Source organism: Kitasatospora sp. MMS16-BH015 (assembly GCF_002943525.1).
Classification (GTDB): Bacteria; Actinomycetota; Actinomycetes; order Streptomycetales; family Streptomycetaceae; genus Kitasatospora.
Genome location: NZ_CP025394.1, coordinates 973,881 through 1,031,551 on the forward strand (window position 1 = coordinate 973,881; position 57,671 = coordinate 1,031,551).

Annotated in this window: 49 protein-coding genes (2 of these 49 cut by a window edge); 21 read left to right on the forward strand and 28 right to left on the reverse strand. The window is 73.2% G+C overall.

All coding sequences use genetic code 11. From position 1 onward, the window contains the following. The 5 genes from CFP65_RS04270 to CFP65_RS04290 form a co-directional block, all read right to left on the reverse strand. Positions 1-8,550, reverse strand: the 5' portion of a protein-coding gene (locus CFP65_RS04270) for a hypothetical protein (RefSeq protein ID WP_104814811.1). It extends 1,011 nt beyond the left edge of the window; 8,550 of the gene's 9,561 nt are visible here — the first part of the coding sequence; its start codon is at positions 8,548-8,550; its stop codon lies beyond the left edge, outside the window. A gap of 4 nt (positions 8,551-8,554) precedes the next feature. Further along, the gene (locus CFP65_RS04275; protein WP_104814812.1) at positions 8,555-8,980 is read right to left on the reverse strand and encodes a hypothetical protein; all 426 of its coding nucleotides are present in this window, start codon (positions 8,978-8,980) and stop codon (positions 8,555-8,557) included. A gap of 196 nt (positions 8,981-9,176) precedes the next feature. Further along, entirely contained in the window at positions 9,177-11,396 is a 2,220-nt protein-coding gene (locus CFP65_RS04280; protein ID WP_104814813.1) for an NADP-dependent isocitrate dehydrogenase, read from the reverse strand. 125 nt (positions 11,397-11,521) lie between these two features. Beyond that, the gene (locus CFP65_RS04285; protein ID WP_104814814.1) at positions 11,522-12,316 is read right to left on the reverse strand and encodes a family 1 encapsulin nanocompartment shell protein; all 795 of its coding nucleotides are present in this window, start codon (positions 12,314-12,316) and stop codon (positions 11,522-11,524) included. Positions 12,317-12,319: 3 nt separating this feature from the next. Continuing rightward, entirely contained in the window at positions 12,320-13,381 is a 1,062-nt protein-coding gene (locus CFP65_RS04290; RefSeq protein ID WP_104814815.1) for a Dyp-type peroxidase, read from the reverse strand. A 159-nt stretch (positions 13,382-13,540) separates the two neighbouring features. On the opposite strand from CFP65_RS04290, the gene CFP65_RS04295 reads away from it, so the two are divergent. From CFP65_RS04295 to CFP65_RS04305, 3 genes are all read left to right on the forward strand, one after another. Beyond that, on the forward strand, positions 13,541-13,981 hold the full coding sequence (locus tag CFP65_RS04295) for a helix-turn-helix transcriptional regulator (RefSeq protein ID WP_104814816.1): 441 nt from the start codon (positions 13,541-13,543) through the stop codon (positions 13,979-13,981). A gap of 91 nt (positions 13,982-14,072) precedes the next feature. Next, entirely contained in the window at positions 14,073-14,492 is a 420-nt protein-coding gene (locus CFP65_RS04300) for a VOC family protein (RefSeq protein ID WP_104814817.1), read from the forward strand. 85 nt (positions 14,493-14,577) lie between these two features. Beyond that, complete coding sequence (locus CFP65_RS04305; protein WP_104814818.1) at positions 14,578-15,123, forward strand: hypothetical protein; 546 nt, start codon at positions 14,578-14,580, stop codon at positions 15,121-15,123. Positions 15,124-15,145: 22 nt separating this feature from the next. Here CFP65_RS04305 and CFP65_RS04310 read toward each other — a convergent pair whose 3' ends face one another. The 6 genes from CFP65_RS04310 to CFP65_RS04335 form a co-directional block, all read right to left on the reverse strand. Continuing rightward, positions 15,146-15,871 (reverse strand): tetratricopeptide repeat protein, encoded by a 726-nt coding sequence (locus tag CFP65_RS04310; protein ID WP_158702023.1) that lies wholly within the window; start codon positions 15,869-15,871, stop codon positions 15,146-15,148. Then, positions 15,868-16,572 (reverse strand): hypothetical protein, encoded by a 705-nt coding sequence (locus tag CFP65_RS04315; RefSeq protein ID WP_104814820.1) that lies wholly within the window; start codon positions 16,570-16,572, stop codon positions 15,868-15,870. Before CFP65_RS04315 ends, CFP65_RS04310 begins: the two co-directional genes overlap by 4 nt. A gap of 73 nt (positions 16,573-16,645) precedes the next feature. Continuing rightward, complete coding sequence (locus CFP65_RS04320) at positions 16,646-17,335, reverse strand: NADPH-dependent F420 reductase (RefSeq protein WP_104814821.1); 690 nt, start codon at positions 17,333-17,335, stop codon at positions 16,646-16,648. Positions 17,336-17,428: 93 nt separating this feature from the next. After that, positions 17,429-18,250 carry an ABC transporter permease subunit gene (locus tag CFP65_RS04325; protein ID WP_104814822.1) on the reverse strand — a complete coding sequence of 274 codons (822 nt, stop codon included), beginning with the start codon at positions 18,248-18,250 and terminating at the stop codon, positions 17,429-17,431. Then, entirely contained in the window at positions 18,247-19,227 is a 981-nt protein-coding gene (locus CFP65_RS04330) for an ABC transporter ATP-binding protein (RefSeq protein ID WP_104814823.1), read from the reverse strand. The genes CFP65_RS04325 and CFP65_RS04330 overlap by 4 nt, the downstream gene beginning before the upstream one ends. Before the next feature lie 113 nt (positions 19,228-19,340). Next, positions 19,341-19,775, reverse strand: a complete 435-nt coding sequence (locus CFP65_RS04335) for an SRPBCC domain-containing protein (protein WP_104814824.1) — start codon at positions 19,773-19,775, stop codon at positions 19,341-19,343. A 333-nt stretch (positions 19,776-20,108) separates the two neighbouring features. Here CFP65_RS04335 and CFP65_RS04340 point away from each other — a divergent pair, with 333 nt between their 5' ends. The 4 genes from CFP65_RS04340 (at position 20,109) to CFP65_RS04355 (ending at position 23,777) form a co-directional block, all read left to right on the forward strand. Continuing rightward, positions 20,109-20,846, forward strand: coding sequence for a (2Fe-2S)-binding protein (locus CFP65_RS04340; RefSeq protein ID WP_254552219.1), 738 nt, complete (start codon positions 20,109-20,111; stop codon positions 20,844-20,846). Positions 20,847-20,896: 50 nt separating this feature from the next. Then, positions 20,897-21,382, forward strand: a complete 486-nt coding sequence (locus tag CFP65_RS04345) for a hypothetical protein (RefSeq protein ID WP_158702024.1) — start codon at positions 20,897-20,899, stop codon at positions 21,380-21,382. A gap of 88 nt (positions 21,383-21,470) precedes the next feature. After that, positions 21,471-22,106 carry a hypothetical protein gene (locus CFP65_RS38685; protein ID WP_158702025.1) on the forward strand — a complete coding sequence of 212 codons (636 nt, stop codon included), beginning with the start codon at positions 21,471-21,473 and terminating at the stop codon, positions 22,104-22,106. 183 nt (positions 22,107-22,289) lie between these two features. After that, positions 22,290-23,777 (forward strand): hypothetical protein, encoded by a 1,488-nt coding sequence (locus tag CFP65_RS04355; RefSeq protein WP_104814826.1) that lies wholly within the window; start codon positions 22,290-22,292, stop codon positions 23,775-23,777. Positions 23,778-23,867: 90 nt separating this feature from the next. Here CFP65_RS04355 and CFP65_RS04360 read toward each other — a convergent pair whose 3' ends face one another. The 5 genes from CFP65_RS04360 to CFP65_RS04380 form a co-directional block, all read right to left on the reverse strand. Further along, positions 23,868-24,695 carry an ABC transporter permease gene (locus CFP65_RS04360; protein WP_104814827.1) on the reverse strand — a complete coding sequence of 276 codons (828 nt, stop codon included), beginning with the start codon at positions 24,693-24,695 and terminating at the stop codon, positions 23,868-23,870. A gap of 33 nt (positions 24,696-24,728) precedes the next feature. After that, positions 24,729-25,652, reverse strand: coding sequence for an ATP-binding cassette domain-containing protein (locus CFP65_RS04365; RefSeq protein WP_168219665.1), 924 nt, complete (start codon positions 25,650-25,652; stop codon positions 24,729-24,731). A 14-nt stretch (positions 25,653-25,666) separates the two neighbouring features. Continuing rightward, positions 25,667-26,557: a DUF4097 family beta strand repeat-containing protein gene (locus CFP65_RS04370; RefSeq protein ID WP_104814829.1), complete on the reverse strand. Its 891-nt coding sequence runs from the start codon at positions 26,555-26,557 to the stop codon at positions 25,667-25,669. 60 nt (positions 26,558-26,617) lie between these two features. Beyond that, on the reverse strand, positions 26,618-27,142 hold the full coding sequence (locus tag CFP65_RS04375) for a hypothetical protein (RefSeq protein WP_104814830.1): 525 nt from the start codon (positions 27,140-27,142) through the stop codon (positions 26,618-26,620). A 166-nt stretch (positions 27,143-27,308) separates the two neighbouring features. Then, the gene (locus CFP65_RS04380; RefSeq protein ID WP_104814831.1) at positions 27,309-27,878 is read right to left on the reverse strand and encodes a helix-turn-helix transcriptional regulator; all 570 of its coding nucleotides are present in this window, start codon (positions 27,876-27,878) and stop codon (positions 27,309-27,311) included. Positions 27,879-27,925: 47 nt separating this feature from the next. On the opposite strand from CFP65_RS04380, the gene CFP65_RS04385 reads away from it, so the two are divergent. Then, positions 27,926-28,843: a trans-aconitate 2-methyltransferase gene (locus CFP65_RS04385; RefSeq protein WP_104814832.1), complete on the forward strand. Its 918-nt coding sequence runs from the start codon at positions 27,926-27,928 to the stop codon at positions 28,841-28,843. Positions 28,844-28,861: 18 nt separating this feature from the next. Here the strand turns inward: CFP65_RS04385 and CFP65_RS04390 are convergent, their stop codons facing one another. After that, the gene (locus CFP65_RS04390; RefSeq protein ID WP_254552220.1) at positions 28,862-29,854 is read right to left on the reverse strand and encodes a serine protease; all 993 of its coding nucleotides are present in this window, start codon (positions 29,852-29,854) and stop codon (positions 28,862-28,864) included. Positions 29,855-30,023: 169 nt separating this feature from the next. On the opposite strand from CFP65_RS04390, the gene CFP65_RS04395 reads away from it, so the two are divergent. The 4 genes from CFP65_RS04395 (at position 30,024) to CFP65_RS04410 (ending at position 33,934) form a co-directional block, all read left to right on the forward strand. Further along, positions 30,024-30,422, forward strand: coding sequence for a hypothetical protein (locus tag CFP65_RS04395; protein WP_104814833.1), 399 nt, complete (start codon positions 30,024-30,026; stop codon positions 30,420-30,422). An 86-nt stretch (positions 30,423-30,508) separates the two neighbouring features. After that, positions 30,509-32,989, forward strand: coding sequence for an ATP-dependent Clp protease ATP-binding subunit (locus CFP65_RS04400; protein WP_371682516.1), 2,481 nt, complete (start codon positions 30,509-30,511; stop codon positions 32,987-32,989). Between the two features lie 138 nt (positions 32,990-33,127). Next, positions 33,128-33,481, forward strand: a complete 354-nt coding sequence (locus CFP65_RS04405; protein WP_104814835.1) for a hypothetical protein — start codon at positions 33,128-33,130, stop codon at positions 33,479-33,481. A 42-nt stretch (positions 33,482-33,523) separates the two neighbouring features. Beyond that, positions 33,524-33,934, forward strand: coding sequence for a VOC family protein (locus CFP65_RS04410; RefSeq protein WP_104814836.1), 411 nt, complete (start codon positions 33,524-33,526; stop codon positions 33,932-33,934). Position 33,935: 1 nt separating this feature from the next. Here the strand turns inward: CFP65_RS04410 and CFP65_RS04415 are convergent, their stop codons facing one another. Continuing rightward, on the reverse strand, positions 33,936-35,462 hold the full coding sequence (locus CFP65_RS04415) for a hypothetical protein (protein WP_104814837.1): 1,527 nt from the start codon (positions 35,460-35,462) through the stop codon (positions 33,936-33,938). 231 nt (positions 35,463-35,693) lie between these two features. Here CFP65_RS04415 and CFP65_RS38690 point away from each other — a divergent pair, with 231 nt between their 5' ends. Then, positions 35,694-36,254 (forward strand): hypothetical protein, encoded by a 561-nt coding sequence (locus CFP65_RS38690; RefSeq protein ID WP_158702026.1) that lies wholly within the window; start codon positions 35,694-35,696, stop codon positions 36,252-36,254. Between the two features lie 171 nt (positions 36,255-36,425). After that, entirely contained in the window at positions 36,426-36,641 is a 216-nt protein-coding gene (locus tag CFP65_RS04425; protein ID WP_104814839.1) for a hypothetical protein, read from the forward strand. A 366-nt stretch (positions 36,642-37,007) separates the two neighbouring features. Here CFP65_RS04425 and CFP65_RS04430 read toward each other — a convergent pair whose 3' ends face one another. Next, positions 37,008-38,057: an LLM class flavin-dependent oxidoreductase gene (locus CFP65_RS04430; protein ID WP_104814840.1), complete on the reverse strand. Its 1,050-nt coding sequence runs from the start codon at positions 38,055-38,057 to the stop codon at positions 37,008-37,010. Between the two features lie 836 nt (positions 38,058-38,893). Here CFP65_RS04430 and CFP65_RS40505 point away from each other — a divergent pair. Next, positions 38,894-39,034: a hypothetical protein gene (locus CFP65_RS40505; RefSeq protein WP_254552221.1), complete on the forward strand. Its 141-nt coding sequence runs from the start codon at positions 38,894-38,896 to the stop codon at positions 39,032-39,034. Between the two features lie 164 nt (positions 39,035-39,198). Here CFP65_RS40505 and CFP65_RS04440 read toward each other — a convergent pair whose 3' ends face one another. Then, a complete protein-coding gene (locus CFP65_RS04440) occupies positions 39,199-39,666 on the reverse strand; it encodes a hypothetical protein (protein ID WP_158702027.1) in 468 nt (155 codons plus the stop codon). Positions 39,667-39,760: 94 nt separating this feature from the next. Continuing rightward, positions 39,761-40,639 carry an alpha/beta fold hydrolase gene (locus tag CFP65_RS04445; protein ID WP_104814843.1) on the reverse strand — a complete coding sequence of 293 codons (879 nt, stop codon included), beginning with the start codon at positions 40,637-40,639 and terminating at the stop codon, positions 39,761-39,763. A gap of 179 nt (positions 40,640-40,818) precedes the next feature. Between CFP65_RS04445 and CFP65_RS04450 the strand changes: the two genes are divergently transcribed. From CFP65_RS04450 to CFP65_RS04460, 3 genes are all read left to right on the forward strand, one after another. Then, positions 40,819-42,957 (forward strand): AfsR/SARP family transcriptional regulator, encoded by a 2,139-nt coding sequence (locus tag CFP65_RS04450; RefSeq protein WP_254552222.1) that lies wholly within the window; start codon positions 40,819-40,821, stop codon positions 42,955-42,957. Between the two features lie 62 nt (positions 42,958-43,019). Beyond that, a complete protein-coding gene (locus CFP65_RS04455; RefSeq protein ID WP_104814845.1) occupies positions 43,020-43,376 on the forward strand; it encodes a PadR family transcriptional regulator in 357 nt (118 codons plus the stop codon). Beyond that, entirely contained in the window at positions 43,373-44,377 is a 1,005-nt protein-coding gene (locus CFP65_RS04460) for a hypothetical protein (RefSeq protein ID WP_104814846.1), read from the forward strand. The genes CFP65_RS04455 and CFP65_RS04460 overlap by 4 nt, the downstream gene beginning before the upstream one ends. 18 nt (positions 44,378-44,395) lie before the next feature. On the opposite strand, the gene CFP65_RS40510 is transcribed toward CFP65_RS04460, so the two are convergent. From CFP65_RS40510 to CFP65_RS04475, 4 genes are all read right to left on the reverse strand, one after another. After that, entirely contained in the window at positions 44,396-44,812 is a 417-nt protein-coding gene (locus CFP65_RS40510; protein WP_254552223.1) for a carboxylesterase family protein, read from the reverse strand. Continuing rightward, entirely contained in the window at positions 44,806-45,933 is a 1,128-nt protein-coding gene (locus tag CFP65_RS04465; RefSeq protein WP_254552224.1) for a carboxylesterase/lipase family protein, read from the reverse strand. Before CFP65_RS04465 ends, CFP65_RS40510 begins: the two co-directional genes overlap by 7 nt. 145 nt (positions 45,934-46,078) lie before the next feature. Then, positions 46,079-48,667 (reverse strand): collagenase, encoded by a 2,589-nt coding sequence (locus tag CFP65_RS04470; protein WP_104814847.1) that lies wholly within the window; start codon positions 48,665-48,667, stop codon positions 46,079-46,081. A gap of 187 nt (positions 48,668-48,854) precedes the next feature. Continuing rightward, on the reverse strand, positions 48,855-49,814 hold the full coding sequence (locus tag CFP65_RS04475; protein WP_104814848.1) for a LysR family transcriptional regulator: 960 nt from the start codon (positions 49,812-49,814) through the stop codon (positions 48,855-48,857). A gap of 174 nt (positions 49,815-49,988) precedes the next feature. Between CFP65_RS04475 and CFP65_RS38695 the strand changes: the two genes are divergently transcribed. Genes CFP65_RS38695 through CFP65_RS04485 form a run of 3 tightly spaced genes read left to right on the forward strand, consistent with a single transcriptional unit; the run spans position 49,989 to position 51,350 of the window. Beyond that, positions 49,989-50,336, forward strand: a complete 348-nt coding sequence (locus CFP65_RS38695; protein ID WP_158702028.1) for a hypothetical protein — start codon at positions 49,989-49,991, stop codon at positions 50,334-50,336. Positions 50,337-50,358: 22 nt separating this feature from the next. Continuing rightward, entirely contained in the window at positions 50,359-50,745 is a 387-nt protein-coding gene (locus CFP65_RS04480) for a PadR family transcriptional regulator (protein WP_254552225.1), read from the forward strand. Then, positions 50,742-51,350, forward strand: a complete 609-nt coding sequence (locus CFP65_RS04485; protein WP_104814850.1) for a hypothetical protein — start codon at positions 50,742-50,744, stop codon at positions 51,348-51,350. The genes CFP65_RS04480 and CFP65_RS04485 overlap by 4 nt, the downstream gene beginning before the upstream one ends. A 203-nt stretch (positions 51,351-51,553) precedes the next feature. Here CFP65_RS04485 and CFP65_RS04490 read toward each other — a convergent pair whose 3' ends face one another. From CFP65_RS04490 to CFP65_RS04500, 3 genes are all read right to left on the reverse strand, one after another. Then, positions 51,554-52,612 (reverse strand): LuxR C-terminal-related transcriptional regulator, encoded by a 1,059-nt coding sequence (locus CFP65_RS04490; RefSeq protein ID WP_104814851.1) that lies wholly within the window; start codon positions 52,610-52,612, stop codon positions 51,554-51,556. A 7-nt stretch (positions 52,613-52,619) separates the two neighbouring features. Then, entirely contained in the window at positions 52,620-53,195 is a 576-nt protein-coding gene (locus CFP65_RS04495) for a hypothetical protein (RefSeq protein ID WP_158702029.1), read from the reverse strand. Between the two features lie 110 nt (positions 53,196-53,305). Continuing rightward, positions 53,306-57,671 carry the 3' portion of an RHS repeat-associated core domain-containing protein gene (locus CFP65_RS04500; protein ID WP_104814853.1) on the reverse strand. Its footprint extends 1,259 nt past the window's final position, so the window shows 4,366 of its 5,625 coding nt (coding positions 1,260-5,625); the start codon falls outside the window, past its right edge — the gene reads right to left on this strand; the stop codon is at positions 53,306-53,308.

Genomic DNA, 57,671 nt, shown 5'->3' on the forward strand with positions numbered 1-57,671 from the left:
GTCGAAGAGGGTCACCTCCACCTCGGCGTGACCGCTGTAACGAGCCATCGGGGTGGGGTACTTGGCGTTGTTGACCACCTGGCCCGAATCGCCGTGCGTGCCGCCCTCGCGCCACAGCCGCTGGGTCCCGCCGGTGATCGCCGGGTTGTGGCTGGTGATCCCGGCGGTGACCCTGGCGCCGACCTGGCCCTGCGCCCCCGCGTTCTTCGAGACCAGTTCCGCATGGGTGGTCCCGGAGGAGGTGTTGTTGGACGGACTCAGCTCGACCGCCTTGTCGGTGTCCCCATGCTCCAGGGAGACGATCTTGACGCCGACCTCCACCCCCTTGCCGCCGGCCAGCGTCACCCGCTTGCTCGGGATGCTCGCCGCCACCTCCGAGCCCTGGGTCGCGGTGCCGAACAGCGCCGACAGGTGGCTGTGCGAGGTGACGGACCCGACCAGCGGCTGCATCTCCTCCCAGGTCTTCTTGCCGAAGTACTCCGGCCCCCGCAGCCGCACCAGGTCCTGGACCCCGCCGACGTCGCCGAGGTGGCGCAGCACGTCGGTGTCACGCAGCCCGGTGTCCCAGACCCGCTCCGGCGGCACCTGGACGCTGACCCGCTCGGGCGCCTCGGCCGGGAGGGTCCGCGGCGGCCGCTCCGGGCCCGCCGTCTCAGCGGAAGGCTTCGGCGCCTCGGCGGAGGGCTTCGACGGCACCGGCCGGGTCTCGCTCGTCTCGACGATGGTCTCGAAGCCGATCGCCGCGGTGCGCCGCTGGTGGACGGACGGGCCGACCAGGGGCCGCCGGGTGATCGTGAACTGCAGCTCCGCCTCGCCCCGGTAGGCGCTGCCGGGCACCTTGGCCTTGGTGGCGGAGCCGGCGCCGGTGCCGGTGTTCCGGACGTCCACGTGGTCGTGGCCCCGGCCACCGGTACCGGTCAGGCCGGCCGTCACCGACACGGGTGCGCCCGGCACGGGGACGGCTGCCGTCGCGCCGAAGACGCCCTGGTGGCTGTTGCCGGTGCCCTCGGTGTCCGCGAAGGACCGCTGGACGTCCGTGCCGGTGTTGAACTCGGTGGTACCCGAGTCGCCCAGGTGCTCCATCCGGTCGCGCAGCACCGCGCCGACCCTGACGGTGGTGCGCCCGTGCCGCACCACGATCTCGTCCCCGGCCGTCATGCCCTTCAGCCGGGACTGCAGCCGGTCCGGGGTGAGCTCCGCCTCCAGCTTGCGGTGGATGCCCGCCCAGTCGCTGCTGAACGGATTGCGCTCCGTCGGCGAAGGACCGGAGGTCCGGCGCGAGGCGGCGGGCTTCCACCCGGCCTCCACCTGGGAGAGCACGGACTCCCCCAGCGTCCGCCGCGGCCCGGGCGGGATCTCCGCCTTGCCGTCCGCCGTACCCTCGACCTTGCCGTGCCCAGCTTCCGGCAGCGCGTGGATGTCGGTGACGATCGCCGAGGAGTCCAGCCTGCGCCCCTCCACGAACCCCTTCGGCTGTGTCGTCGTAGTCCGCTCCACCGGCCCGCCGACCGGCTCTGCGTCGCGCATCGGCACGGCCACCCTGGCCACCGTGTCCACCTGCTGGGTGTGCGAGCCGTCGTCCACCCCCAGGCGCTTGAACGTGACCTTCACGTCGTACGCGGCGCCCACGTCGAAGATCACGGCCGGCTCCACGTGCTTGCCCCGGTTGGAGGCCGAGCCGACGGTCTCCACGCCGTTGGCGTAGGTGCGGTCGATCCGGTGGCTGTAGCCGCCCCCGACGGTGACGAACGGGGCCCGCACATTGAACCGGCCGCCGGCGTCGAGGCGCTCGCGCCGGTCCCGCACATTGCCCTGGCCCCGGGAGGAGCGGGTGCCGGACTCGAACTCGTACTTCTCCGCCGTGGAGTGGTAGGCGCTGTCCGTCACCCTGGCGGTGACGGTGACCTCGGCCTTCCAGGTGGTGCCGGAGACGGTCTCGGTGATCTTCCCGCCCCGGGTGAGCTGGGAGAGCTGGGCCTTGAGCGCGACCCGGTCGAAGGTGGCCCCGATCCGCTGGCGCACCTCCTCCGAGGGCTCGCCGTACTTGGACCGGACGGCGTCCTCCACCGTGGTGCGCACCTTGTCCGCGCCACTCAGGGTGTGCACCACGTACGAGGCGTTCAGCTCCTGCTGTTCCCGCATCCGGCGCGGCGCGGTGTGGGTGGCCGCCGGCCGGTCGAGCTCCACGGCCTCCCGGCCGGCCCCGTCCGGACGGCCGCCCGCTGCGGGCTCGGTCGACTCGGCCGACTCGGTCGGCGGCTTGAACGCGATCGCGCCGTCCTCGCCGACCGGCGCCTCGGTCTTGACGGTGTCCCGGGCGTCCAGGCCCACCTCGACATGCAGCGGCGCCGAGACCTCGGACTTGCCCTCCGGCTTCTCGCCGGGCCGTCCGAAGTGCACGTCCACGGCCAGGTGAGCACCGTAGATCACCTGCGGCGCGCTGTACTTTCCGTTGGCGTACACCCGGTCGGCCTGCCGACCCTGCCCGCCGACCCGTTCGCGCTGCTGGCCGGTGGTGACGGCACCCAGGTCGGCGCCGGGCGTGCCCTTGGCGACGGTGCCACTGAACTGGCCGGTCGCCGCCACGGTACGCGACTCCAGGCGGCGGTCCACGCTGAACGTGCTGGTCTCGCTCACCGTGTTGAGCTCGGCCTTGCCGTCCTCGCGGCGGAAGGTCATCGACTCGACCCGGGCCGTCGCCGTGACGACCAGGCTCTCCTTGCCGGGGACCTTCACCTCCAGCGGCTCACCCCGGGTCATCCCGGTCAGCCGGGCGGCCAGGTTCGGCTGGCTGAAGCCGCGCAGCACCTCACCCCGGACGGCGTCCCAGTCGTCGCCGAAACGTTCCCGCCCCTTGGCGTCCACGGCCGCCCGCAGCGCGGCGGTGGTCTCCACATCGCGCACCACGACGGTCTCACCCAGGCCGCCCCGGTCGTCGCCGCCGTGCCAGACCGAATCCGGCGGCCCGGCGACCTCCTGGGTCTTCGGCGGGGCGGTCCCCTCGGTCTCGACAGTCTTGGCGGTCTCGGTCGCCTTGCCCGCCTCGGCGGTCTCGGTCGCCTTGCCCGCCTCGGCGGCCTTCGGGGTGGTGTCGGCGCGGTCCACCAGCAGCCGGACGTCGGCCGTGCCCGCCGGGTGCGTGTCGGGCTTGCCGTTGAACGAGAGCTCGAAGTGCACCGGGCCCTCGTACCGGACGCCGGGCACCTTGGACTTGCTGGTCAGCTGAGCCGCCCGGCTGTCGCCCGAGATCTCGATCCGGTCCCGGCCGAGCCGCCCGGCGCCGCCGACGCCCATCGAGACGGGAGCCGGGCGCAGGGTGTTCGCCAGGCCGAGCTGCCCCGCGTTTCCACGGCTCTTCGCGCTGCTGCGCACCTGCTGGACGCTGGTGCCGATGTTGAACTCGGTCTCCTTGGTGGTGCCGGTCTGGTGCAGGTCGCCGACCCGCGCACTGATCTCGACCGAGCCGATGGTCCGGCCGCGCCGGTCGGTCAGCGCGACCGTGACCGGCTCACCGGCCGTCATGCTCTTCAAATCCCGCTGGAGCCGGGGGAAGTCCACCTCGGCGAGCACCTTCTCGCGCAGCGCGGGCCAGTCCTTGCCGAACTCCTTCCTGGCCGCCTCGTCCACGTGGTCGAGCAGCCCCTCCACCGGGCGGTGGCCCTCGGACCCGCCGTGCGGCGACAGGTCCAGCACGATCTCCTGCCCGCCGACCCGGCCGTCCCGCAGGCGCTGCGGGGGTGTCCGCAGCTCGCCGACCGCATCGCCCTCGGCCCGGACCGGGCGGGCCACGGTCATTCCGAGGTCCACCGTCTCGGTGTGCCCGCCGGAGCCGGTGCTCACCGGGGTGTGGTCGTGGCGCAGGTCGCCGAAGTCGAGCTCCAGCCGCATCGTCGACTTGAACACGTCGGCGGGCTCGGAGGTCTTCGACCGCGCCACCATGCCGCCGAGATCCAGGTTGACCTCGCCGTGCCCACGGTCGTGGTGGTAGGCCGCCAACTCCGCCGGCTCGGCGCCGGCCACCGTCTGCCGGGCCTGGATGCCGATGTTGGACTGCCACTGCACGTCGTGCTGGCTTCCGGTCGACACCGTCCGGTCGGCGCCGTTCTCGAACTCGATCTTCTCGGTACGCAGGTGCGTCGACTCGGTGAGCTCGCCACGCAGCTTGACGCTGCCACTCCAGCCGTTGCCCTCCAACTTGGCCGTCCACGTCTCGCCCCGGGAGAGGGCGCTGACCATCGGGCGCAGCGTCGCCGGGCCGAAGTGCGCGTCAGCGAAGGCCCGAGCAGCCGCCCGGTCCCCCGGCACGGCCCGTTCGAGGACGGCCAAGACCTTGTCCCGGACAGCCGTCTCGTGCTCGGTCAGCCCGACCACCAGGTCGGACCCCTCGATCCGCTTGGGCCCGGCGGGCGGCTTCGGCCCGCCCCCACCCTCACCCTCCGGCTTCGGCGTCTCGGGCGCGGGCGGCTTCGCCGGCTGCTCACTGCTCTCCGCCTCCGCCGGGTCCTTCGGTACAGTCGGCTCCGCGCCGGCCTTCTCTTCCGTGGTCTTCTTCTCGGTCGCCTTCTGCTGGGCGGGGTCGTTCGTGTGCTGGTGCGCGGCAGGGGTGGCCGGCGGGTGGGGGTCCTGCGGCGCGCGCGGGGGCGGCTCGCTGCCGTCGTAGTGGTTGCCCCGGTGGTAGACCGTCACCGGCCGCCCGTCCGCCGGACCGAAGACGGCCCGTGGCACCCCGTCATGCCCGAGCACCCGCAGCCGCAGGCCCAGCGCATGGGCTGCCGCCGCCGGCAGCATCTCACCCTCGGTGGTGAGCCAACGCCGCTCCCAGTCCCGGGCGGTCCGGAGCAGGGCGGCCCGCTCGCGCGCCGAGGGCGGCGGAGCGTTGTGGGTCAGGTGTTCGCCGACGATCTCCCGCAGGTCCCGGAGCGGGAGCCGCTCGTACCCCGGCCGGACATCCGCCGGGAGGTAGTCGAGCAGCTCGCTCCGGGTCAGGTCGCCCCGGGCCACCAGATTCCCTCGGTAGTTGGCCACCACCTCGGTGGGCCAGTGCTCCGGCGGCAGGTCACGGAAGTGGTCCTCGACCGCCGACTGCAACCGCCGCGCCGCGCCGGCGCCCCCCGTACCGCCGTGCCCCACCAGCTCGGGCGAGCTCACGGCGAGCGAGTGCAGCAGGCAGAGCCCGTCCCCCGCCACCGGCACCCGCCGCCCGGCAGGCGGGAAGTCGGTCTCGGTAACGGCCCGACGCGAGGGCTCCGGAACGTTCCCCTCCCCCTCCGGCGGCAGCCCCTCACCCGCCGGGTGCTCGACCGACTTCTCCGTACCGGCTTCACCTGGGATCTCCGAAGACGGCGGAGCACCATGCGTCGACCCCTCGACGTGCGACTCCTGCTGCTCCTGCCGGCCATGCTCCTGACCCGCCAGGTGCTCGGCCGACATCCCCCCGCCGCCCTCGCCCTTGCTCCCGCCCAGGGTCTCCGAGGACGGCGGAGCACCATGCGTCGACCCCTCGACGTGCGACTCCTGCTGCTCCTGCCGGCCATGCTCCTGACCCGCCAGGTGCACGGCCGACTTCTCCCCACCGCCCTCGCCCTTGCTCCCGCCCAGGGTCTCCGAGGACGGCGGAGCACCATGCGTGGATGCCTCTACGTGCGGTTCCTGCTGCCCGTGCTCCTGGCCCGCCGGCGGCAGACCTCCCTCCGCCTGGTACTCCGGCAGGTGACTCCCGGCGCCGTCCACCCCGTCCATGAACTCCCGGAAACCCTCGTACACCCGGTCATCCGCCGCAGCCTGCCGCTCGGGCTGCGGCACGGCGTCCTGCTTCGGCCTCTCCTGCCGAGTGGGCGAGGCGGACCGGTCGGTACGGCTCCGGACGGGACCCGGCCGGAGTGTGCCGGCGGGGCTGTCGGGCCGGGTGTTCCGAACCTCCGACGGCTTCGGCGTACTCGGTGTCGGCGAGGCGGGTCGGCTGCTGCTCCCGTGGCCGCCACCACCGCCCGCCACCGGGCCGGGCACGAAGCCGCCGCCCACCGGCGGGATCGCGGTCTGGTTCTGGGCACCGGACGCCAGCGCCGGGTCGGCTTCGCCCGGCACCGGGACAGCCTGCTCCGAGCCCGGACGGGGCTGGGTCTCAGCGCCGGAAACCCGGGCCCCACCGGCAAGGCTCGTGTTGTCCCCACCCCCGGACGGGTGAGCAACACCGCTGAGCACCCGACCCAGATCGGGCACCGTCGCCGCACCACTCCGCTGCAACGGGACGGCAGACGACTCCGTCCCGACCTCCTCAGCCCGCAACGTGTGCTGCTCGACCGGAGCTTCCGCCACCACCGCCCGCTGCTCGTGCGCGGGCGCCACCGGCTCGGTCACTGCCGCACGCTGCTGGGCCGGGGCCTCCGCGACCACCGCTTGCTGCTCGTGTACGGGCGCCACCGGCTCGGTTACCACCGCCTGCCGCTCGTGTACGGGCGCCACCGGCTCGGTCACCACAGCGCGCTGCTCGCCCGGTACCTCAGCCACCACGCCCTGCTCACGGACAGGGGCAGTCTCCGGCACCACCGCCCGCTGCTCACCCGGTACCTCAGCCACCGGGTTCTGCTCATGCGCCGGCGACTCCGCCACCACCGCCCGCTGCTCACCCGGCACCTCAGCCACCGGGCTCTGCTCGTGCATCGGGACGGACACCCCGGCGCCTTCGCGCTCGACGGGGTGCTCGACCAGCGGCGCACCGGCAGGCCCGGGCTGCTCGGCGAGCGGCTCGCGCAGGGGCTCCGCCTGCTGCGGCAGCTCCTCGCGGCCGACCTCCGACCGGATCGCGGGCTCCTCCGCCGCCCGGTGCTGGCTCGTCGCCGACGGTGCCGGCGAGAGATCGTCGCCGCCGCGCGCCAACGCAGGCTCGCCGACCTCCTGACGAGGCATCGGTTCCTGGAGCGTTGCCGTCGGCATCTCCTGGCGGGTCGCCACCGCCTCCTGGGCCGGCACCGCCGGCTCCTGTTCGACGCGCTGCGCCGACGGGCTGTCGCCCCGCGACTCCTGCGGGGCTGCCGCTTCGCGCAGCGTCGCCGGTTCCCGCTGCGCGACCTGCTCGCGTGCGGTCATCGGTTCTTGCTGCGCGACCTGCTCGCGTGCGGTCATCGGTTCGCCGGCAACGGACGACTGCTCCGGGCGGCCGACCGAGGCCACGTCGCGGAGCTGCGTCTCCGGGGTGACCGAGGACACGTCGTGAAGCTGCGCCTCGGGAGTGGCCGAAGCCGAACGGTCCGGCACGCCTTCCATCGACCGGTCCACCGAACGAGCCGACACCGCGCCCAACGACCGGTCCACCGAACGAGCCGACACCGCGCCCAACGACCGGTCCGGCGCACCCTCCATCGACCGATCCAGCGAACGAGCCGACACCGCGTCCACGGACGGGGTCCGGGCCGAGGCCGAAGCCGAGGGAGACCCGAACGGCACCAGTCCGTTCACCCGCGACTCGTCCGCACCGGCCCCCGGGCCATTCCCGGCTCCCTCGTCGCCGCTGCCGCTACCGAGAGAGCGACTGGCCGGCCCCTGGTAGGTGTTGTCCCCGGCGGAGCGGGTGGAGGTCGAGAAGGTCGGCGGGCCGTCGGGGCCGCTGCGGGTGCCGGCGCCGGCCGAGTCCAGGTGGGGGGCCTCGGCGAGCTTGGGGGCATCGGGGTGACCCTTGAGCGCGGCAGCACCGGCGTGCAGGCCGGCGCCGGCGCCGCCGGAGAGGCCGGAGCCGAGCAGGGAGTTGGGGTCGACCTTGCCGGTGGTGATGAGCTGGGTGGAGACATCGGCGCCGACGCCGACCACTGCGCCGGTGGCCATCTTCCCGGCGGTGGAGTTGAGCGCGCCCTCGGCGCCCAGCTTCTTGCCGGCCGCGCCGATGCCCTTGCCGATCAGGTGGGCGGAGGCGCCGCCCACCGCGCCACCCAGGGCGTTCTGGCCGACTTCCTTCATGTCGATGCTCTTGCGGTGGCCCTGGGCGAGCTCGATGCCCTGGGCGAGCAGGTTGATCGCGGCCATCTGGGCGGCCTGCTTGGCCGCCATCGTGATCATCTCCTTGAGCAGGGTCTTCAGGAGGGTGGAGACCACCGCCTTGCTGACCCCGATCATCGCCGGGACTTCGAGCAGCGAGGCACCGGCGGTGAACGGCGCCTCGGCCTCGGCGGTGGCGATCTCGAAGGCGAGGATGCCGAGTTGGGCGATGATCTGGATCTTCGCGGTCTCGGCGGAGTTGGCCATCTGCTCCAGCATGTCGCCCATGCCGTCGAGCGCGTTGATCGCGCCGGGCAGGTAGCCGGGGTCCTCCGGCGTGCCCTTGCCGGTGCTGTACTTGGCCCAGTACGTGGTGAGCGCCTGCGCCGCCGCGCCCCGCTGCCCGTCCAGCGCGCGCTTGATCGCGGCGTCGGAGCTCTGGGTGGCGTCCTTCAGCTCCGTCGCGGCCTTGCGGCAGTGGTCGGCCATCTCCCGGAGCTGGTCCTCGTCCGCCTCCGGCCAGCGGCAGCCGGCGAGCAGCAGGAGCACCCACTGGAGCGGCTCCGGGAGTTCCACGGCCATCTGTTCAGTGCCTTCCGCTCTGGGTGATCCGCGGGGTCATCGGGACGTGCACGGGGGCGTCCGGCATGGACGGCGGCGCGGGCAGCGGGGCGGCGCCGGTGTCGATGCCGTCGAGCTCGGCGACGACGTCCTGGTCCGCGCCCTGGTATCCCTCGGCCATCGCCTTGAGGCCGTCGGAGATGCCCTTGAGCGCGTCGGGCAGGCCCTTCAGCACGTCCAGGGTGTCCTTGCTGTACTTCAGGTAGCCCTTGTCGCCCTCGGCGAACTGCTTGCCCGACTCGTCGTTGCCCCAGGGGTTCTGCGCCTCCAGGGCGGGCAGGAACGCGCTCAGCGAGGTGTACACCGAACGGATCTGCTCGGAGGCGGCGAGCAGCGGTGACACCTCCGCCTGGTACTGCTCCGGTACGACCTGGAACCCGTCCTCGCTCATGGCACCCTCCGATTCGAGGAGGAGATTAGGGCGCTGACATGACCGCCACATGGCCGGTCGGAGGCCGCGCGGTGATGAGGACTTGACGACAACTCAGGAAGCCCGGGCCCGCAACGCAGAAGTCCCCGGGCTCCAGCGGGAGCCCGGGGACTTCGTCAACGCATCAGCGCATCAGCACATCACTGCGTCAGCGCGTTCAGGCCAGGGTGGCCAGCGCCTCGTTCAGCGTGGCGGACGGCCGCATGACGGCCGAGGCCTTCTCGACGTTCGGCTGGTAGTAGCCACCGATCTCGACCGGGGAGCCCTGGACGGCGATGAGCTCGGCGACGATCGTCTGCTCCTGCTCGGTCAGGGTCTTGGCGAGCGCGGTGAACGCCTCGGCCAGCTCGGCGTCGGCGGTCTGGGCGGCCAGCTCCTGGGCCCAGTACATGGCCAGGTAGAAGTGGCTGCCGCGGTTGTCGATGCCGCCGAGCTTGCGGCTGGGCGACTTGTCCTCGTTGAGGAAGGTGCCGGTGGCGCGGTCCAGCGTGTCGGCCAGCACCTGGGCGCGGGCGTTGCCGGTGGTGGTGGCCAGGTGCTCGAAGGAGGCGGCCAGCGCGAAGAACTCGCCCAGGCTGTCCCAGCGGAGGTAGTTCTCCTTGACCAGCTGCTGCACGTGCTTGGGGGCCGAGCCGCCCGCGCCCGTCTCGAAGAGGCCGCCGCCGTTCATCAGCGGGACGACCGAGAGCATCTTGGCGCTGGTGCCCAGCTCCAGGATCGGGAACAGGTCGGTCAGGTAGTCGCGCAGCACGTTGCCGGTCACCGAGATGGTGTCCTCGCCGCGGCGGATGCGCTCCAGCGAGAAGGCGGTGGCCTTCTCCGGGGACATGATCTCGATCTGCAGGCCCTCGGTGTCGTGCTCCGGGAGGTACTGCTTGACCTTCTCGATCAGCACGGCGTCGTGCGCACGGCTCTCGTCCAGCCAGAAGACGGCCGGGACGCCGGTGGCGCGGGCGCGGGTGACGGCCAGCTTGACCCAGTCGCGGATCGGCGCGTCCTTGGTCTGGCAGGCGCGGAAGATGTCACCGGCGGCCACGGGCTGCTCGATGAGCGCGGTGCCCGAGGCGTCGACCACGCGGACGGTGCCGTCGACCGGGATCTCGAAGGTCTTGTCGTGGCTGCCGTACTCCTCGGCGGCCTGGGCCATCAGGCCGACGTTCGGCACCGAGCCCATGGTGGCCGGGTCGAAGGCGCCGTGCGCGCGGCAGTCGTCGATGACGACCTGGTAGACCCCGGCGTAGCTGCTGTCCGGGATGACGGCCAGCGTGTCGGCCTCCTTGCCGTCCGGGCCCCACATGTGGCCGGAGGTGCGGATCATGGCCGGCATCGAGGCGTCGACGATGACGTCGGACGGCACGTGCAGGTTGGTGATGCCCTTGTCGGAGTCGACCATGGCCAGCGCCGGGCCCTCGGCCAGCTCGGCCTCGAAGGAGGCCTGCACGGCGGCGGCGTCGGCCAGCTTCTCCAGGCCGCCCAGGATGCCGCCGAGGCCGTTGTTCGGGTTGAGGCCGGCGGCGGCCAGCTCGGCGCCGTACTGCGCGAAGGTCTTCGGGAAGAAGGCCTTGACGACGTGGCCGAAGAGGATCGGGTCGGAGACCTTCATCATGGTGGCCTTGAGGTGCACCGAGAACAGCACGCCCTCGGCCTTGGCCCGGGCGACCTGGGCGGTGAGGAACTCGCGCAGCGCGGCGACGTGCATCACCGAGGCGTCGACGACCTCACCGGCGAGCACCGGCACCGACTCGCGCAGCACGGTGGTGGTGCCGTCGGCGGCGACCAGCTCGATCTTGAGCTTGCCGGCCTCGGTGACGACCACGGACTTCTCGGTGGAGCGGAAGTCGTTCTCGCCCATGGTTGCGACGTTGGTCTTGGAATCCGAGACCCAGGCACCCATGCGGTGCGGGTGGGTCTTGGCGTAGTTCTTGACCGAGAGCGGCGCGCGGCGGTCGGAGTTGCCCTCGCGCAGCACCGGGTTGACGGCGCTGCCCTTGACCTTGTCGTAGCGGGCCTTGACGTCGCGGTCCTCGTCCGACTGCGGCTCGTCCGGGTAGTCCGGCAGGGCGTAGCCCTGGGCCTGGAGCTCGGCGATGGCCGCCTTCAGCTGCGGGATGGAGGCCGAGATGTTCGGCAGCTTGATGATGTTGGCGCCGGGGGTCTTGGCGAGCTCCCCGAGCTCGGCGAGGGCGTCCGCGATCCGCTGGCCCTCCTCCAGACGCTCCGGGAAGCTGGCGATGATGCGCCCGGCCAGGGAGATGTCACGGGTCTCCACACCGACACCCGCGGTCGCGGCGTACGCCTGCACCACCGGCAGGAACGAATACGTCGCCAGGGCCGGAGCCTCGTCGGTGTGCGTGTAAATGATGGTCGAGTCAGTCACCGGTACTCCGCCTTCACGTCTACAACGTCTTGATATCAAGATATCTCGTGATCGCCCCTGCTCGACACCACCCCCCGCTCCTGAACCACTGAACTCTCCGGATCAGTCAGGTCCGGGCGCACCGGTCAGGTCAGGCTCACGGCCGCCTCGGGCGAGTGCAGGCCGAAGGTGAGCGACTGCTGGAGGTAGAGCTGCACGGTGCGCTCGTCGTGCGCCAGGTAGCCGATGGACAGGTCCTGCCCGAGGTGCAGCTCGAAGTCCCCGCCCCGGGTGGAGAGCACCACGCCCCCGCTGAGCGCCGGCGCCCAGACGATCGGCCCGTCCAGCACCCGGGCGATGTGCTGCCGAACGGGGTACCCGTGGTCGGAGGTCTCGTTGACGGCGGTGTACGCGTCGGCGCCGAGCAGCAGCGCGTACGGGCCGTCCACCCCGGCCAGCCGCAGCGCGGTGAGCGCGCGGCTGACAGCGTCCGGGTAGTCGGCCACCTCGGGCGGCAGCGGGATCGCCTCGTTGTCCGAGGCCGTCCGGATGCCCTCCACCGCCGCGTCCGGCCAGCCCTCGAAGATGATCCGGTCCTCGGTCAGCGCCATCGTCCGGGCGGCCGCCTTGGCGGGCTCCCAGTCGCTGTCCGCCGAGCCGCGCTCCACGTCGTCCACCGCCTCCCGGCCCAGCGTGAACGGCACCCGCAGCTCGACCACCGGGCGCACCCGGTGCGCCCGGGTCAGGACCTCCGGCTGCGGCGAGGGCACCGGCCGCAGGTGCCCCGTCCCGACGGCGGCGAAGTCCGGCCCCTCCGGCCCGGCGGTGTCCACCACGTGCCGGCCGGCGCAGTGCAGCTTGAAGGTCCGGCGGGTCTCCTCCTCGATCTCCGCCCAGGCGGCGGTGCTGATCGGGGCGAGGTGACGGTGCAGGTTGTCCACGGTTCAGAACGCCTTCGTCTCGATGGGAGCCTCGGTGGGAGTCTCGGTGGGAGCGGGGTGCAGCAAGTGCTTCAGGCCGCCGATGCCGAGCGAACCGTCACCGGTGGCGGCCTCGAGGCTCGCCCCGGCGGGGTCGGGCGGGTCGGCCAGGAAGTCGGCGTCGGGCACGAAGAAGAGCGAGCCGGTGACGGCGATGGAGAAGTCCAGGATCCGGTCGTGCGCGGCCTCGGCGGTGCCGAGGAACATCCGTCGCAGCATCTCCTCGGTCACCTCGGGCGTGCGGCAGTACCCGGCGAAGTACGTGCCGTACTCGCCCCGGCCGACGCTACCGAAGGCCATGTTCGCCCGCAGGATCTGCTGCTCCTCGCCGTCCGGCCCCTCGACCTGGTTGAGCGCCACGTGCGAGTCGGCGGCCTGGTCGGCCAGCTCCACGTCGGCGAGCTTGGTGCGGCCGATCACCCGCTCCTGCTGCTCGACCGTGAGCGCGTCCCAACTACCCAGGTCGTGCAGGTACTTCTGCACGACGAGGTAGCTGCCGCCGGCGTACTGCGGGTCCTCCGCCCCGACGTAGACCGCCCGCGCGGCCTTGGCGCCGACGGGGTTCTCGGTGCCGTCCACGAAGCCGAGCAGATCGCGCTGGTCGAAGTAGGCGAAGCCGTGCGTCTCGTCCACCACCCGGGCCGCGCCGGCCAGGCCGCGGGTGCAGCGGGTGGCCAGTTCGAAGCAGAGGTCCATCCGGGTGGCCCGGACGTGCAGCACCACGTCACCGGGGGTGGACGGCGCCAGGTGGCGCGGCCCGCGCAGCTCCCGGAAGGGGTGCAGCCCGGCCGGCCGCGGGCCGCCGTACAGCTCGTCCCAGACCGCCGCCCCCACCCCGGCCACACAGCTCAGCCGCGCCTCGGGCGCCCGCAGCCCGAGCGACCGCACCAACCCGCCCAACCCGGCCAGCCACTCCCGCACGGCCCGGTGCCCGCCCGGCTCCACCGCCAGCACCAGGAACACCGCCGCCCGGCTCGGCGGAGCCGGCACCACCTGCGGGTCCGGCTCACCCTGCACCTGTTCCAACCGCCCACTCCCCTCACTCGCACACGTCCGCAGGACCCTCCCCACCCGTGCCCCCGCCGATCACCACCCGCCCGCATCTCTCCCCCGTACGGCCCACCACTGCTCTGGTCGGCCGCACCGCTCCGACGCCCTGTCAGTGCGGCTGGCTAGCTTGAGTCCGTGCCCTCCCACCCGCCCGCCCGGCACCTGCTCCGGGCCAAGGACCTCGTCGACGCGCGGTACGCCGACCCGCTCACCGTCGCCGATCTCGCGGCCGCCGCCGGGCTCTCCCCGGCGCACTTCAGCCGGGCCTTCCGCCAGGCCTTCGGCGAATCCCCGCACGCGTACCTGCTCACCCGCCGGCTCGAACGGGCCGCCGCCCTGCTGCGGCACACCGACCGGCCGATCGCCACGGTCTGCCTGGACGTGGGGCTGAACAGCCTCGGCTCCTTCACCACCAGCTTCACCCGGATGTACGGCCTGGCCCCGGCCGCCTACCGCGCGGCCTGCCCGCCGGCGGCCGACCACGCCGTGGTGCCGAGCTGCGTCCGCCGCGCCTACGGCCGCCCGCAACACCGCACGTTTCGAGAAGACGGCGCCGATCCGCCGGGCATAGCGTGATCTTCGTCGAACCAACCGAACCAACCGAACCAACCGAGCCAGACCGCCGGTTCCGCCGGCTCCACCCGCGCTGCTTCCCTGGGAGACTTCCATGATCAAGATCGCCACCGCCCAGCTCTGGGTCCACGACCAGGAGGAGGCCCTCGCCTTCTACACCCAGCAGGTCGGCATGGAGGTCCGCTCCGACGTCAGCCTCCCCGAGATGGGCGGCTTCCGCTGGCTCACCGTCGGCCCGACCGGCCAGCCCGACGTCGCGATCGTGCTGATGGCCATCCCCGGCCCGCCGATCCTCGACGCCGAGACGGCCGCCCAGGTCCGCGAGCTCACCGCCAAGGGCGCGGCCGGCACCATCTTCCTGACCACGGAGGACTGCGACGGCACCTACGCCGAACTCTCCGCCCGGGGCGTGGAGTTCAACGAGAAGCCGACCGACCAGCCGTACGGCCGCGACTGTTCCTTCCGCGACCCCTCGGGCAACAACATCCGCCTCGCCCAGCTCTCCCCGATGTAGCCCGCACCACCCCCGGCCCTCGCTAGGATCACGCGGGCGACCGCCGCCACCCGGCGCGGCGGCACCATCTTCCGGGGGCCGGCCGGTGCAGGACAACGACGACACACCGCAGCCCGACGGCGGCGACGGTCAGCGCGGCACCCCCGCGCCCGACCGTCGCCGCCGTCGTGTTCTGCTCCTGGCCGGTGCCATCGGCGCCCTGCTCCTCGCCGGCGCCACCACCCTGGCCTTGGTGGCCCGCGACCAACCCGTCGCCACGGCCACCCCCACCGCACCGCCTCGCAGCTCCACCTCCCCCACCCCGACCCTCACGCCCGCCCTACCGGCCGCACCACCACCGCCGTCGCCGACCCCCACCGCCACGCCCAGCGAGCCACCGACGACCACCCCGCCGCCGCCCGAGCCCCCTGCACCCACCCGCACCCACACACCCACCACCACCCCGAGGCCCACCCACCCGGCCTCGAACCCTTCCCCGATCAACCCCCGCCCCACCATCACCTACACCGGCCCGACCAGCTGCCCGCCCGGCTACCAACTCGTCCACTTCCCCACCGGCGCCGAGTGCATCACCGTCCAACAGGGCACCCCCATCCCACCCCCGGGCGCCTCCGTCCCCCCGACCGGCTGACCCCGGGCCCCGCGTCCGCGCCTCAGGAGCCGCCGGGCCCGGCGGCTCGGCGGTGCCATTCCTCGGCCGCGGCGGCCTCGCCCCGGAGCTCCAGGATCGAGGCCACCGCGGCGGCGGCCTCCGTGTCGCCCCGTTCGGCGCAGGTGTGGAACCACCGCTGGGCCTCGGCCAGTTCACCGCGCTCGGCCAGGCTGACGGCCAGTCGGTACATCGCCGCGTGGTCGCCCTGCTCCGCGCCGGCCCGGTGGGTGGCCTCGGTGCCGGCGGCGATTTCGGGGCGGTCGGGCTCGCGGTGGGAGTTGGCGTTCTCGGTCATCGGGCGGTCCGGGTGGAAGATCCGCCAGCCGGTCTCGGCCGTGGTCCGGATCGGGTAACCGCGCCAGACCGGGTCTCCCCCGGTGCTCACCTCCACCCCGAGCTGCCACTCCACGTCGTGCTCGCGGGTGTGCGCGGTCAGTCGGTACACCCGGCTCTCCCCGGCCGGGACGGTGTCGGGCAGGCTCAGCGGCACCGGGCCCGGGGTCATCTGGTCGGGCTCGTCCAGCCAGACCCGGATCTGCGGCATGGGGATGTTGACCGTCCCGGTCACGAGGACGGAGACCTTCCCGGGCGCGGTGCCCAGCGGCCGACGGCCCATCACCCGGAAGGCGATGCCGTGCACCACCGCCGGCCCGCTCGCCGGCGCGCTCACCCGGACCTCGACGCCGTGCCCGCTCACCTGGAGCTGCACGGGCCGCGGACCGGTCACCGAGCTCGGCGTGTGGACCAGCCGGAGCTTGCCGATGCAGGACACTTCAACGACGGCCCCGTCCACGGAACCACCCCCCCGATCTTCGATGACGACGACGGTGCTGCGGTGAAACGGAACGGCTCGCCGGCGAGGTCGGCCACGCTCGTCCCCGTCCGGCCGCCGCAGATCCAGTCCACCTCGGCCCGCCACTCGACCTCGAACCGCTCGCACCGGACGCTCAGTTCGAAGACCTCGGGGTCGTCCGGGGTGACCGTGTAGAGGAATTCCGGGCCTGCCAGGCGGGGCGGGTCACGGTCGAGGTCCACGGTGTACCTCCGGACCTCCGGGACCCCCGCCGTCGGCAGCTCCACCCCCTCCACTGGCGGCCGCCGGGCCACCACCACGATCCGCAGTGCGCGCAGCAGCACCGCCCGGTCCTCGCAGGCCTCCGCGTGGATCCGGACGGCGCCGCCGCTGCACGGCACCGCCTCGTCCCAGCCGCCCGGCGTCACGTACTCCGTGGCCACCACCACGCTGGTGAGCGCCAGCGGGCTCGCAGCCGGCGGCAGCCGGGGCGGCGAGGAGTGGACGTGCAGCTCGCCGATGCTGCCGGCCTGCACCACCTCCCGGGCCACGCCCGAGAACTCGTTCCGGACCAGCCACTCGCCCGCGGGCCGCCGGTCGTTCGAGCCGTCCAGGCCGCCGGTCTCTCCGTGCACAGCCACCCCCCGGTGTCAGGCCTCACCGGGGGCGCGGCGCTGCTCGCCGTGCCCCCGGCCAGCGATCGTACGGTCAGCGCGTGGCGGCCGCCAGGGCCGCGCGGAGGGTGGCGGCGTCGGCCGGGTGGCCCGGGTCGGCGGCGAAGTTGACGGCGTCGGACGGGTCCTTGAGGTAGGGGAGGCCGTAGGCCGGGGTGTCGGGCTGGAAGCGCCAGCTGTCGGCGAGGGAGCCGGCGTCCACCGCGTCGTAGCCGAGGGCGTCGAGCAGGGCCGTGGCCTCGGTGCGGGCGGTGGGGTCGTCGGTGGCGATCAGGAGGCCCGAGCGGTCGGGGGCGCCGGCCGGGCGGGCCAGGGAGAGCAGGTGGCCGAAGAAGATGTTGTTGAACGCCTTCACCACGCGGGCGCCGGCCAGGTGCTCCTGGACCAGCTCGCTGCTGGTGGCCTCGCCCGAATCGAGGCGGGCGATCTGCCCGTCCCGCTGGGGGTAGTAGTTGGTGGTGTCGAGCACCGTCTTGCCCACCAGGGCGGCGGCCGGCGTCTGGGCGTACGCCTTCAGCGGGACCGTCACCACCACCCAGTCGCCCGCCCGGGCCGCCTCCTCGGGCGTGGCCGCCCGGGCCCGGGGGCCGAGCTCCGCGACCAGGTCGGCGAGCGTCTCCGGCCCGCGCGAATTGCTGAGCACCACGTCGATCCCGGCCGCCACCGCGAGCCGGGCCAGGGTGCCGCCGATGTTTCCACTGCCGATGAGTCCGAGAGTAGCCATGTCTGACACAGTGTCGGCAGCCCTTCCGGTATTCCCGCCCCGCCCGAGGATCATCCTCTGGGAGGAGCGCGCGGCCAGGGTGCGGAGGGGTGCTCAGGGAGCCAGGTCGCGCCGTTCCAGCAGCAGGAAGGCCGTCACCAGCCCGGCCAGCCCCACCCCCACCAGGACCGCGAACGACCCCCACGGCACCGCGCCGTGGGCCAGGGCGTCGCCCGGCACGTAGTAGTGGAACGGGCTGACGAACCGCAGCGGCGCCGCCTTCGACCAGGCCAGGGCGGCGAAGTTGACGGCGAAGCCCACCGCGCCGAGGGCGATCGTCACCCCCACCACCTGGGCCCGCCGCCGCCCCACGGCCGAGACGGCCAGCGCGGGGCCGGTCAGCGCGAGGGTGAAGGCGAAGCCCAGCAGCCCGGCGGCGAACACCCCGCTCAGCGGCACCGCCGCGTGCAGCCGCGCCGAACTGCCCACCCCGACGGCGATCACCGCCGTCGCGGCGGCGTTGAGCACCAGCGAGACCAGCAGCAGTGCGGCCGTCCGCTCGGCGAGCAGCCGGCGCCGCGTCACCGGGCGGGTGACGAGCAGCTCGATGGTGCCCTGCTCCACGTCGGCCGCCACGGCCGCCGCCGCGAGCGAGGCCACCGCGGTGAGCTGGAGCGCGATCCAGAACGGGTGCACCAGCCCGGCGCCGAGCAGGCCCGGGTAGCTGGCGATCGACACGTCCCCGGTCGACCCGCTGAACGCCTTGAACGCACCGGGCGGCGTCCGCCCGCCCCCGCCGAACACCTGGCCGGGCGGCACCGCCGTGGCCACCGCCACGATCACCGCCTCGAACACCACCATCGCCAGCAGCAGCGCGACCAGCATCCGGCGCCGCCGGTGCAGCGCCAGCCAGAGCAGTGGGAACCGACTCCTCACGACGCCTCCTCGGGCTCGACGCCCTGCTGCTCCGGCCCCGGGCCCGTCGGCTCCGCATCGGCCCGGTAGAGGTCGAGGAAGGCCTCGTCCAGCCCGGCCTCCTCCACCGTCACGTCCGCGACCGGCAGCGCGAGCAGGCCGCGCAGCGCGGCCACCACCTCGTCCGGCGGGATCAGCAGCACCACCTGGTCGCCCTGCCAGCGCGGCGACCACGCCTCGGCGGCGCCGAGCGGCCGGGCGCCGAGCCCGTCGGCGAAGCCGAGCCGGACCCGCCGGGCCCGGGCCTCGCGCAGCGCGGCCACCGTCTGCACGGTGACCAGCCGGCCGCCCCGGATGATCGCCACCCGCTCGCAGCAGCGCTGCACCTCGGGCAGCACGTGGCTGGAGAGCAGCACCGTCCGCCCGGCGGCGGTGGCCTCGGCCAGCAGCTCGTAGAAGGTCTCCTGAACCAGGGGGTCGAGGCCCTCGGTGGGCTCGTCCAGCACCACCAGCTCGGGGTCGTGCTGGAGCGCCTGGACCAGGCCGAGCTTCTGCTTCATGCCCCGGGAGTACTCGCGGACCGGCCGGTCGAGGTCGGTGGGCCGCAGGCCCAGCCGCTCGCACAGGCCCTCCCGCCGGGGCGAGGGCGCGCCCTGGAGGTCGCCGAGCAGCCGGAGCGTCTGGCGGCCGGTCAGCTCGGGGTAGAGCCGCAGCTCGCCGGGGAGGTAGCCGAGCGAGGGGGCGAGCGCCCGGTGGTCGGCCACCGGGTCGAGCCCGAGCACCCGGACCCGCCCGGCGGTGGGGCTGAGCAGGCCGACCAGGCAGCGGATCGTGGTGGTCTTCCCGGCGCCGTTGGGCCCGAGGAACCCGAAGACCTCCCCGGCCCGCACGGTGACGTCCAGCCCGTCCACCCCGACCGTGCGGCCGTACCGCTTGGTCACCCCGCTGAGTTCGATCACGGCCCGCGCCCCGGCCGGGGCCGTACCCGCAGCAGCCATCCCGCCTCCTCCCGACCACGCCCACCGGCCGCCACCCACCGGCTACTCCATCCTCCTCCCCTCCCCCGCCTCCCGGCCAGCAGCCTGCACGGCCTGGTCGGCCGCCGGTCGGCTCACCGGTTCTCGACGTACTTCTTCAACGCCTCGTTCAGCGCGGTGAAGTCCTCCTTGGTCCGCTCGATCGCCCCGCCGGTGACCGGCACCAGCACGCCGGAGAAGTTCTCCGACTGCACCAGCAGGGTGCCGCCGGTGCCGGTCGGGCTGAGCCGGAAGCCGTGCTCGCCGTCGAACAGGCCGGGCAGCAACAGCTTGCCGAACCACCGGAGTTCGACCCCGCGCTCGGCGGCCAGCACCTTGGGCTTGAAGGTGATCGGGCGGCCGTGGGCCGGGTGCATCCGCAGCACCAGGGTCTCGCCCACCGCCACGGTGCCGCTCGCCTCGCGGATGAAGGGGTTCCAGTCGGGGTAGGCCGGCAGGTCCGCCAGCGCCGCCCAGACCTCCTCGGCCGGGGCGTCGATCTCGATCTCGGCGAAGATGGTCTTCGTCATCGTGCTGCCTGTTCTGTGCTGTGCCGTCCCGCGCCGTGCCCCGGAGGTACGCCGTGCGGTACGCCGTGCCGATCGCTTGCCGTTCACTTGCCAGTCGGACCGTGCCCGTACGCATCCGGTCCGACACCATCAGTTACCACACCCCGAGGGCGGATCGGCCATCCGACGGAGCGCGCGACCCCCACCGCACGCCCTCCCGCACGCCGGGTACCGTGCAGTCCGGGGACGGCGACCGGGCCGCCCGACGGCGCCGGCCCAGCCGGGCCGCCACGCGAAGGGGAGACCGCCATCAGCACGCCCAGCCCGTCCGAGGTCCTGCGCCGAGTCGCTTCGGTGGGGCCGTACTTCGCCGTCGGTCTCGGCGCCCCGGGCGAGCCCGCGCCCGGCGGCTTCACCCCGATCCGCGAACTGTACGCACCCGGAGGGCCGTTGACCGTCCGGGTGGCCGCCGCGACCGGGCAGCTGCGCACCTCGGAGACCCGGGTCGCGGTCTCCGTCCTGCACCTGGGCCTGGCCGCCCGGCTCTGGTCGGTGGCCCTGGGCGCCGCGGCCCTCGGCCCGGGCCTGCCCGAGCTCGGCCCGGACACCCTGCACCACCGCTGGCCCGCCGACGGCCCGCTCGAGCTCTGGCTCCCGGCACCGGAACCGGAACCGGCCGCCGGCCATGCCCCGGACCTGGCAACCGCCGTGCACCGCACGGTGATAGGCGGTCACCTCACCCCCCTGCACGACACCCTGCGCGCGATCACTCCGATCGCCCCCCGCCTGCTCTGGGGCAACGCCGCCTCCGCCCTCACCGGCTCGCTGCAGATCCTGCACACCCGGATCGCCCCCACCCACCCGGCGGCGGCCGCCACCGCGCTGCGCGTCACCCAGCAGCTGCTCGCCGCGACTCCGCTGCTCGGCACCGGCGTTCTCGCCCCTGACGAGTTCTCCCCGCCCTCCGCCCCGCAGCGCTTCCGCCGCTCCACCTGCTGCCTCTACTACCGGCTGCCCGCCGGCGGCACCTGCGGCGACTGCGTGTTCGGCACCCGACCGCCCCGGCCGCGGAGTGCTACGCCCACGATCTGACGCCCCGTCAAGTGATTGACCGTCAGTCAGGCGGATGGCAGCATCGGGCCATGACGAAGCCTGGTGCCCCGATGCTCCGCGTCCGCACCAGCCTTCCGCAGCGGGCCGTGCTGACCACGGTGGCGGCCGTGCTCGCCCTGCTCGGCCTCGGCGGGGTGCTGGCCGGTACGGCGGGTGCGGCGGTCGGCGGCGGGTCGGCGCTCCTGGTCGCGGCCGTACTCGCGCTGCGCTCGCTCCGCTCGGGCATCGAGGCCGATCTGGACGGCATCACCAGCCGCACCGTCGAGCGGACGCAACGGCTCCGCTGGTGCGAGATCAGCTCGATCCAGCCGGGCGACGCCCGCTCGGCCTCCCCCGTCCCGGCCACCGCCCTGGTGGCCACCACCACGGCCGGGCGCCGACTCGTCCTCGGCGGCCTGGTCGGCCCGGCCACCCGGCGCAACTCCGTCCGGCTGCAACTCCTGCGCGCCGAACTCGACCGGCTCGCCGCCCGCCACCACCGCGAGTGCGCCACCTGCTCCGCCACCCCCTCCTGACCTCGGCCGCCCGCTGCGGCGGAACCGTCCACCCCCCTCCCCGCGTATCGGCAGGCGAAGCCCGCCCCACCCGGACGGAGGACCGAGGATGCCCCGCACCGCCGCCACCCTGACCTGGCGACTGCTCGCCCTGCTGCTCCTGTTCACGGCGGCGGTGGCCGGCGCGCTCGCCGTCTGGTCCCTCGCCGCCCCGGTGCCGAGCCTGCCGCTCGCCCCGCCCCTGCTCACCGGGCTGGCCGCCCTGGTGCTCGGCACCTTCTGCGCCCTGATCGGCTGGCCGCAGGACGGCTGGCAGGTCGTGCTGGTCTCGCTCCCGCTGATGGCGCTGCTCTGGATCGCCGCCCTCACGGCCGACTTCGCCTACACCTCCGTCCACAACTGGGACCGCACCCCCCTCGCCGTCACCGCCACCCTCACCGACTGCCGGGTCGACGCCGTCCACGGCGACGGCGACTCCGGCCGCACCGAGAAGGACAGCTGCGTCTACCACTACACCGTCCTCGGCCGGACCCACACCGAACGCCACGACTCCCCGGGGGCCGAGCACGACGGCAACCAGCTGCAGATCTGGCTCAACCCCACCACCGGCGAGATCGGCGAACACTCCCTCACCAACGTCGTGTTGATCTCCGCCCTCGCCCTCCTCGCCGCCACCCTCGCCCTCCTCGGCGCCTGGACCGCCGCCCGCGCGGCCCTCGGCCACCCCGAGGAGGAGGCCGGCTGACCGGTCATTCACCCCTTCCGGACCGGCCATCGCTGACCGGCCAGGAGCTCGGCGGAGCGCCGTTTCCGCAGGTCAGCGACCCGAACAGGCAGCCGGAGCGGGCGATCGGCAGGGCTTCCCGGGCATCGCGGGCGAGCGTAGCGTCCCCCGGCACCAGGGCAGTTACCTAGCAACGGGGGAATCGTGGCGCTCGAACTACCGGCCGAACTGGAACCGGTCCTCGGCCTGTTGGGGGTCGAATGGCCGCAGGTGAACGAGGACGAGCTCAATCGGTTCGCGGACGAGCTGCGCAAGTTCGCCTCGGCGATCGACTCGACGCAGATGGCGGCCGACAAGGCGGTCAGTGCGCTCGGGCAGGTCTACCACGGGGCCTCGGCCGACCAGTTGGCGCAGGCCTGGTCGGCGATCTCGAAGTTCTCCGAGCTCGTGGTGCAGGGGTGCGGGCTGGTGGCCAACGCGGTCAGTGCCGCCGCGATCGTGGTCGAGATGTGCAAGGGCGGGGCGATCGCCCAACTCGCGGTGACCAGTGGCGGGCTGGCCACCGCCGCGGCCACCGCGCCGTGGACCACGCCGGCCGTGCTCGCGACCGGTAAGCAGATCGTCTCGCAGATCCTGGAGTCGGCCGTCACCGAGCTCGGGCACGCGCTCGCCCAGCCGGTGGCCGATCTGGTGGACACCGCCGTGAAGGCGGTGACCGGCGGCGCCTCGGCCGGTGCGGGCGGCTCGGCCGGGCAGGGCTTCGGGGTGGACCTGGCCAAACTCGCCTCCACCGCCCTCCAACTGCGCGGCCACGCCGACGACGTGAACAGCAGCGGCAGCGCCTTCCTGCAGATCTTCGACTCCATGGACCTCGGCCAGCCCGGCGAGATCATCGGCAAGGTGGTGACCGAGGCGGCCGAGCAGATCGCCACCACGGTCGGCACCGAGGTGCTCAAGCGGCTGCTCAGCTCCTTCACCGGCACCGCCGACAACATGGACCAGATCGGCAAGAACCTCAGCCAGAACGAGGACGAACACTCCCGCCTGATGAGCAACCTGCTCTCCGCCCCGACCCCGGTCGCCGCGCTGACGCCCGGCCGGCTCGCCGGCACCAGCACCCTCTCCACCGACTCGGCGGCCGGCCCCTCGGCCTCGCACACCGGCATCGACAGCCTGCGCCCCCGCCTGGGCACCACCAACGCGGGCGGCTACGACGGCACGGACGGCGGCACCGACGGCGGCGACGGCACGGTGAACGCCGGTCAGCCCGGCACCCAGCCCAGCGTGGTGCTCCAGCAGAGCGAGTCGCCGACCTCGCACTCCCTGCCGACCGCGCCGGTCCAGTCGGGTACCACCAACCCGGGCTCCACCGGCACCCGCAGCTCGGCCGACGCCCCCGGCGAGGAGCACCCGACCGCCACCACCGCCGGCTCACCCGCGGCCGGCGCCGCCAACAACACGTACGGCCGCACCGGAAAGAGCAACGGCAGGAGCACCAACACGGGCACCACCGGGACCGGCACCGGCACCGGCAGCCGCCCGATCCAGGATCTCGGCGTCCAGGGCCGGGCCAAGCGGGCGAAGGCCGAGGAGGACGAGGAGCGCGCGCGGGCGGAGCACCGCCCGGCCGAGCTCCCGGACGGGCTGCCCGCCGAGCTCCCGACCGAGGAGGCGGTGGAGGCCGGCCGCTGACCCGGGGACGGGAACGCGGGCAGGGCCCCCGTCGCTCGGGGGCCCTGCCCGCCCTCTCCGGCACTGCGGTGCGCACTCCGTGCGCGCACCTCAGGCCCGCTCCGGCTCCCGCTCGTACAGGCGCCGCGACCAGACGTAGGAGACCGCCGCGACCCCGACGCACCAGGCGAGGGTGATGACCAGGTTGTCACCGATCGCCGTGCCGGTCAGCAGTCCGCGCAGCGTCTCCGTGACCGGAGTGAACGGCTGGTACTCGGCGAACCAGCGCAGGCCGGTGGGCAGCGAGTCGGTGGGCACGAAGCCGCTGCCGAGGAAGGGCAGCAGGATCAGGAACATCGGCGAATTGCTGGCCGTCTCCACGCTCTTGGCCGAGAGGCCCAGGCCCACGCAGAGCCAGGTCACCGCGAAGGTGAGCAGCAGCACCACCCCGAAGGCGGCCAGCCACTCGGCCGGGTTGGCGTGCGGGCGGAAGCCGACGCCGATCGCCGCCAGGGTGACCACCACGACCCCGGTCATGGTCTGCACGGTGGCGGCCACCACGTGGCCGGTCAGCACCGAGGAGCGGGCCACGGCCATGGTGCGGAAGCGGGCGATGATGCCCTCGGTCATGTCCTGGGCGACGGCGATCGCGGTGCCCTGGGCGGCGGCGGCCACCGCCATCAGGATGATCGCCGGGGCCACGTAGGCGGCGTAGGCGGCCCGGCCGCCGTGCACCCCGGCCGGGGTGCCGGCGCCGAGGCCCGAGCCGAGCGTCCCGCCGAAGACGTAGACGAAGAGCAGCAGGAAGACGATGGGCATCAGGGTGACCATCAGGGTCAGCGAGGGGTAGCGCTGGAGGTGCCGGAGGTTGCGGCGCAGCATGACCTTGGCGTGGGTCAGCACGTGCGAGCCGCCAGTGGTGGCTGTTGCGGTGCTCATGATCTATCAGGGTCCCTTCCTGATGATTCCTGCTCAGTTCCTGCTGGTCAGGGCGAAGAAGACGTCGTCCAGGTCCGGGGTGTGCACGGTGAGCGCCTCGACCTCGATCGCGGCCTCCTCCAGGCGTCGCAGCACCGCCCGAAGGGTGACCACCCGTCCGTCGCCCGCCAGTTGGAGGGTGAGCGCGTCCTCGTCCCGGCCGGTCGGCTGCAGCAGCGCGGCGGCGGCCACCAGCGCGGCCCGGTCGGCGAAGGTGAGTTCGAGGTGGCCGCCGGGGATCCGGGCCTTGAGCTCGGCGGGGGTGCCCTCGGCCACGATCCGGCCGCCGTCGAGCACCGCGACCCGGTGCGCGAGCTGGTCGGCCTCCTCCAGGTACTGGGTGGTGAGCAGGATCGTGGTGCCCTCGGCGACCAGGCCCCGGATGATCTCCCACATGGTGCGCCGGCTGCGCGGGTCGAGCCCGGTGGTCGGCTCGTCCAGGAAGATCACCGCGGGCCGACCGACCAGGGTCATCGCCAGGTCGAGCTTGCGCTTCATCCCGCCGGAGTAGGTGGAGGCGGGCTTGTCGGCGGCCTCGGCGAGTTCGAACCGGGCGAGCAACTCCTCGGCCCGGCGACGCCCTTCGGCCTTCGGCAGCAGGTGCAGGTCGGCCATCAGCAGCAGGTTCTCCCGGCCGGTGAGGTAGCCGTCAACGGCGGAGAACTGCCCGGTGACGCCGATCGAGCGGCGCACCGCCTGCGCGTCCCGCGCCGGGTCCTGGTCGGCGATCCGGATCTCGCCCGCGTCGGGGCGCAGGTAGGTGGTCAGCAGGTGGACGGCGGTGGTCTTGCCCGCGCCGTTCGGCCCGAGCAGGGCCAGCACGGTGCCTTGGCGGACCGTCAGGTCGATCCCGTCCAGCACGGTCTTCTCGCCGAAGGACTTGCGCAGCCCCCGGGCCGATATCGCGGTATCGGTCAGCGTGGCGGTGGCGCTCATGCCTGCTCCTCCAGTCGGGCCGTGCGGCGGATGACGATGTCGCCGAGCTTGGTCTCGGCGTGCACCTCGACCTTGTCCACCGGCTCGCCCGCCTCGGGCGCCTCGGCGGCGGCCAGGTCGTTGTAGACCCGGCCCACCTTGGTGTCCAACTCCAGCCAGGCGGCGCTGCCGTCGCGCACGCCCACGTCCACCCGGCCGTTCTTCGAGGCGGCCACCACCTTGCCGCGGACCACCTCGCCGATCCGCACCTCGCCGTTGGAGTTGGTGGCGGTGATGTCGGAGAGCGCCCGGTCGACCGAGACCGCACCGTTGGAGACCTTCACCTTGGCGGTGCCGGTGACCACCCCGATCCGGACCGTCCCGTTGCCCGAGGAGACGTCGGCGCCGCCGTCCACCACCCCGATCCGCACCTCCCCCGCGCTGCTGTGCACCTGGGCCGAGCCGCTGACCCCGTCCACGCTGACCTCGCCGATCGAGGTACGGACCGTCAGGTCGCCGGTCTCGCCCAGCCGGACGGCGCCGAGGCCGCTCTTGAGCTGCACGCTGCCGAGCACCCCCTCGGCCAGGTAGTCGCCGAGCTCGACCTCGCCCCGCACGTCGGAGTCGCTGGGCAGGGTCAGCACCACGTCGATCGACTCGGGGCGCTTGCTGAAGTTGACGAAGCGGTTGCGCGGCTTGCGGGTGACCACGGTGAGCGTGCGGGTCACCTCGTCGTACTCGACCCGGGTGGCCTCGGCGGCCTTGACGTCACTGGGCTTGGCCGGGTCGGTCGGGCTGACCTCGACCACGGTGTCGGCGCCGTCGGTGGCGCGGATCCGCACGTCGGCGACGTAGAGGTCGAGGAGGACGACGATCGGGGACGAGGTGCTGAACGTCGAGCGGGACATCTCGGTTTCCTTACCGGGTTGATGGGTTGGCGGTGCGGGGCGGTGCCACGCCGGGCCGGGTCAGCGGGCCCAGCCGGTCCAGTTCTGGCCGACCCGGCCGGACTGCTCGGCCGTCCTGGTCGGGGCGGGGGCGGACCGGCGGCCCTCCTGGGCGAGGCCGGCGGCCGCGGCCCGGACGATCCAGGCGTTGGTGGAGAGCCCGCCGGCGGCCGCGGCGTCCTCGATCTGGCCCTTGAGACCGGCCGGCAGCCGGAGGTTGATCCGCACCATCGCGGCGTCCTCCCCCTCCACCACGGGCACCCTCACCTCGGCCGGCGCCGGCCCGGCCGGCTCCCCCACCCCGGGCGGCGGCGTCACCACGAAGGCCGCCTCGCCGCCCCGCAGCCGCACGTCCACGGCCCCGGGCGCCAGCTCGGCCGAGATCTCCTCGGCCGCCGCCGACAGCGCCTCCAACAGGGTCAGCCGCATCGCCGCGTCGAGCGGCAGCAGCAACCGGTCGGCGAGCGCACGGGCGTCCTCGCCGCCGACCCCCGCCGCCACGGTCAGCTCGCGGCGGAGGTTCTCGACGTACTGGGTGAGTTCCATGGCTCCTATAGTGGCACCACTATGGCACCACGGCAAGCCCATTCGGTGCCACGAAACATCACCGCAGCTCAGCGCCTACTCACCGGCATGTCACGACCCCAACACGACACCACCGCACCACCCCTTGGCACCACTCGCCCACCCACATGGCACCACTCCTGGCACCTCACTCCGGCAGCCGCAGATGGGAGCGGCCGCCCTCGTGGTCGAGGATGGCCAACAGCTCGGCGGGGCCGCCGTGGGCGCCGAAGGCGTGCGGGATCATGGTGGAGAACTCGGCGGCCTGGCCGGTCTCGACCAGGATCCGGCGGTCGCCGAGGGCCAGCTCGACGGTGCCGGAGAGCACGGTGAACCAGTCGCGGCCCGGGTGCACCTTGAGCAGGCTGGTGCCGGTCGGCGCCGGGCGGGTGAGCCGGAGCTTGGCCACCGTGGTGGACGGGTCGCGGCCGAGCATCCAGCGGGTGATGCCCCGGGCCTCGTCGCGCTGGGGCCGGATCACCACGTCGCTGTCGTCGGCCGGCTCCACCAGGTGGTCGATGGTGGTGTCCAGCGCCCGGGCGATCGCCGCCAGCTGGTCGAGGCCGATCCGCCGGTGGCCGGTCTCGATCCGGCTCAGCGTGGAGGGGCTGAGGAAGCAGCGGGCCGCGAGGTCGTCCAGCGAGAGGCCCATCGCCACCCGCAGGCCCCGGATCCGCTTGCGCACCAGCGTGTCGAGTTCGCCGTCTTCTTGCTTCATACGCAAGATGCTATGCGATTCGCGCAAGGCTCTCGTAGCCTCGAACCATGACCCACCACACCGCACACCGCCCCCACCAGCACGGCCACCCGGGCCCCGGCCACGCGCATGATCACGATCACGCCGCCCCCTCCGACGCCGAGCTCGCCCCGCTGCTCGACCTCGACGCCGAGGTGCTGCACGAGCACTACACCGAGCTGACCGACTGGCTGGCCGGGCACACCACCCAGGGCCCGACCGTCCGCCGGGTGCTCGACCTCGGCGCCGGCACGGGCACCGGCACCTTCGGTCTGCTCCGCCGCTTCCCGGCGGCGACCGTCACCGCCGTGGACAGCTCCCCGGTGCTGCTGGCCCGCCTGGCCGAACGGGCCGAACAGCTCGGCCTCGCCGACCGCGTCACTACCGTCGTGGCCGACCTCGACGCCCCCTGGCCCACCTTCGACGGCGAGGGCGGCGCGGACCTGATCTGGGCCTCCGCCTCCCTGCACCACCTCGCCGACCCAGCCCGGGCGCTGCGCCGCGCGTACGCCGCGCTGCGCCCCGGCGGCCTGCTCGCGGTGGCCGAGCTCTCCGGCTTCCCGCACTTCCTCCCCGACGACATCGGCCTGGGCACCCCGGGCCTGGAGGACCGCTGCTCGGCGGCCCTGGCCGCGCAGCACGCCGCCGGCCTCCCGCACCTGGGCGACGACTGGGGTCCGCTGCTCACCGGCGCCGGCTTCGAGCTCGCGGCCGAGCGGCACTTCGCGATCCACCTCACCGCGCCGCTGCCGGCCGCCACCGGTCGCTACGCCCTGGCCCGGCTCAGCCGCGTCCGCACCGGGCTGGCCGACCGCCTCTCCGCCGAGGACGCCGCCACCCTCGACCGGCTGACCGCCACCGAGGGCCCGGCGAGCGTGCTGCACCGCACCGACCTCACCGTCCGCACCGAGCGCGACGCCTGGCTGGCCCGATGCCCCGCCAACTGACCCATCCGTGAAGCGAGTTCACCCCGCCGGTGGCGCAACCGTGGTCGCCGCCCGGTACAGCGCCCGGGTGGCGGCTCCGAAGTAGGCGCTGTAGGAGATCTGCGGGGTGTCGCCGCCGGTGTGGTAGCCGCCGATCACCCCGACCACCGCCGTACCGCCCTGCCAGGCCACCAGCATCGGCCCGCCCGAGGTGCCGCCCACGAAGCCGTCGCAGGCGATCCGCTCGAAGGTACCCGGCTCCGCCGGGTCCTCGGGCGCCCAGGCGGTGGTCGCACTCGTGCAGTCCAGCGGCTTCGCCGCCCCGGCCGGGTACCCGATCAGCCGCACCGGCGCGTGGGCGTACCCACTGCCGGTGAGCAGCCCGACGGCGCCGACCACGTCCTCCAGCTGCCGCCCGGCCGGATCGGGCCCGGTCACCGCGAAGGCGAAGTCGTAAGCGGCACCGGCCTGTTCACCCCGGTCGTAGTACTCCTGCGGGACGTACACGCCGTCCGTCACCACCGGGAAGACGCCGAACGGCTTGAGCCCGTCGTGGTACTGCGGCACGAAGGCCAGGTGCCGCTCGGCCTCGGCCCCGGCGTAGCCCTTGAGGCAGTGGCCCGCGCTGAGCGCCAGGCCGCGGCCGGGGCTGTGCACCACCGACCCGCTGCAGGTGCGGCCCGTCCCGCCGGCGTCGGCCCAGAAGAAGGTGCCCACCTGCGGGATGCCGTCGAAGCTCCGGCTGGGCGGCACGATCTCCCCCGGCGCCGGCCCGTCCACCGGCACCCCACGCCCGGCCCGCCCGGCACCGGCCGCTCCCGCTCGCGCCTCCGCCGGTACCGCCGCCGCCATCCGCGCCGCGGTCCAGTACGCGGCGAGCCGAGCCGCCTCGGCGCCGCCCGGCACCGCCCCGCTCGCCCCCGGCGCCACCCCCGCCCCCACCAGCACGGCGGCCGCAGCCACCGTCACCCCCTTCACCAGACCCTTCCCGGCCACCACCGACCACCCTTCCGCCACCTGCACCGGTCGCACCCCCCATCCATCCCCCGCCTCCGCCCGAACAGTCCGGACGCTCCCGAACCCCCCTGCCGCCGCAGCGTCGATTCACCCTCCCGGCCCCCACCCGGACGGATAGACGAGTACACGAACGACTTGCTAAGGTCGCCCGTCATCTCCGCCGCCCCACCCCCAGGACAGCCCCATGATCGCCGCCTACCTCCCCACCGGCTCCTGGTGGGCCATCGCCGCGGCGACCACGGTCTTCTGGGTGGCGGTCATGCTGCCCGCCGCACCCACCCGGGCCTACCGGCTCCGTTACCTGGGCCTGCCCGTACTCCTCGGTGCGCTCCTGGCCCTCCGGAGCCACGGCAAGCACTTCACCCAGCAGGAGCTGCTGAGCTGCTACGCGCTGTTCACCTTCGCGTTCCCGCTCTTCGTGATCGGACGCTGGGAGGAGATGCGCGAGTACACCCTCGACCGGGAGGCCCAGAAGGCCGGGAAGGACGTCACTCCGACGCTGTCCCGGGGCGCCCGCGTCCAGATGTACGTGGTCACCGCGCTGCTGGTCGTGGGCACCGTCGCCATCCTGCTACCCGGGTAGCCCCTGGGCTGCGGCCCGTCGCCGTTCGTGGCTCCATGGGTACGTCCCGTGTGCGACCAGCGACCATGAGGTGACCCCGCGTGTCGATGTCCTACTTCGGGCCGAACGATCCGTTCGGCGACCTGTTCAACCGGTTCTTCGGGATGAGCCCGACGGCCTCCCCGCCCGCCGTGCAGCGGGTGCCGATCGGGCGGCTGCTCAGCGACTCGGCCCGGGGGCTGATCGAGGCGGCCTCCCAGCGGGCCGCCGAGGACAGCATCTCGGACCTGGACACCGACCACCTGCTCTGGGCCGCCACCCAGGTGGACTCCTCCCGGCGGATGCTGGAGCGGGCCGGGCTCGACCCGGACGCGCTCGCCGCCGACCTGCGCAGGTCGCTGCCCACCGCGGCCAGCGGCACCGGCGAGGAGCCGGCGCTCACCCCGGCCGCCAAGCGCGCCCTGCTCGGCGCGCACGCCCGCTCCCAGGCGGCCGGCGCCGACTACATCGGGCCCGAGCACATCCTCGGCGCCCTGCTCGACGGCGACCGCTCCGGCGCCGCCCAGGCCCTGCGACACGCCGCCCCCTCCCAGGAGGCGATGCGCAGCGTGCTGGACGGCTACGGCACCGGCGGCGACCGCAGCTCCACCGGCGCCCACCCGAGCGATACCCCGACCCTGGACGAGTACGGCCGCGACCTCACCCAGGAGGCCCTGGCCGGCAGGCTCGACCCGGTGGTCGGCCGGGCCGAGGAGATCGAGCAGACCGTCGAGATCCTCTCCCGCCGCACCAAGAACAACCCGGTGCTGATCGGCGAGCCCGGGGTCGGCAAGACGGCCATCGTCGAGGGACTGGCCCAGCGGATCGTCGCGGGCGACGTGCCGCAGAGCATCAAGGACAAGCGGGTGGTCACCCTCGACCTGACCGGTCTGGTGGCCGGCTCCAAGTACCGGGGTGAGTTCGAGGAGCGGCTGAAGAAGGTGATCGACGAGGTCATCGCCGCCGAGCAGAGCGTGATCCTCTTCCTGGACGAGCTGCACACCGTGGTCGGCGCCGGAGCCGGCGGCGAGGGCTCGATGGACGCCGGCAACATCCTCAAACCGGCCCTGGCCCGGGGCGAGTTGAGCGTGGTCGGGGCCACCACTCTGGACGAGTACCGCAAGCACATCGAGAAGGACCCGGCCCTGGAGCGCCGGTTCCAGCCGGTGCTGGTGCCCGAGCCGAGCGTGGACGAGACGGTGGAGATCCTGCGCGGGCTGCGCGACTCCTACGAGGCGCACCACCAAGTCCGGTTCACCGACGCCGCGTTGGAAGCCGCCGCCACCCTATCCGACCGGTACGTGAGCGACCGCTTCCTGCCCGACAAGGCGATCGACCTGCTCGACCAGGCCGGCGCCCGGGTGCGGCTGCGCGAGCTCGGCTCCAGCGGCGAGCACCGGCAGACCGGCGACCGGATCACCACGCTGCGCCGGGAGTTGAGCGAGGCCGTCGCGGACGAGGAGTTCGGCCGGGCCGCCGAGCTCAAGCAGCAGCTGCGCGCGGCCGAGGACGAGCGGGCCGCCGTGACCGAGCAGCGCGAGGGCGTGGCCAGCGTGACGGCCGAGGACATCGCCGAGGTGCTCTCCCGCCGCACCGGCATCCCGATCGCCCAGCTCACCGAGACCGAGAAGGAGCGGCTGCTCAAGCTGGAGGACACGCTGCACCACAAGGTGGTCGGCCAGGAGGACGCCGTCACCGCGATCGCCCAGGCCGTCCGCCGCTCCAGGGCCGGCATGGGCGACCCGGGCCGCCCGACCGGCTCCTTCCTCTTCCTCGGCCCGACCGGCGTCGGCAAGACCGAACTCGCGAAGGCGCTGGCCGAGTTGCTCTTCGGCGACGCCGACCGGATGGTCCGCTTCGACATGAGCGAGTTCCAGGAGAAGCACACCGTCTCCCGCCTGGTCGGCTCGCCGCCCGGGTACGTCGGCTACGACGAGGCCGGCCAGCTCACCGAGGCCGTCCGCCGCCGGCCGTACAGCGTGCTGCTCTTCGACGAGGTGGAGAAGGCCCACCCGGACGTGTTCAACCTGCTGCTCCAGGTGCTGGACGACGGCCGGCTGACCGACGCCCAGGGCCGCACCGTCGACTTCCGCAACACCGTGGTCATCATGACCAGCAACATCGGCTCCCGCCGGATCCTCGACCACCACGGCGAGGTCGCCGGCATCCGGGACGAGCTGATGAAGGACCTCGGCCAGCACTTCCGCCCCGAATTCCTCAACCGGATCGACGAGGTGATCGTCTTCCACGCACTCACCCGGGCCGACCTGCTCAAGATCGTCGACCTGCTGCTCCGCCGCAGCGAACAGCGCCTCAAGGCCCAGGGCATCACCCTCACCGTCACCGACGCCGCCAAGGAGTGGCTGGCGAACAAGGGCTACCAGCCCGAGTTCGGCGCCCGCCCGCTGCGCCGCACCATCCAGAGCGAGCTCGACAACCGGGTGGCCAACCTGCTCCTGGACGGCTCCGTCCAGAAGGGCGACGAGATCCTCGCCGACGTCGTGGACGGACAGTTGGTCTGCTCACTGGCCCGCCCGGCCGAGGCGTAGCGGCCCTCCTCCGTGGCCTGACCACCCGCCCCCGTACGCTGTTGGGCGCTCGCCGAGCGGCGTACGGGGACAACGGGGGCACAGTGCCAGAGGATTCGACAGCAGAACGGGTGGTCGCGGAGCGGTACCGGCTGATCGATGCTAGGCCGGGACGGCGAAGTCCTCCTCACCGACTTCGGGATCGCCCTGCGCAGCACCGACACCGGCTCCCTGACCAACGGCTACGGCCTGGTGCCCCAGGTCTGCACCTGGGACACCTCCGGCCACACCCAGTACGACATCCGGTTCGACGCCTCACCCCCGGACAACGGCCGCGGCTGGAAGCCCGTCACCCTCCGCAACGCCGACGGCGCCACCGAGGGCCTCAGCGCCGACAACTCCGGTGCCTGCATGGTCCAGTGGCCCACCATCTTCGGCTCGGCCTTGGTCGTCGACTACCACGCCGCCTCCTCCTGCACCAACGCCGAGGCCGTCGCCCTGCACCTGCGCTGACCGAGTACGAACCCGCAGCACCACGACCGTCACGGAGTTGCCATGCCCCTCCCGATGAAGTTGACCGCGATCACACTCGACTGCGCCGATCCCGAGGCGCTGGCCGCGTTCTACCGGCGGGCCACCGGGTTCGAACCCCACCCCGAATCCGACAGTGACTTCGCCGGCCTAACCCGCCAGGACGGGCTCTTCATCGGCTTCCAGCGGGTCGAGGACCACCGGGCTCCGCAGTGGCCCGGGCAGACCGCGCCGCAGCAGATGCACCTCGACTTCGCGGTCGACGACCTCGACGAGGCCGAGGCCCTGCTGCTGGAGCTGGGCGCCGCCAAGCCGGACCACCAGCCCGGCGGCGACAGGTGGCGGGTCCTCACCGACCCGGCCGGGCATCCCTTCTGCCTGACCAGAGACCGAGCTCTGCCGCAGCCCACGCTCGATCCGTCCGACACTCCGTAATTCAGGGAAGCAGACTCCGGATGGTGGCCTCGGGCAGCGCGGGGTTGGCCGCGGCAGCCGTCACCACCCCGGGCAGCTCGTCGGCCAGCAGGCCGCGCAGCGCACCGGTCGGCAGCTCCGGCCGGCCGGCGGCGATCGGGCGGGCCTCACGGTCCGTCAGGCAGGCGATCAGGGCCGTGACAGAGGCGTTGGGGTGGCGGGCCACCTCGCGGAAGAGCTTCCGGGCGGAGGCCGGCTGCTCGGTCAGCCGCTCCAGGACGGCGGCGGTCGCCCCCGGGTTGGTCGCCACCTTGGCCGCCACCCGGGCGCCGTGCCGATCGACCATGGCGAGCAGCTGGGCCTCGCCCAATCCGGGGTGGGGCGCGACGGCCTTGAGCACCTTGGCGTCCGCGTCTCGGGCGAGCCGGTCGCGGAGCTCGGCGGGGAGGTCGCGGCGGAGTGCGACCAGCATCCGCAGGGTGGGGTCGGCGCCGGTCGCGAGTGCGGTGAGTTCGGTCGGCGTGGCGGCGGCCAGGCGCGGGAGCAGCGCGGCGCCGATCCGGGTGGAGTTCGCCAGTTCGGCCAGCACGTCCAGCGGCAGGTCGAGGCGGTGGGCGAGGGCGCGGCGGACGACCTGGTCGGTGTCCGCGGCGAGCCGGCGGACCAAGGGCTCGTCGATCGACGGGTTGGCCGCCACCGAGGCCCGGACCAGCGGAAGGGGGTCGGCGGCCAGCCGGCGGTAGACCTCGGGTGGGAGGCCGGGGCGGGCGGCGACCAGGTCGCGGAGCAGTCCCGAAGAGTCGTCAGCGAAGGGGGCCACGGCCGAGACCGGGGTGGTGGGGTTGTAGAGCGCCTGCCAGTGGATGTCGTGCACGGCGGACTGGTGCGAGCCGTCACAGGCGTCGCCCGGCCGGAGCGTGCAGTCGGTGCGCGCACAGTCCGGGGCGTGCACCATCGGCAGCGGCGTCCGGTCCGCTGCCGCCTGGTCGCAGACGCGGCAGGCCCGGATCGTGGGCAGGCCGACTCCGGTGAGCAGGGCTGCCAGCAGCTCCGGAGCGAGCGCCTCGTTGCCGGCTGCCGCGCGGCGCACTTCGGCGTGCGGGTGCCGGGCGAGCGCGGCGGCCGTCTCGGCCGGGGCCCCCGCGGCCAGCGCCGCCACCACCCCGAGGTCGGGATCGGCCGCGAGACGGCGGACCACGTCCGCCGGAAGGCCGGGGCAGGCGGCCAGCTTCTCCCGGTGCTCGGCCTCGGGGGAGGTCGCGAGGGTTCGGGCCCACTCGGCGGGGCCGGCGCCTTCGTCGAGCAGGGCCAGCGCGGCGAGCGGCTGGACGGCCGGGTCGAGGTCCTCGGGCCGGAGCCGGCCCGCGTACGCGAGGTGCACGGCCACCGGCTCGGAGCGGGCCGCCAGAATCCGGGCTTGGGCGCGAGTCAGGTCCTCACGCATCACCAGCTCCCAGTCGAGCTCCTCGTCGGCCAGGCCGATCAGGCGGTCGAGCACGTCCGGCGGGAGGGCGGGGTTCACGGCCAGGCCGAGCAGAGCAGGGTTCACAGCGCGTCATCCTGCCGTGCGAGGGCCGAGCTGTCGCCGGAGTTTCACCGCGCCCGGTCCGGCTGGACAGGGCAGGGCGCCGGAGCCTGAACCCGCTGACCTGATCCCGATAGCCGTCATCGTGGAGCCGCCGGAACCGGCTGCCCCCCACGCGCGTCCCATCCCGGAACTGCCTCCCCGCAGGAAGGAGCTGTCATCAATCGCCCCTTTTCTCTCATACTGTCCGTCTCGGTGCTGGTCGTGATCACCGCGTGCGGATCTCGCGCGGCGACCGTCGCCGTCGCACCGGCCACGTCGACCGCTACGGCAACCGCCTCTGCGGACCAGCCGCCGAGTTCAACGCCTTCCATCTCCCCCCAGGTCCAGAACGCTGCTTCCGCGCTAAGTGCGCAAGGCCGTGGCGCGTTCGCTGACATCTGGGGTGCCCTGGCCTTGGACGGTGCGAACAATCGGGTCCTGCTCTACGCCACCGACGTGCAGCGCGCACAGCAGATGATCCAATCCGCCCACACGGATCGCCCCGACACCGCCGGCATCGAGGTGAAGGTCATCAAGTGCACGTACACGTCGAAGGACGAGCGCGCCGCCGTCGACCGGGTCGTTGCAGCTCAACTGACCAAGACCCTCAAGTCCGAGACGTATGGGGCCGCTCCCACCGCCGACGGCACCGGCATCCAGGTCTTCACCTCAGCCGAGGGATTGAAGTCCCCCGACCTCGCGAAGCAGGTCCAGAGCATCGCCGGTTCGGTACCAGCTACCTTGGTGCTCGGATCGAAGGGGGTTCCGGCTTAACCGTTTCGGTCGTTCGACGGTCTGCTGCACGGGCGCGTTGGGGGGCGGGCGGCGCGCTCGCGCTGCCGCGTGCCCAGAACCGTGCAACTGCGCGTCGATCGTCGCCATCACCTTGCGGCGTTTGGTCTTGCTGTCGCACTGCCTCGCGCCGCGAAGCGCCTTGGCGCCCGCGTGTTCAGCCCCGGGCCCAGTCACACCCCGGCCCCGTCCCGCGCGGGTCTGAGCGCTGGCATCGATAGGGCGACCGCCCGGCGTCCGGCCTGGCGCGCCCGTACCGTCCGCCGCACCGCCGAAGCCTCCTCCACCCTGGCCGACTGGAACCGGGGGCAGGCTCGTATCGCCGAGCAGTTCGCCCGGCGGCTGGTCTCCGAGGTGCTCGGCCGGTAGCGCACCTGAAACAGGACCCGCTGCGGCCGGGGGCGGCCAGCCCGGCGGAACGCTGGATAGCCGGGTGGAGCGGGCGCCGTGACGCGGTGACAGCTGGCCTTGCACGGCATGATTGAGGCCAAGAACTCGCAAAGCCGTCGCTGCGCCGCAGGTCAGGAAGTGTGCTCCCCACCGACGCGAGAGCGAGCCGGCAGGAGGGCTCTCTCCGGCCGTCCTGAAGTCCTTGGCCGTCATCGACCCGGTCAAGAACCCGGTCTCCCGCGGGCCTGAGCTCGCTCTCCCCTGGCCGATCCCCCCACGGGCCGGTGCGGCGCAGGATCGACCGGGTCGGCTCGCCGCTGCGCCCGGCGGCCCAGGGGCCGTCCGTCAGGCCGCGGGCCGCCAGCCCAGCGCGGGGCCGAGCGCGCCGGCCAGGTCGGTGAGGATCTGCACGTAGTCGTCGTGGCCGAAGGTGAACGGCAGCGCGAAGGCCACCTCGTCCACCTCGCGGTACCCGGCGTGCGCGGAGAGCCGTTCGGCGAGCTCGGCGCTGGGGCCGAGCAGGTCGGGGGCGAAGCGCAGCCGGGCCGGGCCGTGGGCGGTGGCGGTGCGCGCGCTGCGGCGCTCGACGTACTCGCGGTAGCGGGCGATCTGCCCGGGGGTGGCGCTGTCGGTGGGGATGACCACCAGGCCCTGCGAGACCCGGGCGGCCGCGCCGTCCGGGTGGGCGGCCCGGAAGGCGCGGATCTGCGCGGCCTGGGTCTCGGCGAAGTACCCGCCCGGGTCGGCGCGGACCGCGTCCGGGTCCGGGCCCTCGTCCTTGATCACGTTGCTGGTCAGCAGGTTGAGGCCGTTCTCGCCGGCCCAGCGGGCCGAGCCCAGGCTGCCGGCGCCGTACCAGATCCGCGCGGCCAGGCCCGGCGAGTGCGGCTGGACGCGGTCGGAGTACTCCTCGATGCCCTCGGTGCCGCGGAAGCCACCGGTCGACGCGCCGCGGACCAGGTCGAGCAGGCGGCGGGCCCGGCCGTAGCCGAAGTCCTCGGCGTCGGCGGTGTCGGGGTAGAGCGCGTCGCGCACCTCGGCGAACCGGGCGGGCGGGCCGACGCTGATGCCGGGGTTGAGCCGGCCGCCGCACAGCAGGTCGACCGTGGCCAGGTCCTCGGCCAGGCGCAGCGGGTTCTCCCAGCCGATCGGGGTGACGGCGGTGCCGAGGGCGATCCGCTCGGTGCGCTGGCCGGCGGCGGCGAGCACGGTGAGCGGCGAGGAGATGCCGTACTGCAGGTGGCGGTGGCGCAGCCAGGCGCTGGTGAAGCCGAGCCGCTCGCCGAGTTCGATCAGTCGCAGAGTGGACTCGTGCCCGGCCCGCGGGTCGGACTCCTCGAACAGGCCGATGGTCAGGAACCCCAGGGCGCGCAGGGGCCGGTCGTCGGTGGGCACCGTGTTCTCCTCGCTCGCGCGGCGCGGGGCGCGCGCCGCCGTTCCGGGCCCACGTTCACACACCGAACGCGAGGGATCAACCGGTGCGGCCGATCGTCACCGGGGGACGTGCTCCGGCCATGTCGCGGCAATCTTTCCGCCGATCCTGACTTCCTGTCAGGCGCCGTGGGTCCGGTGATGCTCGATCGTTCGGTGTCCATGACCGGGGAAGGCCGGTGGTGATCACGCAGATGCGGCGGTGCGCCGCGGCGGGAGCGGGGCTGCTGGCAGGCACTTCGACGTTCCTGACCAACGTGCTCCCCGCCAACGCGGGGATGGACTGGGAGAGGCCCTGCTCAGCGCCGAGGCCGGAGCGAACGGTGGGGTGGGCTGTTCATCAACCCGCCGTCCGACGCCATGGGGCAGATCTTCCCTCGCACTTGTGCCCGGCATCCCACGTCTTCAGCGCCTATGTAGTGTTGTCCGCAAAAGATCGGGGGGATTCGGTGACGAGGTCCTTGCACTTCAGCTGGGAACTGCGGGGCTCGGGGTGGGCGGTGTGCAGGATCTGGGATGGCTCGACAAAGCATCGAGGGAGCGTCAGTTACTGCACCGACGCGCTCGCCGATTTGTTGAAAGCCATGACGGGCCTCTACGGACCCTATAGCGTCCAGCGGTTCTCGTTCGACCTTGAACCAGCAGAGGAGCGGTGGATTCTCCGTCGCCGAAACGGTGATGTGAACATCATGATCCGTCACTTCCCGGACATGTCGGCCGGCTTCGACGCATCCGACGGGAAGGGCACGCTTGTGTGGACGTCCACACGTCCTCGCACCTCAGTGGCACACGCGGTCCTGATGGCTGCCGAGAAGGTGCGGCAGACCCACGGCGAGGACGGCTATCTCCAGAAGTGGCAGCGTCACACCTTCCCCTCCCCCGAACTGGGAGCCCTTCGGCACCTGCACCTGACAGCGGATGACTGCGCGCTCCAGCACTAAACCAACAGCGCCTGATCCCCGCCGACGCGGGTTGGGCCGCCGAGACCGCGAGCTGCGGGGCGACCTCCACCGAGGTGCGGCCGGGTCCGGCAGACCGGTGGGCGAGGAGTGCGGCGTTCCAGCCCAGGTGAGGAGCCGTCGATTCCTGTGGAGCGGCGGTCCCCTCAGGCGGAGGCGAAGGCATCTCGGTTGCGCTCGACGGTGCTGATCAGGTCTTCCAACGAGCACTCGATCCGGGCATTGACGATCGGATCGAAGTCCGTGATCTCCGGTGCGGTAGTCGCGTAGTTCGACGGCTGGATTCGCCAGCCTTCGACGAGGCTCCAGCCGGCTTGGACGGCGGCTCGATCACCGTCGACCGAGGAGACCTGGAGCCAGGCTGTGCACTGATCGGAGAAGTCGTAGGGCAGGAGGACCGCGCCTCCGCCCTTCGTGAGTCCGCGCAGCTGAGTCACCCATTGGCCGAGCAGGCGCGTCAGGCTCGTGACGAGATCGTCTCCCGCCTCGCGGGACTCGTCGAGGGCGAGGTAGTAGGAGTCGCAGTGGTGCCGATAGACGCCCAACCGGAGAAGGAGATCTCCGTGGTGGCCCGGATCGGTGATGTACTCGAGGTGGAGGGAGACGGGCGTCATGGTCGTGGACTCCGTGCTGGTCGGGAAGGACTGGCCGTGGCCCACGTGTGGCACCCGGGCAGGGGCCGTGGCTACCGGCCCCTTCGGGTACAACCTAGCGTGCGAGCAGGGCCCGGAGTTCTGCCGTGACCAGCTCGGGGGTCTCTTCGGCCATGAAGTGGCCGGCGTCGAGGGTCCGGTGGTGGAGGTCGGGGGCCCAGGGGGACCAGAGGGCGTGGGCGTCGAAGCCGAGGGCGGCGCCCCAGTCCTGCTGGAGGACGGTGACCGGCATCCGGAGGTGGTGGCCCGCGGCTCGGTCGGCCGTGTCGTGGTCGACGTCGAGGCCGGCCGAGGCCCGGTAGTCGGCGACGATCGAGGGGACGGCGTTGCGGGAGGCGTCCAGGTAGGCGCGGCGGAGGTCGGCCGGGAACGGGCGGGTGGACCAGGTGTCCAGGAAGTGGCCGAAGAAGGCGTCCGGGGCCGCCGCGATCAACTCCTCGGGGAGGCCCGGAGCCTGGGCCATCAGGTACAGATGGAAGCCGACGGCGGCCGTGCGGCCGCGCAGCACCTCCCACATGTCCAGGGTCGGCACGACATCCAGGCAGGCCAGGTGGCTGACCGCCTCGGGGTGGTCGAGACCGGCGCGGAAGGCGACCAGGGCGCCCCGGTCGTGGCCGGCCAGGGCGAAGCGTTCGTGGCCGAGGGCTCGGGCCAGGGTCACGATGTCGGCCGCCATGGTGCGCTTGGCGTAGGTCTCGCCGGTCCCGCTCGTCTCGGCGGGCTTGTCGCTGGCGCCGTAGCCGCGCAGGTCCGGGCAGATCACCGTGTGGTCCGCTGCCAGCTCGGTGGCCACCTCGAGCCACATCAGGTGGGTCTGCGGGAATCCGTGCAGCAGCACCACCGGCCGCCCGGAGCCACCGACCGCCGCGTGCAGGCTGACGCCCTCGGCCACCGGGATCCGGTGCTGTTCGAAGCCGGGGATCGTCGCGTTCATGGGAGTACCGCCTTCCGTCGGGGCCACCTCAGTGGCGGCCGCACCACCGACCCTCCCGCCCCCGAATCAGCACCGGATCAGCGCCGGATCGGCGCCGCGCAGCGAAGCCCGCGGCGGCCCCGCCCACCGGCCGACCGCCGACCGCCGACCGCCGACCGCCGACCGCGTACGGTGGCGGCGTGGCAGGAGAAGCGCAGGTGGCGGCGGGGATCAGCTTCGGTGTGCTCGGTCCGGTGACCGCCTGGGGCCCCGGCGGCGAGCCGCTGCCGCTGCGCGGCCCCCGCCACCGCGAGGTGCTGGCCCGGCTGGTGCTGGCCCGGCGGCGGGTCGTGCCGCTGCCCCGCCTGGTCGCGGACCTCTGGCCGGAGCAGACAGCCGGGGCGGCCGGGGCGGCCGGGACGGTGCAGAGCTTCGTGGCGACCCTGCGCCGGGCGTTGGAGCCCGACCGTCCGCGCCGCGCCCCGGCCACCCTGCTGGTCACCGAGGGGCCCGGCTACGCGCTGCGCGCCGCGCCCGACTCCGTGGACGCCTGGCGCTTCGAGACCGCCCTCACCACCGCCGCCACCCTGCCGCCCGAGGCGGCGCTCCCCCGCCTCACCGCAGCGCTGGACCAGTGGCGCGGCCCGGCCTACGCCGAGTACCCCGAGGCCGCCTGGGCCCAGGCCGAACGGGCCCGGCTCACCGAGCTGCACCGCCAGGCCGTGGAGCGCCGCGCCGAGGCCCAGCTCGCGATCGGCGACGGCCCCGGGGCCGTCGCCGGGCTGGAGGCACACCTGGCCGAACACCCCTGGCGCGAGGGCACCTGGCGGCTGCCGGCCCTCGCCCTCTACCGGTCCGGCCGGCAGGCCGACGCACTCGCCGTGCTGCGCCGCGCCCGCACCGCGCTGGCCGAGGAACTCGGTCTGGCCCCGGGCCCCGAGCTCCGCCGGCTGGAGGCCGACCTGCTCGCCCAGGCCCCGCACCTGGCCGCCCCCGCCGACCCGGAGACCGCCGCCGAACGGCTCTGGCAGCAGGCCACCGCCGCCTACGCCCGCACCGTCTCCCCCGGCGCCCGCTCCCGCCTGGAGTCGACGGTCGGCCTGCTCCGCGGCCTCGCCGTCACCGGCCCGGGTGGCCTCACCGCCGCCCGTGAACAGCGCCTCCCCGCCGTGCTCGCCGGCGAACGGTACGGCGACCCCGCCCTGACCGCCCGCGTGATCACCGCCTACGACGTCCCCGCCAACTGGCCCCGCCCGGACGACCCGCCCCAGGCCCTCGCCCTGGTCGCGGCGGCCGAACGCACCCTCGCCGCCCTCACCGCCGAGCCCACCCACACCACCGAGACCGCACGCACCACGGCGACTACCCCCACCACCGCGACCACCCACACCACCGCGACCGCCCACACCACCGCGACCACCCTCACCACCGCGACCACCCCCACCGCCGAGGCCGGCCCCGCGCCCACCGGCGAGGCGACGGCCCCCGCCCGGGCCCGGCTGCTCGCCACCATCGCGCTCGAACTGCGCGGCACCCGCGCACCACGCGGGCCGCAGGCCGCTGCCCAGGCCGAACGGATCGCCCGCGAGCTCGACGATCCGGCGCTGCTCGCGTTCGCGCTGAACGGCCGCTACCTCCAGTCCTTCGACCGACCGGGCCTCGCCCCGCGCCGGGGCGCGATCGGCGCGGAGCTCACTGCCCTGGCCGCCCGGCACGGGCTGGCCTCCTTCGAGGTGCTCGGCCTGCTGATCCAGCTGCAATCCGCCGCCGCGCTGGGAGAGTTCGCCGAGGCGGAGGCCTTCGCCACCGCCGTCGACCGGCTGGCGGACCGTCACGAACGCCCGCTCGCGCGCCTCTTCACCGCCGGCTTCCGCGCCCTCCGGCTGGCCGCCACCGGGCGGGCCGCCGAGGCCGGGGCCGCCTACGCGGCGCTCGCCGCCCCGCTGGAAGGGGCCGGCATGCCCGGCGTCACCACCGGCCTGCTCCCGCTGGCCCGCCTCGGTCTCCGGTACGCCGACGGGCCCTCCAGCGCCCCGCCCGCCCTGGACCCCGCCGAGGACTGGGGGCCGTACCGCCCCTGGATCCTGCCGTTCACGGCCGCCGGCCCCGCCGAGGCCCGCGCCACGCTGCGCGCCCAGCCCGAGCCGCCGCCCGACCTGCTCCAAGAGGCCCTGCTCTGCCTCCGGATCGCCGCCGCGCGCGACCTGGCCGACCAAGCCACCCTCGCCCGGGCCCAGGACGAGCTCCGCCCGGCGGCCGGTCAACTCGCCGGCGCGGCAAGCGGGTTCCTCAGTTTCGGACCGGTCGACCGCTGGCTCTCCGTCACGATCCCCCGCTGAGATCATGCCGATGTGCCGAAACCGCTCGACATCATATGCCGGTGATCGATATATGTAGTCGTATGAAGGAACGGACGATGCAGGAGCCGACGCTGCTGCTGCTGACCGCCCTGGCCGACGCACCGCGCCACGGGTATGCGTTGATCCAGGAGGTCGCCGCGATCTCCGGCGGCCGGGTGCGGTTACGGACAGGGACGCTCTACGGGGCCTTGGACCGCCTGCTCGGGCAGGGGTTGATCCGGGTCGAGAGCGAAGAGATCGTCGACGGGCGGGCCCGCCGGACGTACGCGCTCCACGGGGGTGGGCGCGAGGTCCTGGCGGCCGAGGCGGAGCGGTTGAGCACTCTCGCCGAGGAGGCCCGCCGACGGCTTGCCCTCGCCAGCAAGACTCCCAACTGGCATACGGGGTACGCCTCATGAGCATCGCCCAGCAGAATGTACCCGGCCTCGGCCTGCGCACGGCGCTGCGCCTGCACCCCACCGCCTACCGCCGCGAACGCGGCCCGGAGCTGGCCGGGGTCTACGCCGACATCACCGCCGAGGCCGGGCGCTGGGCCGCCGTCCGCGAGCTGTCCGACTTGGCCGGCCACGGCCTACGACTGCGGCTGCGCCTCGACTCCGGCCGGACGCTTGCCCAACTCGCCGCCCTGGTGGCGACCTTCGCGGCCTGCGCGGCGGCCTCCGGCGATCTGGTGTTCTTCCTGGTCCGGCTGTACCGCATCCACCAGTACCACGAGCCGTTCAGCGGGTTGTGGCCGATCGGCCGGTACTCCCGACTGCTGCTCGCCTACTGGATCGACCAGGCCACCCTGCTGGTGTCGGTGGCTGCCGCCGTCGCAGCCGTCCTCGGCCGCTGGACGCTCACCCGCCTCCTCGCGCCACTCGGCCCGCTGACCGCACTGGCCAGTGTGATCGCCCAACTGCCGTACAACCCGGGCTGGACCGACGGCGAGTGGGTGCACATGACCGGTCTGACCCTGGTGGATCAAGCGCCCCGGACCCTCTGGGTGCTGCTCCTGCTCGCCGCCCCGCGCGACCTGCTCGGGCCCGCCACCCGAACCCGCCACTGGACGGCCCTGGCCGGGCTGTTCGTCGGCGGCGGGCTGCTCACCGCCGCCCTCGACACCTCGCCGATCCCCTCGATCGCCTTCAACGTGATCAGCCCCTATCTGGCGGTGGCGGTCGGCGGTGCCGAACTGGCGCTGATCGCGGTCAGCCCGACTGCCCTGGCCAGGGGCTACCGCTGGCCGGCCGCAGCCGCACTGGCCGGCTGCCCGATCGCCTTCCTCGCCCTCCTGCGCATGCTCCGTCACCCATGGCCGGACGGCCTCGCCCTGCTGGTGCTGATCGCGGCCCTGGCCGTCCCCCTCGCCCGCCGCCGCGCCACCCCGAAGCTCCCCGGCGACGGCAGCACGGCCTGACGGTCCGTCAACTCGCCGTCAGCCGAAGTCCACACCCTCCCAGAGCTTGCGTTCGGCGGCGCGGGGGTCGGCCACCAGGCCGGTCTCCGCGCCGCCCTCGTGGCCGAAGACCAGCACGCTCCGGTCCTCCGCGCCGTACGGCACCCCGCCGGGCAGCTCGCCGGTGCGGGCGAACTCGACCCAGCGGCGGTGCAGTTCGGCGGCGAGGGAGCGCGGCGGCTGCGGGCCGGTGAGGCGGAGGCAGTCGGGGTTGTCCAAGGTGTCCCAGACGAAGGGCAGTTCGATGCTGTGCGCGGCGCCGAGCGGCAGACCGGCCTCGTTCGGGGCGATCGGGCTGTGCCAGCCGAACTCGTAGACGTAGCTGGGGGCGGCGGCCTCCGCCCGGGCCTCGGCGACCCGGTAGGACGGCACGCGGAACAGACGGTCGGTCAGCACGGCCGCCGCGACCTCGGCCGGGGCCGCCGGGGGTAGGCCGGGGTGCCGCCGGCCGCGTAGGAGCCGTAGCAGCCCTCGGGTGCGCCGTAGGCCGTGGCCCGCTCGATCAGCGGCTCGGGGACGGGGAGTTGGGCCACCGGGGAGGGCATCAGGAAGAGCCGGTACTCCTCCGTCGTGGTGCCGATCAGCAGCGGTTTGTCGCCGCCCGCGCCGGCCCGGATGGCCTCGATCGGGCGCTGGGTGAGCAGCTCGCCGTCCACCACCGGCAGGAAGGCCATGCCGCAGGAGGCGATGGTGCTCGGGCCGTACTTGGCCGGGTCGGCGCCGCCGGCGACCTCCTCGGCCACCTCGTCCTGCCTGGCCACCACCTCCTCCGGAGCGCAGGAGGCAAAGCCCGCCAGGTCGAAGCTCACGCCCAGGCGGCGGGCCACCTCGGCGGAGACCAGGGCGGCGTCCTCGACGGTCTGGGCGATCTCGGCGCTGCCGCTCTGCGCGATCGCCCGGTGGAAGAGGTCGGTGCCGGTGGAGAGCAGGGTCAGCACGCTCATCGCCCCGGCGGACTGGCCGAAGAGCGTCACGTTCGCCGGGTCACCGCCGAAGGCGGCGATGTTCTCCCGGACCCACTCCAGGGCGAAGAGCTGGTCGAGCAAGCCCCGGTTGGCGGGCACCGGAGCGTCCGGTACATAGCCGAAACCCTCCATTCCCAACCGGTAGTTGAGGCTCACGCAGACCACGCCGTCGCGGGCGAAGGCGGCGCCGTCGTAACAGGAGACGGCCGAGGAGCCGGTCACGAAGGCTCCGCCGTGCAGCCAGACCAGCACCGGCAGTGGCGCGGCCCCGGCCTCCTCCGGCGTCCAGACGTTGAGGTTGAGGCAGGCCCGGCCCGGCACCACCGGGTCGGGGAACAGCTCACCGAACCGGCCCTTCATCCTCGGCTTGGGCGCCGTCGGCCCGAAGGACTCGGCTGCGAGCGGGGTGGTCCACGGCTCGGGCGGCACCGGCGCGGCGAACCGCAGCGGCCCGAACGGCGTTGCCGCGTAAGGGATGCCGAGGTAGCGCAGCACTCCGTCGGCCGCCACCCCGGTCACCGGACCGTACGCCGTCCGCACCGCACCGCTCATCTCGACCGCTCCTCCGACCCAGGTGTGCACCGATCCTCCGAGCCCGATCCGTTCCCTCGCACGAAGGTCCGGAAACGGGGACGGCCCCCGGAGCCGGAGCTCCGGGGGCCGCCTCGACCGTCGGTCGGGGGATCAGAACGAGGGATCAGAACTGGGTGCTGATCGTCACGCCGCTGAAGTCGGTCTTGGCGAAGAGGCTGATGTAGCGGTAGCCGGCCGTCGGGTTGGTGACGGTGATGCTCTGGGTGGTGCCGGTCGCCGTGGAGGAGGCGGTGAAGGCGCTCGGGGAGGCCCAGGTGCTGTCGTTGTAGTACAGGTACGCGGTGCCGGTGCCGCCGGAGGCGTTGACCTTCAGCGTGGTGGTGCCGGCCGGCAGGTAGACGTACATGTAGTCCGAGTTGCCCGCGGTGGCCGCGCGGCCGGTGCGCTGGCAGTTCTGGCCCAGCGCGTCGGTGCGGGTGTCGAGGCAGGTCGGCAGGGTCGTCCCGGCGCCGACGGTCACAGTGACCGAGGTCGGGGTCGAGGCCGATCGGCCGGTGTTGTCGGTCACGGTCAGGGCGACGGTGTAGGTGCCGGCCTTGGCGTAGCTGTGGCTCGGGTTCTGCTGGTCCGAGGCGGAGCCGTCACCGAAGGTCCAGTGCCAGCCGGTGATCTGGCCGCCGCCGGTCTGCACCGAGGTGTCGGTCAGGGAGACGGTCGCGCCGTTCACGCTCTGGGTGAAGAAGGCGGTCGGTCCGGCCGCGAGGCAGGCGCCGTTCGCACAGGCGGTCAGCCAGGCGTCGAAGTCGGCGTCGTACGCGGTGCCGACCGAGTTGTAGACGTTGTACCCGCCCTGGAAGTCACCGGTCCGGAAGTGGCCGAGCATGGAGTAGACGTCCTGCGGGTGCTTCTCGAACATGTAGCGGACGGCCATGTAGCCCCACGGGTAGACCCGGGTGGAGTCGGAGTTGCCGTAGGTGTTCTGGAAGATGGTGCTGAGCTTGTAGGTGTGCTTGGCCGCCTCGCCCATCGCCTGGGTGTCGGTCAGGCCGCGGTAGGCGTAGGACTCGTACTCGGCCACGCCCTCGACCCACCAGATGTCCGGGACGGCCATCGTGGCGCCGAAGTTGCCCTTCATGTCGTAGATGCCGTCGAGGTAGTGGGTGTACTCGTGGTTGAGGTTCCACACGTTCGCCGGGAAGCTGTCGTTCCACGACTTCTGGTACATCACGCAGACGGGCTGGTTGTTCGGGTCCGTCGGGTCCATGACGGTCTGGCCGCCGTTGTCCGTCGAGTTGTTGAAGATCGCCCAGGAGTACGTGAGGTAGTCGGCGTTGTTCGAGAAGATGCCCATGGTGAGCGTCTTGCCGTACGGGTTGACCGCGCCGCGGTCCTTCACCAGGTTGTGGAAGAAGGTGTCCTCGCCGCGCAGGCTGGTGCAGACGGCGGCCAGGTCGGCGGCCGAGAGCGACTCGGTGAGCAGGGTGCGGTTGTCGCAGACCAGCTGGTTCGGCAGCACCGCGGCGGTGAGCTTGGCCGGCAGGTTGCAGGTGTTGAGGTACGAGCAGGAGCCGCCGTCGTAGTAGTTGGCCTGGAAGGCCGCGTGCACGTACAGCGGGCCGGTCAGGCCGACGATCGGGGTGGTGTCCAGCAGGCCCTTGAGCACCGGCTTGACGATCGCCTCGACGGCGGCGCCGTCACCGGCCATCCGGCCGAGCGAGTTGCCCGCGTTGCTGTCCAGGGCGGCGCTGCCGCCGCTCAGCAGGTCGGTGTGGTTCTTCGCGAAGTTGCCGATCGAGGTGACGATGGCGGGGTTCGCGGCGACCGCGCTGACGAAGGCCGGGTTCCAGTTGCCGCGCCAGAGCGGGGTGGCCAGGACGGAGTTGACCGCCTTGACCATCTTCGGGTACGCCAGGTACGAGTTGTTGAAGGTGTCCAGCACCTGCTTGTACTCGCCCAGGTAGCTGCCCTGCAGGTTGGCGCTGTCGGTGAGGATCTGCACCTCGGAGAGCACGACGCCGTTGTTGTCGTTGACGTCCGTCCAGTGCGCGCTCGCGAAGAACGCGTCCAGCGCGGCCTTGGCGGCGCTGGTCACCGAGGAGTCGTAATTGCCCACGGCGGCGGCGTTGTTGGACTGCACGTACCAGCCGGCCCGCTGGAACATCACCAGCTGGAGGATGCTGGTGGAGTTGTCACCGGTGTAGTTGGCCGCCATGTCCTGGAAGGCCTTGGTCACGGTGAGCAGCTGGGACTGCTTGAAGATGTTTCCCGCGTCCGTGCCCGTGACGTTGTACAGGGTGTTCATGCAGTCGGTGGTCGAGCCCTCGACGAAGGCGACCAGGGCGGCCCCGCTGCGGCTGCCGAAGTCGGCGGCGGTGCAGCTCTGCGCGGCGGCGGCCGCGACGGCGTTGCCCGCCACCGCGTTCTGCTGCCGGGTCTTGGGCTGCGGGGTGGTCGGCGGGTGGTAGGCGCGCTGCTCGGTCTGGAGCACCGTGCCGCCGACCTGGGCCACGGCGGCCTGGCTCAGCTCGGCACCGGTGCGCGGCTTGGCGACGGCGGCGGTCTCGTCGGCGGCCGGGGCCGCGACCTCCGGGCCGGCGGGCTTCGGAGCGGCGGGGGCGGCAGCCTTGGCCGTCGCCTTCAGGGTCGTACCGGCCGGGGCGGCGATCGCCTGGACCGGCAGGAGGGTGGCTGCGGCAGCACAACACGCGGCGACGCTCGCCGTCAGTGTGGGCAGGGGTATGCGAAGACGCACGGCGTGGTCCTTCGGACGTGGGGGGAGGCTGACTGGGTATCAGCGGGAGGTGGGGGTGGATACGTGAGCGATCCTGCCACCAGTCACCCTGTCAGAACAATGTCACAGGTCATATGACATGACCGCGCGACGGCATAACACGGTTGCGCAAGCCATAACCGCTGGTGGCGAAGGCCCCAAGAGTGCGCTAAGGCCGGGCGGCGCGGTAGGTGCGGGCGGCCCAGTCGCGGAAGTGCGGGGAGCCGCCGACCAGATCGCGGTAGGCGGCGGTGGCGGCGCCGAACAGGGTCTCGACCAGGTCGGCCGTGAGCGCCGAGCTGCGCCAGGCGAGCAGGTGCCGCACCCAGATCGGCGTCCCGATCAGCGGTTTGACCACCACGTCGCCCATCGGCCGGGTGGTCGCCTGCACCACGGCGATGCCCAGGCCCGCCGCGATCAGCTCCTGGAGCTCCAGCCGCCCGCCCAGGAATTCGTGCACCGCGCTCGGGGTGAACCCGGCCGCCGCGCAGGCGCCGTAGAAGACGCCGTGCCAGCCGGCGCCGTCGTCGGGCGTGAGGAACCAGGCCTCGTCGGCGAGGTCGGCCAGGGCGATCTCGGTGCGGTGGCGCAGGTGGTGATTGGCCGGCAGCGCGACGAAGGTGGGCTCGGTGACGATGCCCCGGTGCGAGACGGCCCGCGAGTGGCGCAGCTCGCGGCCGGGGTAGTCCACCGCGAGCGCGGCGTCCACGTCGTCGCGCTCCAGCAGCTCGACCAGGTCGGAGCAGCGGTAGACGGTGCTGACGGCGAAGCCGAGCTCGGGCTGCTGGTGCCGGGCCCGGGTGACCAGGCCGGGCAGGATCGGCGAGATGGTGGCCGCCAGCCGCAGCTCGCGCCGCCCGCGCACGGCCTGCTCCTCCGGCCGCCGGCCGAGGCTGTCGGCCCGGGCCAGCAGGTCACGGGCGGCCGAGAGCACCTCGGCCCCGAAGCAGGTGGGCGCGACGCCGGTGGCCGTCCGCTCGAACAGCGGCGCGCCGAGGTGGCGTTCGATCCGGCGCAGCTGGGTGCTGGTGGCCGGCTGCGAGGCCCCGAGCAGCACGGCCGCCCGCCCCACGCTCCCGGCGTCGGCGATCGCGCAGAGCACCCGCAGGTGCCGCAGCTCCAGCTCCATGGACCCTCCCTAGCCCCAGCGGTCCCGCCTCCCCGACCGGCGGTGGCGGATGACGACCTCCGGTATGCAATGGCACACATGACATGTCAGGCTGCTTACCTTCGCCGCCGAAAATGGCCACGTCAAGCCCCGTTCGCGCTTCGATGCGCCCCTGGAACCTCCCTTGAACTTCTCTTGCCTTTCTCCCAGCACAAAGGGCCGCACCCTCGCCTGCGGGAGGGTGCGGCCCTTCGGTCCTGGCCGGCCGTCAAGAACCCCAAGGCCAAGGCCGCCGCCAAGCAGCTCGGCGAGGTCTACCAGCAGCTGGCCGACAGCGCGAAGCACAACCAGACCCCGGACACCAAGTCCCTCCCCGGCAAGGTCCAGACGGCGGTCACCGCCCTGAGCCAGTGCGCGGCTACCGAGTGGCTGCCCACCCTCAGCCCAGGACCCGGTCGCCCGGCGCGGCCGAGTCCCTTCGCGCACCCGACCCGACCTGCGCACGTCCATGACTCTCTGGACGAACCTTGCGCCGCATGCTAGCTTGCGATGCATGGTACCTGGCATGACCGACCCCGAGGGTCCCGCGGCGCCGCCCGAGAGCGCCGCCGCGACTCAGCTGCGCAAGGGCGTCCTCGAGTACTGCGTACTGGCCCTGCTCCAGGACGGGCCGCGGTACGGGGTGGAGCTGCTGGAGGAGCTGGGCCGGTTCCCGATGCTGGCCACCAGTCAGGGCACCATCTACCCGCTGCTCTCCCGGCTGCGCCGCTCCGGTCTGGCCGAGACCTTCCTCCGGGATTCGGCCAGCGGGCCGTCCCGCCGCTACTACACGCTCACCGAGGCGGGCCGCACCGCCCTCGCCGAGTTCGCCACGCTCTGGCCCGCGTTCCGCACGGCCGTCGACCACCTCCTGACCCCAGGAGCCACCGCCGCCCCAGGAGGCACCCCGTGACCAGCTCCACCGACCACCCGCTCGTCCGCGAGTACCTCGACGCCGTCGGCCGGCACACCGCCGCGCTCCCGGCCGAGCGCCGCCGCGAGCTCCTCGCCGACCTCGGCGAGCACCTGGAGGTCTCGCTGGCCGAGCGCCTCACCGGCACCCACCCGGCCGCTGACGAGGCCACCGTCCGTCAGGTGCTCGACCGACTGGGCGCCCCGCAGCGGGTGGCCGCCGCCGCGCTGGAGGAGGCGGGCGTCGCCCGCACCGAACCGGAGGCCCCCGGCCGCACCCGGCTCACCCTGCTGCTGGCCGCGCTCCCCCTGCCCCTGCTCCTGGTGCCCGCTCTCGGCCCGCTGCTGGCGCTGGCCGCCGCGGCCGTGGCCCTCCTGCGGATCTGGAAGTCACCGCAGTGGACCACCGGGCAGAAGCGGCAGGCTACCCTGCTCCTCGTCTCCCCGGCAGCCGTGCTGCCGACCAGCGCCGTGGCCCTCTCCCTGGTCTCCTCGCACGGCCTGACCCCGGTCGCCGTCCTGGCCGCCTGCCTGGTCAGCATCCCGCTGCCGGTGCTCGCCATTCGCCGGCTCGCCAGCACCGCAGCCCACCTGCGCACCGCCTGAACCGGCCGGGGTTCACCGGTGCACCAAGGGCAGCTTGGCCGACAGTTGATGACGTTCCGCGCCCCGGCCTGAGCGGACGCAGCGGCGGCCGGAGGACCGAGCCTGGTGTCCCTCACCCGATCGCCTGCCGGGCCACCTCTGGTGGCCTGACCTCCTGCTCGAACAACTCGGAAGGAGTCCTGAGAGAGCCGGCACGCCTCCGCTCAGACCCGCAGGTTCAGCTCCTCTCGCAGGGTCGGCAGCTGGCTGCCGAGCAGGACGCCCAGCTGGAAGCGGTTCTCAGCACCGTAGCGGTCCATCAGGGAACGCAGTGTGTAGCCGATCGTACGCAGGCTGATGCCGAGAGCGTCCGCAACGGCGGCGTCCGACCGGCCTGCGGTCATCAGCACGACGATCTGGTACTCCCGGTCCGTCAACTCCATGTCCGGCAGAGGATCCGCGCCCGCTTCGGCCGCTGCGCTCTCCTCGCTGCCCAGCGACCAAGTCCGCTCGTACAGCTGCACGAGCGCGGCCACCAGCTCCGGGTCGCCGATCTCCAGTGCGCCTGCGGCCGGCTCCAACGGGTCGATGGGCAGCAGTGCCACCGCTCGGTCGAAGATCTGCATCTTGATCGGCAGCCGGTCGGTGAGCCGACACTTGGCGCCGTGTGCCAGGAGGTCGTGGTTGTGCTGATCCGGAAGCCCCGACATGGTCGACGTCACACCGAGTACCTTGACCGCGACTCCGCGTGCGAGCAGCGCGAGGTCACCGGGTGCGGCGGCGGCGAGCACCGCGGCGTCGATGTACGGCACCGGGTTCATCGACAGGTGCTCGCGCCGCTCCAGTCCGCTGAGCTCGTCGATCCGCCGGACTACTGCCGCCCGCCCGTAGAGCGCGCGGGCCGCACCACGCCGGGTCGGGTCCGCCGGCGACAGTGTGATGCCGCCGAGGACCGCCGCGTGGCCACGTGCCAGCTCGACCGGGTCCACCAACCGACGCTTGCGCAGCCGCAGTTCGGCGACCACCTGCTCGACTGGTCTGGCCGTCCAGCGCTCCGCCGGACGCGGCCCGGCTCGGCCCGACCGGACGACCGTGTCCGTGCCCCAGAGCTCCTCCAACGCATGCTCCGTCCGGCGCCGGGTGAGCGAGAGCTCGCGCGCGACGGCGGGTGCTGTCCGTGCGCCGAACAGCACGAGGTGACGGTAGACCAGGTCGGCGTCAGCCGAGAGGTCCCAGCCGCGCAGAGCGGCTGGGACCGGTACGTCCGGGGAGTGCTGGGACATCGGCCCGTTACCAGCAGGTGGCGCAGTTCTGCGTGTTGACTCCGTTGTCACCCGGCTTGGTGCCCCGCGGCGGCGGGGAGCCTGAGCCGGTGGGCCACGATGGAAGAACGACACCCCCGGTGACCGGCACGGCCGCCCCGCCTCTGCCGTCGGAAGCGACGGTCAGTGACACGCAGCCGGCCGAGTACCCCTTCGAGGGAAGGAAGCAGAGGCCCACTGTCCCCGGGCTCAGCGTCATCGCCGTGTCGAAGTCAAAAGCCCCCGGGTATCCCCAGCCGATGTCACCGGTCTCCACCCACTGGCCCTGGGAGTTGGCGGAGAAGCCGACGATCTCCGTGCTGTCGGTGTCTGCCGGCGCCGGGCAGAAGCGGCCGGTCGGCTTGGCATGGGTGGTCACCGTCGCCGCCCCCGGGCCGGTCGGCGTCACGCTGGTGATCGAGGCGTCCCACTCGGAGCAGTCGAGGTACGTCCGCCACGATTCGCTCGCCCGGGCGTCGGTCGTCCCTGCCCCCGCCACCAGTACCGCAGCGACGGCTGCCCCCAGCGGCCGCCAGAGCCGGCCCACGGAATTCCCGATCCGCATGTGTTTCTCCCCCCGGAGCTTCGTGCGCAGCAACTGCGCGATGGTAATACAGAGGATCAAATGGAGTACAGCCAGATGATCATAGGATTGTGGGCGGTCAACGCGCGGGGTCAGACGGCGCAGAGCCCACCTCCACGGTTGCAGAGTCGTCCGTCGCCCGTGGTGTAGGGATGGGAGACGGGTGGCGGGACGGGGTCCTGCTGCGGCCGTTCGTAGACCGTGCGGGAGTCGGCCGGCTTACTGCCTCTCACATCGCGCATCAGCTCGGGGGACACCTTGGCTATGGTCCTGTCCGGCGCCCGCAGGTAGTCGGCGCCGTCGGCCCCGCAGAGCAGTGTGTACCCGGTCGGAACGAATTCCGGAGCCACATGGTCCGGGCAGTTACCGGACGGGTACTTGACGCTGTCACAGTTCGGCCCCGGGACCCCTCCCGCGACTCCGGCTGCGGTCGACACCCGGTCGAGGGCATCCTCCGCCACCTTCGCACCACTGACCACCCGGCTGACGGCGCTCACGCCCTTGACCACAGCGCCCATGCCCGGGGCGAGCACCGAAGCGCCGAGGGAGATCGCGTCGAGGACGAAGCCCGCGTTGTTGTGATGCTTCGCGGAGTCGACCATGTCCTCCGCCGTGAGGATCATGCTGCCGACCCCGAGGACGGCACCGACGAACAGCACTGCCGGGGCGGACGCGCACACCGCGATGGCCAACGCGGCCACCCCGAGCACTGCCGAGACCGCCGACTTGTGGTCCTGGATCCAGTTGCCCGCCGCCTTGCCGGCGTCGCCGATGGCAGTGACCGTGTTCGTGAGCCACTTCCACCACTCGCCGCTCGGGTCGGACCGGGTCACCGGGTCGTTACCGCTGTACGCGTACGCGTTCAGCTGCTGCGGGTCGGTCGGGTCCAGCAGCGGGTCCACGGACAGGAACCGCCCCGCCGCCGCGTCGTACTCCCGCGCTCCGAGGTGGATCAGGCCCGACGAGGGGTCGACTGTCCCACCCACGAACCCGGTCGTCGCCGGGAATGCGGCGTCGCCATCCCCGCGCACCACCCCGAACGGGTCCTGGCGACGGCGCACGACGGTCATGGTGGCCGGGTTGACCGCGATCATTGCCGTCCCCTGGTGGTCCGAGGCCAGCCAGGTCGCTCCCGCCCCGGTGCGCACGGCGACGACCGCGCCGCCGTGGCGGTAGGAGCGGGTGCCCGTCACGGCACCGCTGGTGCGGTCGAGGCGGAGCTCCTCCCCCGGCAGGTAGAGCGTGGAGCCCGCCGGGTCGTGGCTGATCAGGCGCGAGCCGTCGGCGCCGTAGACGTAGCCGGTGCGGGCGGTGCCCGCGGTGATCGTGGCGAGGCGGCCCTCGGCGTCCCAAGCGAGCTGCTGGGCGGGACCGCCGGCCGGGTCGGGACGGGTGACGGTGTTGCCCGCCTGGTCGTACCGGTAGGCGGCGCCGCTCGGGGTGACCGAGGTCAGGGCGTGCGGTTGCGGCGCGCCGGCGGCCGGGTAGCTGAAGGTCCGCGTGGTGTCGCCGGCCAGGGTGTGCCGGGTGTCGGTCAGCCGGTTGCCGGTGCGGTCGTAGCCGTAGGACTGCCAGTACGGTGCCGGGCCGCCGAGCGAGGCGGCGGACGGCGCGCCGGAGCAGTCCCCGTTCCCGGGCGTCCAGGCGTCGGTGAGGCGCTGGAGGTGGTCATGGCCGAAGCACTGGGTGTCGGCGCTCTGGCCGAGCGGGGTGTCCGAGATCGAGGTGATCGTGCCGACCGGATCGTAGGTGTACCGGCTGTCCGCCTGCATCGGATGGGCGACCTCGGCGTCGACCACCGAGCGGACGGGCCGCCTGGTGGTGTCGTCGTAGAAGTCGGTGACCCAGGCCCGGTGGCCGGTGTCGCCCAGCTGAAGCCGCGACTGCTCGCCGTAGCGGGTGTACTGGGTGTCCGTCACATAGTCGATGGTCGAGCCGGTCGGACCGCCGAAGGTGAGCAGCGGGTGGCCGAGGTCGTCGTAGGTGTGCGAGACGGTCTCCTCGAAGAGGTCACCGGCGCCCGGGTAGACCTCGCCTGCGAGGCTGCCGTCCGGGTTGTAGCGGGCCTGGGCCACGTAGGAGCCGGCCAGCGCGCCCTCGGCCGCCGGGATGTCGACCTCGCTCTTGATGACCTGGTAGCTCTTGTTGTAGCCGAGGATCTTGGTGGTGTACGGGTTGCCGTCCTGGTAGCGGGTGGCACTCGCCGCCCTGCCCTTGCCGTTCGGGACGGTGTCGTAACTCCAGTCGGCGAGCTTGCTGCCGCCGACCGGCCCGGCGTACTCGGCGGTGGTCCGCCCGAGCGCGTCGTAGCTGTAGCTGAGGGTGCTCCCCCGTGCGTCGACGGTGCTGAGCAGCTGCCCGGCCGCGTCGTAGGCGAGGGTGGTGGTGCCCTTGTCGGGGTCGGCGCTGCGGATCTGCCGGCCCATCAGGTCGTAGTCGTAGCTCCAGGTGTTTCCCGCCGGGTCGGTCAGCCCGGCCAGCCGGCCCGCGGGCGTGTAGCGGTAGGTGGTCGCGTCGTAGTCACCGCCGATGGCGTGGGACCGGTACTGCCGCAGTTCGGTGGTCCGGCCGCGCGCGTCGTACAGGGTCGTGCCGGCCACGCCCCCGTCGGGCGGCAGCACACTGGTCCGGTCGCCCTCGTAGCCGGTGGTGGTGCGCCACTTCTCGGTGCCGCCGCCGAGGACGACCGTGGCCGTAGGCCGGCCCGCGCCGTCGTAGGCGGTCTGGGTGAGCATGGGGATCGCGGTGTCGGCGGCCGACCAGAGCGCGGTGTCCACCGCGCCGTCGTTGGCGTAGGGCTGCGTCTCCCGGAAGACCCGCCCGTGCGAGTCGTACCGGGTGTCCACGAGCAGCCGCCCTCCCCCGGGAGCGGGCGCCTGAGTCTGCCGCTTGCGGTACAGGCCGTCGTACACCGTGGTGCTGGTGACGTAGGTGCCGTTGGGGCCGAGGGCGTCGGTCCTGACCGAACTCGGCCGGTCGTTGGCGGTCAGGTAGCCGAACCGCGCGTTGCCCGACTGGCCGGCAGCCCGCGACCGGTTCGGCAGCCAGAGCTCGGTGGCCCGGCCGAGCCCGTCGTAACTCGTCTCCGTGACACGGCCGTTGGGGTCGGTCACGGTGAGCGGCTGGCCGAAGGCCGGGTCCAGCGTGGTGACGGTGGCGAAGCCGGCCGGGTCGGTGACCGTGGTACCCGTGGCCGGTCCACCGCCGGCCGGAGCGTAGGCGGTGCTGGTGGCCCGGCCCAGCGCGTCCGCGCTGCGCACGGTGCGCCCGTAGCCGTCGTACCCCGCCGTGCCGCTGACGACATAGTCCGGTCCGGCGGCCGGATGCCGGGCGAGCACCTCGGTGGTGGTGGCGTCGCCCGCGCTCGGGGCGGCACCGAAGGTCTGGCCGTCGTACCAGGTGCGGGTGTCGGAGACCGCTTGGTCGGGATAGACCGGTGTACTGGAGCAGTCGGTGGCCACGGTCTCGACCCGGGCGGGCCGGTCGAGCAGCCAGGCGGCGGTGTTGACGGCGTAAGCAGTGCGGGTGCAGCGGGCCTGGCTGTGGTCGGCGAGGTCGCCGTGATCGTCGACCTGGACGGGAAGGCCGTGGCCGTCGTACACCGTGTCGGTCTCGGTGATCCGTGTGCCGCCGCCGCTCAGCGCGGTGTAGCTCTTGGTGGTGCCGGTGCGCACCAGGTAGGCGCTGAGGGTGTCGCGGGTCGCGGTCGGCCCCTGGACGGTGGGCCAGGACAGGGTCTTGGTGACCACTGGGCCCGACTCGCCGTTGTAGGTGGCCTGTTCGACCGGCTGGCCGGTCAGCCAGTCCTCGTCGGTCCGCGCACCGCCCTCGGAGTCGGTGACGTCCACCTTCCGGACGCCGCTCGGCAGGTGGTCGCCGTTCATCCCCCGGTAGAAGCGGTACTCCGTCAGCCCGACCGGCCCTGACGGATCGCCGGCGGTGCCGACGTGCACTCGGACCCGGCCGAAGCCGCGGAACTCGTTCCAGGTCTTCGTGTCCGGCCGACCGGATCCGCCGGTGTCGAAGTGCCAGGCGGCACCGTCCAGGTACTCGTAGCGGGTGACCTGCTCGGCGCCGGTGGCGATCCGGTCGGCGGTGCTGACGGAGTCGACCACGTACTTGTGGAAGAAGTCGGTGCGCGCCGGGGAGCCGGGGGCGGACCAGCGCACCGGGAAGCAGCGGCGGGTGTTGCTCTCCGGTGCGGGCAGCTGGTCCGCCGTGCAGTCCGGCGGCGCGTAGCTGATCGAGGTGACCCCGCCCGCCTCGGAGACGACGGCGGTGACACGGTAGCGGTTGAGCGGCGCGTAGCCGTCCGGTGACCAGACCCGGTTGGGGAGTTGAGTCCCCTCGAACGCGACCTCGGGCAAGGTGGCCGGCGAGCCACCCGAGAGGCCGGTGTGCGTGATGCCCTTGAGCCAGAGTGCGGCCTTGCCACCGTCCCCCGGGTCCGGGTACTGC

What these genes read in the sequence shown, in the direction of transcription:
- CFP65_RS04275 (WP_104814812.1), bottom strand. Translation starts at nt 8,980, where the DNA reads ATGAGCGAGGACGGGTTCCAGGTCGTACCGGAGCAGTACCAGGCGGAG.
- CFP65_RS04300 (WP_104814817.1), top strand. Translation starts at nt 14,073, where the DNA reads ATGATCAAGATCGCCACCGCCCAGCTCTGGGTCCACGACCAGGAGGAG.
- CFP65_RS04320 (WP_104814821.1), bottom strand. Translation starts at nt 17,335, where the DNA reads ATGGCTACTCTCGGACTCATCGGCAGTGGAAACATCGGCGGCACCCTG.
- CFP65_RS04330 (WP_104814823.1), bottom strand. Translation starts at nt 19,227, where the DNA reads ATGGCTGCTGCGGGTACGGCCCCGGCCGGGGCGCGGGCCGTGATCGAA.
- CFP65_RS04335 (WP_104814824.1), bottom strand. Translation starts at nt 19,775, where the DNA reads ATGACGAAGACCATCTTCGCCGAGATCGAGATCGACGCCCCGGCCGAG.
- CFP65_RS04345 (WP_158702024.1), top strand. Translation starts at nt 20,897, where the DNA reads ATGACGAAGCCTGGTGCCCCGATGCTCCGCGTCCGCACCAGCCTTCCG.
- CFP65_RS38685 (WP_158702025.1), top strand. Translation starts at nt 21,471, where the DNA reads ATGCCCCGCACCGCCGCCACCCTGACCTGGCGACTGCTCGCCCTGCTG.
- CFP65_RS04360 (WP_104814827.1), bottom strand. Translation starts at nt 24,695, where the DNA reads ATGAGCACCGCAACAGCCACCACTGGCGGCTCGCACGTGCTGACCCAC.
- CFP65_RS04370 (WP_104814829.1), bottom strand. Translation starts at nt 26,557, where the DNA reads ATGTCCCGCTCGACGTTCAGCACCTCGTCCCCGATCGTCGTCCTCCTC.
- CFP65_RS04375 (WP_104814830.1), bottom strand. Translation starts at nt 27,142, where the DNA reads ATGGAACTCACCCAGTACGTCGAGAACCTCCGCCGCGAGCTGACCGTG.
- CFP65_RS04380 (WP_104814831.1), bottom strand. Translation starts at nt 27,878, where the DNA reads ATGAAGCAAGAAGACGGCGAACTCGACACGCTGGTGCGCAAGCGGATC.
- CFP65_RS04385 (WP_104814832.1), top strand. Translation starts at nt 27,926, where the DNA reads ATGACCCACCACACCGCACACCGCCCCCACCAGCACGGCCACCCGGGC.
- CFP65_RS04395 (WP_104814833.1), top strand. Translation starts at nt 30,024, where the DNA reads ATGATCGCCGCCTACCTCCCCACCGGCTCCTGGTGGGCCATCGCCGCG.
- CFP65_RS04400 (WP_371682516.1), top strand. Translation starts at nt 30,509, where the DNA reads ATGTCCTACTTCGGGCCGAACGATCCGTTCGGCGACCTGTTCAACCGG.
- CFP65_RS04405 (WP_104814835.1), top strand. Translation starts at nt 33,128, where the DNA reads ATGCTAGGCCGGGACGGCGAAGTCCTCCTCACCGACTTCGGGATCGCC.
- CFP65_RS04410 (WP_104814836.1), top strand. Translation starts at nt 33,524, where the DNA reads ATGCCCCTCCCGATGAAGTTGACCGCGATCACACTCGACTGCGCCGAT.
- CFP65_RS40505 (WP_254552221.1), top strand. Translation starts at nt 38,894, where the DNA reads ATGGCTGCCGAGAAGGTGCGGCAGACCCACGGCGAGGACGGCTATCTC.
- CFP65_RS04440 (WP_158702027.1), bottom strand. Translation starts at nt 39,666, where the DNA reads ATGACGCCCGTCTCCCTCCACCTCGAGTACATCACCGATCCGGGCCAC.
- CFP65_RS04445 (WP_104814843.1), bottom strand. Translation starts at nt 40,639, where the DNA reads ATGAACGCGACGATCCCCGGCTTCGAACAGCACCGGATCCCGGTGGCC.
- CFP65_RS04455 (WP_104814845.1), top strand. Translation starts at nt 43,020, where the DNA reads ATGAAGGAACGGACGATGCAGGAGCCGACGCTGCTGCTGCTGACCGCC.
- CFP65_RS04460 (WP_104814846.1), top strand. Translation starts at nt 43,373, where the DNA reads ATGAGCATCGCCCAGCAGAATGTACCCGGCCTCGGCCTGCGCACGGCG.
- CFP65_RS04465 (WP_254552224.1), bottom strand. Translation starts at nt 45,933, where the DNA reads ATGAGCGGTGCGGTGCGGACGGCGTACGGTCCGGTGACCGGGGTGGCG.
- CFP65_RS04475 (WP_104814848.1), bottom strand. Translation starts at nt 49,814, where the DNA reads ATGGAGCTGGAGCTGCGGCACCTGCGGGTGCTCTGCGCGATCGCCGAC.
- CFP65_RS04480 (WP_254552225.1), top strand. Translation starts at nt 50,359, where the DNA reads ATGACCGACCCCGAGGGTCCCGCGGCGCCGCCCGAGAGCGCCGCCGCG.
- CFP65_RS04490 (WP_104814851.1), bottom strand. Translation starts at nt 52,612, where the DNA reads ATGTCCCAGCACTCCCCGGACGTACCGGTCCCAGCCGCTCTGCGCGGC.
- CFP65_RS04495 (WP_158702029.1), bottom strand. Translation starts at nt 53,195, where the DNA reads ATGCGGATCGGGAATTCCGTGGGCCGGCTCTGGCGGCCGCTGGGGGCA.